The 57,671-nt window shown below is 53.1% G+C and carries 51 protein-coding genes (2 of these 51 running past the window's edge); 34 read left to right on the forward strand and 17 right to left on the reverse strand.

Annotation, left to right across the window (positions count from 1 at the left end; translation table 11 throughout):
* From CHB83_RS15615 to CHB83_RS15625, 3 genes are all read left to right on the forward strand, one after another.
* Positions 1–1,977, forward strand: the 3' portion of a protein-coding gene (locus CHB83_RS15615) for a prolyl oligopeptidase family serine peptidase (RefSeq protein WP_089333279.1). It extends 222 nt beyond the left edge of the window; only the last 1,977 of its 2,199 coding nucleotides appear in the window; its start codon lies off the left edge, out of view; its stop codon occupies positions 1,975–1,977.
* 170 nt (positions 1,978–2,147) lie between these two features.
* On the forward strand, positions 2,148–2,381 hold the full coding sequence (locus CHB83_RS15620; RefSeq protein WP_089333280.1) for a hypothetical protein: 234 nt from the start codon (positions 2,148–2,150) through the stop codon (positions 2,379–2,381).
* 111 nt (positions 2,382–2,492) lie between these two features.
* Positions 2,493–3,008, forward strand: a complete 516-nt coding sequence (locus CHB83_RS15625; RefSeq protein WP_089333281.1) for a GNAT family N-acetyltransferase — start codon at positions 2,493–2,495, stop codon at positions 3,006–3,008.
* Positions 3,009–3,116: 108 nt separating this feature from the next.
* Here CHB83_RS15625 and CHB83_RS15630 read toward each other — a convergent pair whose 3' ends face one another.
* The 9 genes from CHB83_RS15630 to CHB83_RS15670 all read right to left on the reverse strand — a co-directional run bounded on the left by CHB83_RS15630 (position 3,117) and on the right by CHB83_RS15670 (position 13,183).
* Entirely contained in the window at positions 3,117–3,419 is a 303-nt protein-coding gene (locus tag CHB83_RS15630; protein ID WP_045688026.1) for a DUF4286 family protein, read from the reverse strand.
* Between the two features lie 131 nt (positions 3,420–3,550).
* On the reverse strand, positions 3,551–4,000 hold the full coding sequence (locus CHB83_RS15635; protein ID WP_089333282.1) for a DUF6526 family protein: 450 nt from the start codon (positions 3,998–4,000) through the stop codon (positions 3,551–3,553).
* Between the two features lie 89 nt (positions 4,001–4,089).
* Positions 4,090–4,467 (reverse strand): hypothetical protein, encoded by a 378-nt coding sequence (locus CHB83_RS15640; RefSeq protein WP_045688025.1) that lies wholly within the window; start codon positions 4,465–4,467, stop codon positions 4,090–4,092.
* A 76-nt stretch (positions 4,468–4,543) separates the two neighbouring features.
* Positions 4,544–5,812, reverse strand: a complete 1,269-nt coding sequence (locus CHB83_RS15645; RefSeq protein ID WP_089333283.1) for an MFS transporter — start codon at positions 5,810–5,812, stop codon at positions 4,544–4,546.
* Between the two features lie 112 nt (positions 5,813–5,924).
* Complete coding sequence (locus CHB83_RS15650; RefSeq protein ID WP_089333284.1) at positions 5,925–6,866, reverse strand: cation diffusion facilitator family transporter; 942 nt, start codon at positions 6,864–6,866, stop codon at positions 5,925–5,927.
* Positions 6,867–6,958: 92 nt separating this feature from the next.
* Complete coding sequence (locus CHB83_RS15655) at positions 6,959–9,406, reverse strand: TonB-dependent receptor (RefSeq protein ID WP_089333367.1); 2,448 nt, start codon at positions 9,404–9,406, stop codon at positions 6,959–6,961.
* Between the two features lie 228 nt (positions 9,407–9,634).
* A complete protein-coding gene (locus CHB83_RS15660) occupies positions 9,635–10,204 on the reverse strand; it encodes a hypothetical protein (protein WP_089333285.1) in 570 nt (189 codons plus the stop codon).
* A 54-nt stretch (positions 10,205–10,258) separates the two neighbouring features.
* Positions 10,259–12,682 carry a TonB-dependent receptor gene (locus CHB83_RS15665; RefSeq protein ID WP_089333286.1) on the reverse strand — a complete coding sequence of 808 codons (2,424 nt, stop codon included), beginning with the start codon at positions 12,680–12,682 and terminating at the stop codon, positions 10,259–10,261.
* A 159-nt stretch (positions 12,683–12,841) separates the two neighbouring features.
* Positions 12,842–13,183: a hypothetical protein gene (locus CHB83_RS15670; protein ID WP_089333287.1), complete on the reverse strand. Its 342-nt coding sequence runs from the start codon at positions 13,181–13,183 to the stop codon at positions 12,842–12,844.
* A 530-nt stretch (positions 13,184–13,713) separates the two neighbouring features.
* Here CHB83_RS15670 and CHB83_RS15675 point away from each other — a divergent pair.
* From CHB83_RS15675 to CHB83_RS15690, 4 genes are all read left to right on the forward strand, one after another.
* A complete protein-coding gene (locus tag CHB83_RS15675) occupies positions 13,714–14,193 on the forward strand; it encodes a hypothetical protein (RefSeq protein ID WP_045688360.1) in 480 nt (159 codons plus the stop codon).
* A 152-nt stretch (positions 14,194–14,345) separates the two neighbouring features.
* A complete protein-coding gene (gene htpG, locus CHB83_RS15680) occupies positions 14,346–16,178 on the forward strand; it encodes a molecular chaperone HtpG (protein ID WP_089333288.1) in 1,833 nt (610 codons plus the stop codon).
* A gap of 149 nt (positions 16,179–16,327) precedes the next feature.
* The gene (locus tag CHB83_RS15685; RefSeq protein ID WP_089333289.1) at positions 16,328–17,779 is read left to right on the forward strand and encodes a hypothetical protein; all 1,452 of its coding nucleotides are present in this window, start codon (positions 16,328–16,330) and stop codon (positions 17,777–17,779) included.
* 51 nt (positions 17,780–17,830) lie between these two features.
* Complete coding sequence (locus CHB83_RS15690) at positions 17,831–18,823, forward strand: toxin-antitoxin system YwqK family antitoxin (protein WP_089333290.1); 993 nt, start codon at positions 17,831–17,833, stop codon at positions 18,821–18,823.
* Positions 18,824–18,870: 47 nt separating this feature from the next.
* Here CHB83_RS15690 and CHB83_RS15695 read toward each other — a convergent pair whose 3' ends face one another.
* Positions 18,871–19,230, reverse strand: a complete 360-nt coding sequence (locus CHB83_RS15695; protein WP_045688357.1) for a YraN family protein — start codon at positions 19,228–19,230, stop codon at positions 18,871–18,873.
* Positions 19,231–19,463: 233 nt separating this feature from the next.
* On the opposite strand from CHB83_RS15695, the gene lipB reads away from it, so the two are divergent.
* The 11 genes from lipB (at position 19,464) to CHB83_RS15750 (ending at position 31,808) form a co-directional block, all read left to right on the forward strand.
* Positions 19,464–20,258, forward strand: a complete 795-nt coding sequence (lipB, locus tag CHB83_RS15700) for a lipoyl(octanoyl) transferase LipB (RefSeq protein WP_089333291.1) — start codon at positions 19,464–19,466, stop codon at positions 20,256–20,258.
* A gap of 8 nt (positions 20,259–20,266) precedes the next feature.
* Positions 20,267–20,686, forward strand: a complete 420-nt coding sequence (locus CHB83_RS15705; RefSeq protein ID WP_045688356.1) for a hypothetical protein — start codon at positions 20,267–20,269, stop codon at positions 20,684–20,686.
* A gap of 60 nt (positions 20,687–20,746) precedes the next feature.
* A complete protein-coding gene (locus CHB83_RS15710) occupies positions 20,747–21,814 on the forward strand; it encodes an MraY family glycosyltransferase (protein WP_045688355.1) in 1,068 nt (355 codons plus the stop codon).
* A gap of 24 nt (positions 21,815–21,838) precedes the next feature.
* Complete coding sequence (locus tag CHB83_RS15715) at positions 21,839–23,014, forward strand: DUF4271 domain-containing protein (RefSeq protein WP_089333292.1); 1,176 nt, start codon at positions 21,839–21,841, stop codon at positions 23,012–23,014.
* A gap of 72 nt (positions 23,015–23,086) precedes the next feature.
* The gene (locus CHB83_RS15720) at positions 23,087–23,917 is read left to right on the forward strand and encodes a uroporphyrinogen-III synthase (protein WP_045688367.1); all 831 of its coding nucleotides are present in this window, start codon (positions 23,087–23,089) and stop codon (positions 23,915–23,917) included.
* On the forward strand, positions 23,874–25,052 hold the full coding sequence (locus CHB83_RS15725) for a PorP/SprF family type IX secretion system membrane protein (protein WP_236704878.1): 1,179 nt from the start codon (positions 23,874–23,876) through the stop codon (positions 25,050–25,052). Before CHB83_RS15720 ends, CHB83_RS15725 begins: the two co-directional genes overlap by 44 nt.
* A 239-nt stretch (positions 25,053–25,291) precedes the next feature.
* On the forward strand, positions 25,292–26,311 hold the full coding sequence (gene porK / locus CHB83_RS15730) for a T9SS ring complex lipoprotein PorK/GldK (RefSeq protein WP_089333293.1): 1,020 nt from the start codon (positions 25,292–25,294) through the stop codon (positions 26,309–26,311).
* Positions 26,312–26,409: 98 nt separating this feature from the next.
* Entirely contained in the window at positions 26,410–27,225 is an 816-nt protein-coding gene (gene porL, locus CHB83_RS15735; protein ID WP_045688353.1) for a type IX secretion system motor protein PorL/GldL, read from the forward strand.
* Positions 27,226–27,285: 60 nt separating this feature from the next.
* Positions 27,286–28,869 carry a type IX secretion system motor protein PorM/GldM gene (porM, locus tag CHB83_RS15740; RefSeq protein WP_045688352.1) on the forward strand — a complete coding sequence of 528 codons (1,584 nt, stop codon included), beginning with the start codon at positions 27,286–27,288 and terminating at the stop codon, positions 28,867–28,869.
* Positions 28,870–28,917: 48 nt separating this feature from the next.
* Entirely contained in the window at positions 28,918–29,802 is an 885-nt protein-coding gene (porN, locus tag CHB83_RS15745; RefSeq protein ID WP_045688351.1) for a type IX secretion system ring subunit PorN/GldN, read from the forward strand.
* A 248-nt stretch (positions 29,803–30,050) separates the two neighbouring features.
* The gene (locus CHB83_RS15750; protein ID WP_089333294.1) at positions 30,051–31,808 is read left to right on the forward strand and encodes a hypothetical protein; all 1,758 of its coding nucleotides are present in this window, start codon (positions 30,051–30,053) and stop codon (positions 31,806–31,808) included.
* Between the two features lie 81 nt (positions 31,809–31,889).
* Here CHB83_RS15750 and uvrC read toward each other — a convergent pair whose 3' ends face one another.
* The 3 genes from uvrC to porW all read right to left on the reverse strand — a co-directional run bounded on the left by uvrC (position 31,890) and on the right by porW (position 39,500).
* The gene (gene uvrC / locus CHB83_RS15755; RefSeq protein ID WP_089333295.1) at positions 31,890–33,707 is read right to left on the reverse strand and encodes an excinuclease ABC subunit UvrC; all 1,818 of its coding nucleotides are present in this window, start codon (positions 33,705–33,707) and stop codon (positions 31,890–31,892) included.
* Positions 33,708–33,903: 196 nt separating this feature from the next.
* Positions 33,904–36,249 (reverse strand): transglycosylase domain-containing protein, encoded by a 2,346-nt coding sequence (locus CHB83_RS15760; protein WP_082455390.1) that lies wholly within the window; start codon positions 36,247–36,249, stop codon positions 33,904–33,906.
* 80 nt (positions 36,250–36,329) lie between these two features.
* The gene (porW, locus tag CHB83_RS15765; protein WP_089333296.1) at positions 36,330–39,500 is read right to left on the reverse strand and encodes a type IX secretion system periplasmic lipoprotein PorW/SprE; all 3,171 of its coding nucleotides are present in this window, start codon (positions 39,498–39,500) and stop codon (positions 36,330–36,332) included.
* 223 nt (positions 39,501–39,723) lie between these two features.
* Here porW and CHB83_RS15770 point away from each other — a divergent pair, with 223 nt between their 5' ends.
* The 8 genes from CHB83_RS15770 (at position 39,724) to atpG (ending at position 45,718) form a co-directional block, all read left to right on the forward strand.
* Positions 39,724–39,969, forward strand: coding sequence for an AtpZ/AtpI family protein (locus CHB83_RS15770; protein ID WP_089333297.1), 246 nt, complete (start codon positions 39,724–39,726; stop codon positions 39,967–39,969).
* A gap of 48 nt (positions 39,970–40,017) precedes the next feature.
* Positions 40,018–40,425, forward strand: a complete 408-nt coding sequence (locus CHB83_RS15775) for a hypothetical protein (protein WP_143437153.1) — start codon at positions 40,018–40,020, stop codon at positions 40,423–40,425.
* Positions 40,426–40,458: 33 nt separating this feature from the next.
* Positions 40,459–41,517 carry a F0F1 ATP synthase subunit A gene (atpB, locus tag CHB83_RS15780; RefSeq protein ID WP_045688346.1) on the forward strand — a complete coding sequence of 353 codons (1,059 nt, stop codon included), beginning with the start codon at positions 40,459–40,461 and terminating at the stop codon, positions 41,515–41,517.
* Positions 41,518–41,570: 53 nt separating this feature from the next.
* Complete coding sequence (gene atpE / locus CHB83_RS15785; RefSeq protein WP_019946527.1) at positions 41,571–41,831, forward strand: ATP synthase F0 subunit C; 261 nt, start codon at positions 41,571–41,573, stop codon at positions 41,829–41,831.
* Between the two features lie 169 nt (positions 41,832–42,000).
* A complete protein-coding gene (locus CHB83_RS15790; protein WP_045688345.1) occupies positions 42,001–42,495 on the forward strand; it encodes a F0F1 ATP synthase subunit B in 495 nt (164 codons plus the stop codon).
* A gap of 88 nt (positions 42,496–42,583) precedes the next feature.
* Positions 42,584–43,144, forward strand: a complete 561-nt coding sequence (atpH, locus tag CHB83_RS15795) for an ATP synthase F1 subunit delta (RefSeq protein ID WP_045688344.1) — start codon at positions 42,584–42,586, stop codon at positions 43,142–43,144.
* A gap of 5 nt (positions 43,145–43,149) precedes the next feature.
* Complete coding sequence (atpA, locus tag CHB83_RS15800; protein WP_089333299.1) at positions 43,150–44,733, forward strand: F0F1 ATP synthase subunit alpha; 1,584 nt, start codon at positions 43,150–43,152, stop codon at positions 44,731–44,733.
* Positions 44,734–44,827: 94 nt separating this feature from the next.
* On the forward strand, positions 44,828–45,718 hold the full coding sequence (gene atpG, locus CHB83_RS15805; RefSeq protein ID WP_045688343.1) for an ATP synthase F1 subunit gamma: 891 nt from the start codon (positions 44,828–44,830) through the stop codon (positions 45,716–45,718).
* Positions 45,719–45,786: 68 nt separating this feature from the next.
* On the opposite strand, the gene CHB83_RS15810 is transcribed toward atpG, so the two are convergent.
* On the reverse strand, positions 45,787–46,515 hold the full coding sequence (locus CHB83_RS15810) for an HAD family hydrolase (protein WP_089333300.1): 729 nt from the start codon (positions 46,513–46,515) through the stop codon (positions 45,787–45,789).
* A gap of 216 nt (positions 46,516–46,731) precedes the next feature.
* On the opposite strand from CHB83_RS15810, the gene pafA reads away from it, so the two are divergent.
* The 5 genes from pafA (at position 46,732) to CHB83_RS15830 (ending at position 50,933) form a co-directional block, all read left to right on the forward strand.
* On the forward strand, positions 46,732–48,444 hold the full coding sequence (gene pafA, locus CHB83_RS15815; RefSeq protein WP_089333301.1) for an alkaline phosphatase PafA: 1,713 nt from the start codon (positions 46,732–46,734) through the stop codon (positions 48,442–48,444).
* A gap of 122 nt (positions 48,445–48,566) precedes the next feature.
* Positions 48,567–49,148 carry an inorganic diphosphatase gene (locus CHB83_RS15820; protein WP_045688340.1) on the forward strand — a complete coding sequence of 194 codons (582 nt, stop codon included), beginning with the start codon at positions 48,567–48,569 and terminating at the stop codon, positions 49,146–49,148.
* Positions 49,149–49,280: 132 nt separating this feature from the next.
* Positions 49,281–49,766: a DUF6766 family protein gene (locus tag CHB83_RS15825; protein ID WP_245855370.1), complete on the forward strand. Its 486-nt coding sequence runs from the start codon at positions 49,281–49,283 to the stop codon at positions 49,764–49,766.
* The gene (locus CHB83_RS24320) at positions 49,666–49,965 is read left to right on the forward strand and encodes a DUF6766 family protein (protein ID WP_317044794.1); all 300 of its coding nucleotides are present in this window, start codon (positions 49,666–49,668) and stop codon (positions 49,963–49,965) included. The genes CHB83_RS15825 and CHB83_RS24320 overlap by 101 nt, the downstream gene beginning before the upstream one ends.
* An 80-nt stretch (positions 49,966–50,045) precedes the next feature.
* On the forward strand, positions 50,046–50,933 hold the full coding sequence (locus CHB83_RS15830; protein ID WP_143437154.1) for a UbiA family prenyltransferase: 888 nt from the start codon (positions 50,046–50,048) through the stop codon (positions 50,931–50,933).
* Positions 50,934–50,949: 16 nt separating this feature from the next.
* On the opposite strand, the gene CHB83_RS15835 is transcribed toward CHB83_RS15830, so the two are convergent.
* On the reverse strand, positions 50,950–52,464 hold the full coding sequence (locus tag CHB83_RS15835; protein ID WP_089333303.1) for an NAD(P)H-hydrate dehydratase: 1,515 nt from the start codon (positions 52,462–52,464) through the stop codon (positions 50,950–50,952).
* A 173-nt stretch (positions 52,465–52,637) separates the two neighbouring features.
* Here CHB83_RS15835 and msrB point away from each other — a divergent pair, with 173 nt between their 5' ends.
* The 3 genes from msrB (at position 52,638) to sdaAA (ending at position 55,690) form a co-directional block, all read left to right on the forward strand.
* Positions 52,638–53,099 carry a peptide-methionine (R)-S-oxide reductase MsrB gene (gene msrB / locus CHB83_RS15840; protein ID WP_045688337.1) on the forward strand — a complete coding sequence of 154 codons (462 nt, stop codon included), beginning with the start codon at positions 52,638–52,640 and terminating at the stop codon, positions 53,097–53,099.
* Positions 53,100–53,366: 267 nt separating this feature from the next.
* Entirely contained in the window at positions 53,367–54,506 is a 1,140-nt protein-coding gene (locus tag CHB83_RS15845) for a DUF5700 domain-containing putative Zn-dependent protease (protein WP_089333304.1), read from the forward strand.
* A 278-nt stretch (positions 54,507–54,784) separates the two neighbouring features.
* On the forward strand, positions 54,785–55,690 hold the full coding sequence (sdaAA, locus tag CHB83_RS15850; protein WP_089333305.1) for an L-serine ammonia-lyase, iron-sulfur-dependent, subunit alpha: 906 nt from the start codon (positions 54,785–54,787) through the stop codon (positions 55,688–55,690).
* 21 nt (positions 55,691–55,711) lie between these two features.
* Here the strand turns inward: sdaAA and CHB83_RS15855 are convergent, their stop codons facing one another.
* Positions 55,712–56,764 carry a hypothetical protein gene (locus CHB83_RS15855; RefSeq protein WP_089333306.1) on the reverse strand — a complete coding sequence of 351 codons (1,053 nt, stop codon included), beginning with the start codon at positions 56,762–56,764 and terminating at the stop codon, positions 55,712–55,714.
* A 119-nt stretch (positions 56,765–56,883) separates the two neighbouring features.
* Positions 56,884–57,671 carry the 3' portion of a LutB/LldF family L-lactate oxidation iron-sulfur protein gene (locus CHB83_RS15860; protein ID WP_089333307.1) on the reverse strand. Its footprint extends 613 nt past the window's final position, so only the last 788 of its 1,401 coding nucleotides appear in the window; its start codon lies off the right edge, out of view; its stop codon occupies positions 56,884–56,886.

Genomic DNA, 57,671 nt, shown 5'->3' on the forward strand with positions numbered 1-57,671 from the left:
CTCGACTCGCCCGAAACCAAGGCATGGGTAGAGGCCGAAAATAAAGTCACCTTTGGCTACCTCGACAAGATTTTATTCCGTGACCGGATACGCGAGCGACTAACCAAAATGTGGAATTACGAGCGGTTCGGGATTCCGCAGGAGGAAGCCGGCCAGTTGTATTTCTCCAAAAACGACGGCCTGCAAAACCAAGCAGTGCTGTACACCCAGCAAGACGGGCAGGAAGGCCAGCCTGATGTGCTGCTTGATCCCAACAAGTTCTCGGCCGATGGTACTACATCCCTGGCGGGAACATACTTCTCCAATGACCACCGCTACATGGCCTATGCCACCAGCGGCGGCGGCTCCGACTGGCAAAAGCTGAAAGTGCTGGACCTGAAAACCCGCCAGCCCCTCACCGACGAGTTGCAGTGGGTGAAAGTGTCGGGGGCGGCTTGGTACAAAAACGGGTTTTTCTACAGCCGCTACGACGCGCCTAAGAAGGGTGAGAACAGCCTGGCTGGCAAGAATGAATACCACAAAGTGTACTACCACCAACTCGGCAAGCCCCAGAGTTCCGACAAGCTGGTGTACGAAGACCCCAAAATGGCGCTGGGCTTCCGTACCGTGGGTACTACCGAGGACGAACGGTTTTTAGTTCTCTACCTCACTGATGGCAAGGCCGATGGTAACCGCTTGGCCGTGCGCGACCTCACCGACGCCAAGCAAGCCAACAAATTCACTACCCTCATCAGCAGCTACCAGCACAACAACTCCGTGGTAGGGAACGTGGGCGGCCAACTGCTTGTGCTCACCAACTACAAGGCCCCGCGCTACCGGGTAGTGCTCATTGACCCCAAGAAGCCGCAAGAGGTAAACTGGAAAGTGGTGCTGCCGGAAACGGAACAAAAGCTAGAGGGGGTAGACCAAGTAGGCGGCTATCTGGTGGCTTCTTACCTGAAGGATGCTAGCAGCAACATCAAGGTGTACACTGAGAAAGGAGTGTTTAAGCACGATGTGGCCCTGCCCGCCATTGGTACGGCCGCTGGCTTTGGGGGGCGCCGCAATGCCAAGACGGTGTACTACGCCTTCACGTCGTTTACTTACCCCACCACCATCTACAAGTACGACCTAGCCTCTAATACTAGCACCGTGTTTCGGGCGCCCCAGGTAGATGTAAACCCATCTGACTACGTCACCACCCAAGTCTTTTACGCAAGCAAGGATGGTACGAAGATACCCATGTTCGTCACCCACAAAAAAGGGTTGAAGCTGAACGGGCAGAATCCGGCCTACTTGTACGCGTACGGCGGATTCAATATCTCGCTTACTCCCTCCTTCAGCGTAGCGCGGATGCTCTGGCTGGAAAATGGCGGTGTGCTGGCTGTTCCGAATTTGCGTGGCGGTGGCGAATACGGCGAGGCGTGGCACCAAGCCGGCATGACGCCCCACAAGCAAAACGTGTTCGACGACTTTATTGCCGCGGCCGAGTATCTAAAAGTAACGGGCTATACTACCACCGAAAAGCTCGCCATTGCGGGTGGGTCCAATGGCGGCTTGCTAGTAGGAGCCACCATGACCCAGCAGCCGGGCATTTGCCAGGTGGCTTTCCCGGCCGTGGGTGTAATGGACATGCTGCGCTACCAGAAGTTCACTATCGGCTGGAACTGGGCCCCAGAGTACGGCACCTCCGACAACTACAACCAGTTTCAGAATCTGTATAAGTTTTCGCCGCTTCACAACCTGAAAGCTGGCACTGACTACCCTGCCACCATGATTACCACGGCCGATCACGACGACCGAGTAGTGCCGGCGCACTCCTTTAAGTTTGCGGCCGCATTGCAGGCGGCCAACGCAGGACCCCGCCCCCAGCTAATTCGGGTGGATGTAAATGCGGGCCACGGCGCGGGCAAAAGCACCAAGCTACAAATTGAGGAGTGGGCCGATATCTGGTCGTTTGCGTACCAGAACATGGGCGTAAACCCGTACAAGCGGTAAGGAAAGCTAGTGGTAGCAGTTGCCTCTTGTAGGTGCTATGCAAAAGACGAAAAGGCTTCTGCTCGCTCTTTCCCAACAACTGGCCGCTTTCAACCACCAACTGACGACTCATTTACTGTATCTTCGCGGCCGCAACTCTCGTAATTGCCTCTGTCATTTTGTTTTCAGATATGAAAAAAACGCTCCTGTTCGGTCTGCTGGCCGGCTCGCTGATGCTGTCCGCTACGTCCTGCAGCAACCCCGATTTCAAGAGGGATGAAGATATAACCACCCGCACGCTGCCCCCCCTGCCGGAAGCCCCTGATACGACCGGTGGCAAAGTAGCTCCCCCCAACCCAGCTACGCGCGAAATCAATGCGGTGAATGCTACGGAAGACATCAAAAAGATGCAGCCCGTAATGTAATCAACCTGAGCAATCAGGCAACTAGAATGAGCAATGGCCGCCGCGCCGTTGCTCATTCGTCGTTCTAGCCCGTGCTTGCTTACAGTTTACTACCCTTTACTACCCGCTCCCATGCAAATTCGTCGTGGCCGTGAGGCCGATTTACCCCAGGTGCTTGCTCTCATCAAGGAGTTAGCTGAATATGAACGTGCGTCCCAGGAAGTCACGAACACCCTAGCCGATATGCAGCGCGACGGATTTGGCCCAGACCCAATTTTTAAGTTCTTCGTAGCGGAGGAGGAAACGGCCGGTACTATCCTGGGCATTGCGCTCTACTACACGGCTTATTCCACGTGGAAGGGGCGCATGCTATACCTGGAAGATTTGGTAGTGACCGAACAGTTACGCGGCACTGGTCTCGGCAAGCGCCTGTTCGACGCCGTGGTAGCCGAGGCCCGGCATACCGGCGCCTACCGCATGCGGTGGCAGGTACTGGAATGGAACGAGCCGGCCATTGGATTCTACCGGAAAGTAGGAGCCGAACTCGACCCGGAGTGGTTCAACGGTACCTTGTCTCATGAGCAGCTGCAAGCCTACTCCTGCGACGCGACCATCGAAGCACTAGTTCGGGCTTCTAGTCCTTATTAAGCACAAGTACAAAGAACAGAAAGCACACGACTGTTTGCGCTGACTTAAAAGCCGAAAAGGCCGCTCTAGGTAGACTAAAGCGGCCTTTTTCGTGAGTGCGGAGAGCAATTACCCTACTATCTCCAGCATGGTGCGGAAGGAGGCGTAACGGCCACCAAAGTGCTTTTCAATCTCGGTGCGGAGGGCTGGTGCTGCCACCTGCTGGTATTCTTCCAGCTGCTCTAAGCTCACGCAGTAGTACTGCGCCGCGTAAGTTATTCCGTCGTCTTCCTCGTTGAGTAAGCGGCACAGCTGAGTTTTCAGGAAGAAACCGGTTTCCATTACTTCCGGCATATGAGTGTCGCGCATGTACGCCACCCACTGATCGGCAATTTCCGGATCGAGGCTGGTCGTAACGTTATAGAGAATCATGAGTTTGGGTCTTGGTGATGAATGGCCGGAAGCACTATGGCAAGTGGTAAGCTGGCTTCCGTAGCCTGGTGATAACGCAAAAGTCGGCCAAAAAATCCAAGCCTGCTGTTTGCAGCGGAGATGTTGGCCCGTCAAACGCGCATATGGTCGAAGCGCAAGTCTTGGATTCGGCTCTGAATGTCTTTGGGGGCAAGCTTCTCCTGGATGGCCGTTTGCACTAAATTGGGCAGTTCGGCATCGCCCGCAAGGCGCAAGCTCAAAATCTGACGCAGCGTGAGCTGGTCTTCTAGGGGCCGGAAACTTTGCCCCGTGATTTCAAAGTAGCGCTGCCGTACTTCCAGCCGGGCAATGCGATCCTGGAGCGTGAGGGCATAGTGCTGGCGTAACATCAGTAACACTCCTAGGCTTGCTACCGATAGCGCCATAAGCGTAAACCACAGCCGCGAGTCCTCAGAGTCATCGCCTGCCACGTCTAGGTAGCGTCGAATGCTGTACCCTGCAATGATGAATAGAGCCGGCACCAGCACGAAGTGATGCCACGGGTAATACATGGTGGTGTTCTTGGTCGGCTGAGAGGCCATAGCGCAATGAGGTAGAAGTAAACAGGTAGGAGGGGTACGAAAAAACTCCAGCCGGGGGCTGGAGTTTTTGCATCATACGGAAGGCAATACTATAGTTTGCTGGCTTTCTTGGCCTCCTTTGCTTTCCGCTTTTCGTCGCGCAGTACCTGCTTAGCAGCTTTTTCCTGGCGGCGGGCCTCTTTGGCCGCGTCCTTCTCACGGTTTAGCTGCAGCTTTTGTTCTTTCATCTGGCGCTTCTGCTCACGCAGGGCGCTTTTTTGATCTTCGAGTTGCGATTTTGTAGCGTCTACGTTGCTGCGCGAGGCAGCCGTTTGCTGCTTTTGTGCTTCTAGGGTAGCCTTTGCCTCAGCGGCGCGTTGCTGCTGTAGTTGAAGGCGTACTTGGGCGGTGTCAACGGCTTGGGCCTTAGTAGTATGACTGCTCATTGCGGCAAAGGCAAGAGCAGTTACAAAAAGAATTTTTTTCATGAGTAGGGCGGGTATAACGTCCAGCCCAGTTTACGCTTCTGATATACAATAGTTTATGAATTATTTCTTGATGATGCTATTCTTCCACGTAGTCAAGGTCTTTCCCAAATGTTTCGGGTAGGGTGCTCACAGCCCAAAAAGCAATGGCTAGTGAGACTCCTCCTACCACCGCCCCACTCAGGATACGGTTGGGGCCCAGGGCCGTGCCAAGCCCCGCTGCTACGGCATTGAAAACCGGTACTAGCACCACCACCGAACCCCTAGCAAAGTTGGGTGCGGTGGTGGCTACCGTGGCGCGTAAGTTGGTGCCAAACTGCTCGGCCGCTACCGTGACAAATAGTGCCCAGAATCCGACTGAAATGCCCAGTACAAAGCAAATGCTGTAGAAGGCCGTGGGCGAAGCGCCTCGCAGCCCAAATAGATACGCACCCACCATCAGACCGCAAAACACGAGGAATAGCTGAAGAGCCCGGGTACGACTACGTAGCAGCTGGCTGAGGCTGCCACTAATAAAGTCGCCGAACACCAGACCGAAGTAGCACCAAAACACACCCAACCCAGCCGTGACGGGGCCCGTGAGGTGAAGCGCTTCGCCAAATTCAGGGGCCAGGGTAATCAGAATGCCCACTACAAACCAGAGCGGTACCCCAATTAGCAAGCATTTGAGGTAGCGCGCCAAGCGCGGACCATTGGTGAACAGCGCGAAGAAATTACCCCGCTCCACATCGGTTTTCTTAGCCTGCTCAAACATCCCTGACTCGTACACGCCCACGCGGAGTGCTAGCAAGGCCAGCCCCAAGCCTCCGCCCACGAAGTAGGCGTTGCGCCAACCAAATTTCTCGCCTACCCAGTAGGCCAGCATGGCTCCCGAAACGCCCACGGTGGCCACAATCATGGTACCATATCCGCGCTTTTCTTTCGGGAGGGTTTCCGATACCAAGGTAATGCCGGCTCCTAGCTCGCCTGCCAACCCTATCCCGGCAATCAAACGCAGCCAGGCATATTGCTCAATGCTCTGCACAAACCCGTTGGCGATGTTGGCTAGGGAGTAGATCAGGATGGAGCCGAAGAGTACCGAGAGACGCCCACGCTTGTCGCCTAACACGCCCCACAGGACGCCGCCGAGCAGCATACCGCCCATCTGCATATTAATCAGGTAGAGGCCCTGGGTCGTAATGGCGTCCTTGGTCGTAATGCCCAATTCTTTCAGGCTATCTACGCGCACAATGCTGAACAGAATGAGGTCGTAGATGTCGACAAAGTAGCCGAGGGCAGCCACCACGACAATAGCACTGAACAGACCGGTGGTTTTGGTGGGAGTAGTGGGGGATGGAGCAGCTTTCATGCGGTAGGAATTGCGAACCGCACATTACGAAAATTTCCGACAGAAAAAGTACCGCTCCCTTGTACTTCGCTGCGGCAGCGTACAAGGGAGCAGTAGCAAGTGGGCGTGCTGTTTAGGCTACGTGCGCTTGGTCGCAGCACCCGTGGGTGCCCATCAGGGGAAGCTCGTCTTCTAGCTGCACAGTGCAGTGGCTGATGTTGAACTCGTGAAGCAAATCGTGCTGAAGGTCGCGCAGAAAAAGGTTGCCGTTCTCACCACTGGGGCGCACCAAATGAGCCGTGAGGGCGGTGTCACTAGTGCTCAGTGGCCAGATGTGCAGATCATGGACACTACTGACTCCGGGCCGGGCTAACAAAAACCGCCGAACCGCCGACACGTCGATACTTTCTGGGGCCGCTTGCAAACCCAGTTGCACCGTTTCGCGCAGCAAACTCCAGGAGCTAACGCCTACCACGGTTAGAATGACGAAGCTGATGGCTGGGTCGAGCCAAAGCCAACCGGTGAAGTACACCAAGGCGCCACCAACTACTACCCCCACCGATACGAGCATGTCGGTGAGCATGTGCAAGTAGGCACCACGCACGTTCACGTCGCCCTTCTGCCCGCTCCGAAACAGCCACGCCGTAAAGCCATTCACTAGGATGCCCAGGCCCGCCAAGCCCATCACTACGGGGCCATTCACGGGGGCTGGGTTGCGTAGGTGGTCAATTGTATCCCAGAGAATAAAGCCTAGAGCCAAGTACAACAGCGCCGCATTTAGCAAGGCCGCCTGTATGGTAGCACCTTTGTACCCATACGTGTAGCGCTCAGTAGCTCGGCGCTTAGCCAGCAGCGAGGCACCCCAGGCTAGCGCCAAACTCAGCACGTCGGAAAGGTTATGGCCCGCATCGGAAAGTAGGGCCGAGGAGTTCGCCCACAGTCCGCCTGCTACCTCGCCCGTCACGAAGAGGAGGTTTAGCGCAATGCCCCAGGTAAAGGCCTGACTAAAATTGCCATCGGCCGGCGGGCCATGATGGTGGTGCCCGTGGTCGTGTCCGTGGTGGTCGTGTGGCATGGCAAAAAAGATTTCAGGCGGTAGCGTATGCTAGCAAACCGACTAAGTGACAAGGAGCGTTCCGCAAGCCAGCCGGAATAACTACCCGGAAGTTACTTAAAGCGTACTGGTACTACCAGCTTGATACTCATGGTCCGCCCCATGTTGAAAACGCCCGCGCGGCCCGTGACTGGGTTGACAGCAGTGTACTTTAACCGGCTGAGATGGTTTTGGTAGCCTACATCAAAAATGTTGTTGACGGCCAGGTACATCGAAAACAGGGTTCTATCGGTGCTGGTCACGATATCGGTACCTAAGCCAGCATTTACCAGGGTGTAGCTCGGGGTGCGGGTTTCCGTATCGAAGGCAGAGAAGATGCGGTTCTGGGCGAAATTGTGCTCCACGGTGGTGCGGGCGTACAAATTGTGCAGGCGGGAGTTGCCCACCTTGCGGAAGTTTACGCGCAGCTCCGATTGAAGGCGGTCGGCGGGGATGAAAGGTAGGTACTCCTGCCCTTCGGGCTGGTCGTACTCAATGGCGCGCACCATCGAGAAGGAGTTCTCAAAGTGCAGCCAGTCGAGTGGGTGAGGGTGCAAGTCTACGCTTACTTCACCACCAGCCAAGCGCGCATCACCTTGCCCGTAGCGAAATACCCGGTCGCCCTCGGTGCTAAGCGAATCGGTGCCATTAGCAGCGGCAATGCGGCGGGGGAAGATGTAGTTGCTGATGCGGTTGCGGAATACATCGGCAGAAAAGCTCACGTGGTCGGAGGTGAAAGCCAAACCGGCATCAAGCTGAAAGCTGGTTTCGGGCCGCAGGTTGGGCTCGCCAATCTCGTAACGGGTAGTGCCCTCATGAATACCATTGGAGCCCAGTTCTGCAATATTGGGAGCCCGGAACCCGCGGGCTACATTGGCCTTAATCAGCCACTTGTCGCTGAAGTTGTAAGCGCCACCTACGCTACCACTCACGTTGCGGAAGGTACTCCGAAAGCCTGAGAACTTTTCCTCGCCCTGCCCAGCCGGTACGGGCTGCTCATCGGCATCCAAATACAGGGCGTCGGCATTAATGCGGCGCAGGTCGTAGCGTAAGCCGCCGCTTAGGTCTAGCTTGCCGAAGCTCTTTTTCGTGACGCCAAACACCCCGCCATCCCAAAGCCGGTACGCGGGAATCAGGAATTCCACGCCTTTGTTCTGGTTTTCTTGCTGCATGCCGCTTACGCCCACCGTGGTATTCCAGCCGTTCATCTCGGGCAAGAACCAGCGCAAGGCATAGTCTACGGTGCGAAGCTGGAAGAACAACGACCTCTCGTAGTAGTCCATTGGGTTGCCAAATTCACGGCGCAGGTTCTGCTGCCACCCCACATTCAGCGTCAGGCGATGCTGCCCCAGAATGAAGTTGTTGTCGGTGCCAATGCGCAGGTGGTTGATTTGCTGGCGCGGTACATCCAGTCCATAGCCGGAAAAGCCGCGGCCCGTTACTACCTGGGTTTCGCCGAGGCTATTGGTGCGCAGAAACTGTCCCGATAAGGAGTCTCGCTCGCCCTCAATGAGCCCCAAAATTTGGTTGAAGCTATTGAAGGTGAGATGAGAGTAGCCCCAACTCTTGTTGAGACCTACGTAGCCGCTGGCGTTCAGCTCCCGAAAGCCGGAGTTGTACACGCGGCCATCGTAGCGGTTGCGGTAGTCGGCGGCTACTTTGCCCGAGCCCCGCGCCATCCAGTTGAAGCCATTCAGGTTGCCGGCGTTCATAACGGAGTAGCCCTGCTGGTAGTTGTTGGTTTGGTAGTTACCCGTCACCGATCCTAGAATGCGGCCGTCTTCCACGGGCTCGGGCGGTAGGAAGTTGATAACGCCCGCCAGCCCATCGGACCCATACAGCAAGGAACCAGGGCCTTTGATTATCTCGGCCCGGTCGATGCTAAACTCGTCAATCTCTATTCCGTGCTCGTCGCCCCACTGCTGGCCTTCCTGCTTCGCCCCGTTGTTGAGGGTAATCACGCGGTTCGAACTCAGGCCCCGAATCACCGGCTTGCTGATGGCCGCACCAGTAGTAATCTGGTTGAGGCCGGGGGTGTGCGCAATGGCATCAATGGCGTTGGTGGCTGCCGTTTGGCGGAGACGCGTTTGGTCTACCACGCTGGTTGGGATAGGGGAGCGGCGCATTTCCGTGCTAGCCGATACCCCTGTTACTACCACCTGGCCAATCTCGGTAGCAGCCGGTGTGAGGGCTACTTCCAGGGGCTGCCCTAAGCTAGTATCTACAGTGCGTACCACGGTAGTATAACCCAGAAACCGCACTTGCACCAAAAAGCGCCCCTTGGGTAAATTAGCGAAGCAGAAGTTGCCGCTGGCATCCGTTGTGGTAGCCTGCCGCAAATCGGGAAATACCACGGTAGCCCCGGGCAAGGTCTCACCGGTGGCCGCATCCGCCACGCGTCCCGTAACGGGCGCTACAGCCGTGGCGGTCCGGGTGGAGCGGGCTGGGGTGGTAGGGGCAGTTTGAGCAAAGGTGCCTCCTGTGAGCAGGAGCAGGCTAGTAGAGAGGAGAAGTCGGGGCATAGAAGCAAAGTACGGAGAAGCCAATGAACGGCTGGTAAGGGAAAAAGGCTGCATGTATGGCTACAACGAAAGAAAACACCGACCAGTGGCCGGTGTCTTCCTGGAGAATCTCCACAACCAAACAGGGAGAAAGTAAGTGGAAGGGCCGTTTGCAGCCAGCCCCTCCGAATGCAGTAAATGGTGCCGGAAGTGGACTAATACTTGCCTAGGCTGCCCGGCACCTTGGCGCTAGCGCACTAGCGTTGGGAACGTTACTTCGGCGTCGGTGCTGCCAGGGGTAGCGGTGCCGTCTTTGGTTTCGGGCTGGTGACGTAGCGTAATTTTTAGGGAGCCCGTGGTGCCGGTAGCATTAGCGGCTCCCGTTACCGCGGTGCTTGACAAGCCAATGGGGAGGTTATTCTTATCCTTGTCAGTAGCCGTGATGGTGAGGTTGACGCCCGTAGGCGAGAAGACGAACAAGTGCTCATCACCTTCTTCTAGAATCTCGGCACTTGTGTTTTCTGCCGGTGTTTTGGTTTCATCCAGAAGAGCCAGGGAACCGGTGTAGGTAGTGTTTGGCGCCAACACCAGCGTAGCCGGCGTAATGGTGCCCGCCACACCACCGTCGCCGTCGGGGTCGCGGTACTGAATAGAAAGCGGCGTGCCTCCGCCCTGAGGCGTGAGGGTATAAGTTACGGTCGTAATCTGCTCGTTATCGTCGTCGGGCGTGGGGTCATCGTTGTCGTCCTTACAGGCCGTAAACAGAGCAGAAGAAGCCAGCAGGGCTAGAAAGGCAGGACGGAAAAGGAAGTTGGACATGGTAGATGAGGTATGGAGTTTGAAAAGGAATGGTGACAAAATCAGGTCAGTGTTTTAGTGGCTGGCCCCGCCAAATTCCAGCGGTATGCGCACGCGCAGTGTCACGTTGCGGCCCATCTCGTCGGCGAAATAGCGGTAGCGGTTTAGGTAGTCGCGGTAGCGTTGGGTAAGAAGGTTGCTACCCGCCACACTCACCTCTAGGGGTAGGCGCCCCCAGTGCACGGTAGCGCCCGTTTCTAGCCCCAGCAAGGCGTAGCCAGCAGGGGGGAGGGCATAGTCCTTGCTGGCATAATCGGCGGGCACGCGCGTTTGGCGCGCCACGGCGTAGCCCGTCAGGTGCACGTACCGCTGCGTAAGACGTGGGCTTGCTGCCTCTGGCGCCTCATAGCGCACCGAAAGCTCTGCGCGGTCGGCGGGCATGTATACTTGCCATTGGTCAGCTTTCGTGTCTCGGCCCCGCACCACGGTGGCCTTGCCCGCTAAAGTCCAGTGTGGCGTTAGCCCGTAGGTCGCGCCCAGGTCGAGGCCGCGCAACGTAGCGTTGGTTTGGAAATACTGCCAGCTGATAAGCGTGCCCCGAATGTTGATGACGGGTGGTAGGATAGGCTGCTGGTAAATGAAGCCCTGAATACTGGTCTGATAGACCGTTAGCTCCCCGTTGAAACGCGGATTATCGTGCCAAGTAGCGGTTAGGGCAGTATGGTAGGCCGTTTCGGGGTGTAGTGCTCCGTTGCCCGGCACAAGGTCATAGCCTAGTTCGTACTGCGCATTGTGTACTCCGTCGCTAAACCGCTCATTGACGGCTGGGGCACGCTGGGTGAGGCTCGTGGTGAGACTGAGGCTGAGGTGAGGGGTAGCATCGTAGATTGCACCCAGTGAAGCGGCGGGTGTGAGGTAGGTGAACTGTTGGCGGTCCACGTAGAAGACGCTTACTGAGTCGCGCAGTTCGCGTGCAGCACGGCGGGTGGCGAGGTAGCGGTAGTCGGCCCGTACGCCGGCCTCTACCTGCCACTTCTGCTTCTGCCAGCGCTCTATAGCAAAGGCCCCGCCTACCGTGTTGTTGTAGTAAGGAATAAAGCCTTTGGTGCCGCTGGCGTAGCGGTTTGCTTGGTAGGTGCCCGCCAAGCCTACGCTACCGCTAAAGTGGCCCAAGGGCTTGTGCTCCCACAGCAGTTCGCCGGTAGTTGTGCGATTCGTGTAGCTGAGTGCCGGCCGGTTGCGCGCCGCGCGGTCGTCGTTGCGAGCATCATACAAGTCATATTCATTGCGGTAGTCAACCTGCTGAGCCACCGTAGCCTGTAGGCGCCCTATGCTCCCAGTTTTCACAAACCCCGTTGCTTTCAGCAGATCGTGCCGAACCTGCTGGTATGCCCGGTTGATGTCGTAGTTGAAGGAAGTCGTTTCCAGCGGCCTTTGTCGGGCAATGGCGGCGTACAAGTCGGTAGGGCTTTCGGCATGAGCAGCGGGCAGAATACCCAGCTTCGTGCTGAAACGGCTATAAAAAACCTCGACCCCATATGTGTCCTTGTGCCAGCCTAGCGCCCCTGAGAAGTCGTACTCGGAAAAGCCTGAATTCTTGAGGTAGTAGCCCGGCGCCCGCATAGTACCTGCTCGTTTGGCCGTGCCTTGGGCGCGCCAACTCAGGGCGGGCAGGCGGCGCAGGTTGCCTTCTACCGTACCTGAGGCCGCCCCGAGGCCATTGTTGCTCATGCCCACCAGCTGTAGCTCGCCCCCCGTTCCTACTGAGTCGCGCAAGGGCTTGGGTTCTACCAGTACTACGCCCCCAATAGCATCGGAGCCGTACCGCACGCTGGCCGCGCCTTTCACCACCGTCAGCTGGGAAGCAATGAAAGGGTCGATTTCGGGGCCGTGCTCCTGCCCCCACTGCTGCCCTTCCTGCCGCACCCCATTGTTCAGGATGGTGACGCGGTTGGAGTGCAAGCCGTGGATCATGGGCTTGAAAATGCTGGGCCCCGTTTGAATGGCTGTTACCCCAGAAATCTTTTGCAACGCTTCGCCCAGGGCCTGCCCGCGGGTCTGCTGCAGAGCTTGGCCGCTAAGGGTAGCCGTAGGTTGTGGGCTAGGCGCCGTTACGTGCTGGCCTTGCACTACAGCTCCTTGCAGCACTATTGCATCCGGGTGCAGTTTGAAGTCGCGTACCACTGCCGCTCCTACCTGTAGTACGGCAGTTTCGGAGGCAAAACCCACAAAGGAAACCTGCACGTGGTACGTGCCTGGGCAAAGCTCAAGATGATAATGGCCATCGGCCTCGGTTTGCGTGGCTTGCTGGGTTTCCAGCACCACTACCGTCGCGCCAGCCAGCGACTCCCGACGCTCATGGTCGGAAATGCGGCCGCTTAGCGACAGGGCGCACGATGCAGACTGGGCGTTTGCTGGGGCTGCCCAGCATCCTAGTAGGAGAAGCAGCCACCATGCGCAAACAGCCCGGCCCGGTACGCCCGGAACACGGAAAAGCATAGGAAGACAAAAAGAAGCCAGATACTAGACTGGCTACCGTAGCCTCACACGCTAGTGCGCTGAATGTGAGAAAGCAACCTCTGCGACGAACAACGCAAGAGAATAGCTATGCCAAATCCTTCCGGAAGGCATGAGCCGCTACGGCAAGCCACACGGGTACTAGTGCTGGCTTGGGGGCCCGCGTAAAGCGAGCGTAGGTGCGGGTGCCGTTGCCACTGGTGCCAGCCGAGGCGTTGCAGTAGGGTGGGCATACGCAAGAACTGGAGCGGGCAACAATAGCGGAGCCGGAGTTTGGAAGGCTACGCTGTAAAAGTTGTCCGCATCGCAATGCTGGTGCTTGCTGGATAATAATGCTTTGCCCTTGGGCCAGCCTACCTGCTCCGTTGGCTCATCAGTAGTGTGCGTGTGGGCGTGCATGGCCAGAACCCACGTGTCGGGCAGCAGCACCCGCACAAAGCACAGGAGCAGCACAAGGGCCAGACGGGAACGGAGGGTACGCATTTGCAACAACGTAGCAGGTATTGGGCAAATGTATAATAAAATCTGGTTAAGTCTTATGCGTACTCGCTTTCAGTCAGAATCATAAAAGCATAATCATGCGGCAACACCTACCACATATGCACTGTCGTCCTTTGTGGCATCATCAAGCAGTCATAAGATCTTGAAGCCATGAAACATCTCACAAATCGTCTGCTCCGCCGTTTAGCCGCCGTCCTGCGGCCCACACGCCAGTCCGATAACTTGTTCGTATGACCGGTAGCGCTGTGCGGCCCTTTGGCTACCGGCCTAGCCAGTATGGGTATCGACGCTCAATGCCCTCTATTCCCAAGGAAAAGGCCCTAACTGCCTCCTTCCCGCTACCTGTCGTTTCAAAGCAGGAAAAACTAGCGGCGTAAAAGCCTTCAAGCAACAAAATGGCGTGTCTAACGAGGTTCTAGCCGGAACGAACGAATTTCGCCCCCGTGAGTGTATGGGTAATCTAGGTTTGCGGTGCTTACTAGCTAGATGGCTAGCCTATTGTGCACCGCGTTATGATTCACATTCACGATTCTCTCTATTTACAAGTTTCCTCTCCGCTACACTTACTACGCTGGGAGTGGCACGATCTACTTTCCTACGACCGTTTCCGGGCCGCTTTCAAGGAGCTGCTGGTACTATCTAATAATTATCATATCACGAATTGGCTAGCCGACCTGAGCACAATGCCGCTGGTGGGAACTGATGAGCAGGCATGGCTCAGCGACGAGTGGCTTCCCGAATTTGCTCGCCTGTCGATACAGCACTTGGCAATAATTCAGCCGCCTACTATGCACAATCAGCTCGTTATCGAGAGTGTGCTTAGTGACGGCCGCCGTTGCAACAATGCCGACGTGCAATTCTTCTCCGATATTCCATCGGCCCTAGACTGGCTGACTTCTTCCTCTAGTGTGGCTACGCAGCTTGAGCAGGAGTGGCTTGCCAATACGCGGATGATTCGCTCACCGAGTCTTTTGTCGCGCATGTGGATATAAGCCGCCCTATTAAGTAGCTGCCTGCGCTGACAAGCTGACAGCCAATATGGACTTGGAATATGGTTTGAAACGGAAAACAAAGCGAGGCTGGCCGGGCCACCGGCTGGCAGACTGTCTGGTTTTTTGTTTTAACCCCTCTTTTCTACAGCGTTATGCAAGAGAAAGGTAGCATCTCGATTCATACCGAGAATATCTTCCCCATCATCAAGAAGTTCCTGTATTCCGACCACGAAATCTTCCTCCGGGAATTGGTGTCGAATGCCGTGGACGCCACCCAAAAGCTGAAAAGCTTGGCCCAGTTGGGCGAGTTTAAGGGTGAGCTGGGGGACCTGAAAGTAAAGGTGAGCGTGGACAAGGAAGCCCGTACCATCACCATTGCAGACCGTGGCCTAGGCATGACGGGCGAAGAAATCAAGAAGTATATCAACCAGATTGCCTTCTCTGGTGCTTCTGAGTTCGTTGAGAAGTATAAAGAGAAAGATGCCGCTGCCAAAGACCAGATTATCGGTCAGTTTGGCCTGGGCTTCTATTCTGCTTTCATGGTAGCCAAAGAGGTAGAAATCTTCTCTAAGAGCCACAAAGAAGGCACCGAGGCGGCGCACTGGGTATGCGACGGCTCGACCGAGTTTAGCTTAGAAACCACTGAAAAGGCTGAACGTGGTACCGATGTAGTATTGCACGTAGCAGAGGATTCGGACGAGTTTCTAGAAGCTGCCCGCTTGCGGGGTATCCTGAACAAATACTGCAAGTTCCTCCCCATCGAGATTGAGTTTGAGGGTGAGGTAATAAATCAGACGGCTCCCATCTGGACCAAGCAGCCTTCGGAACTGACCGACGAAGATTACACCAAGTTTTACCAGGAGCTGTACCCCTTCTCGGAAGCGCCTCTGTTTTGGATTCACCTCAACGTAGATTATCCCTTCAATCTGACGGGTATTCTCTACTTCCCGAAGGTGAAAGACGAGCTGCAGTTCCAGCGCAACAAGATTCAACTTTACTCGCGTCAGGTGTTCATCACTGATGAAGTGAAGGATGTGGTGCCCGAGTTCCTGATGCTGCTGCACGGCGTTATCGACTCGCCGGACATCCCATTGAACGTGTCGCGTAGCTTCCTGCAAGCTGATGCTGCCGTGAAGAAAATCAACACTTACATCACCAAAAAAGTAGCCGATAAGCTAGCAGAACTGTACCGTAAGGACCGCACTGGCTTTGAGGAGAAGTGGTCGGATATTGGGCTGTTCGTGAAGTATGGCATGCTTTCCGATGAGAAGTTCTACGAGAAAGCCAAGGACTTTGCGTTGGTTCAGAACGTAGCCGGTAAGTTTTTCACTCTGTCGGAGTACCAAGAGTTCGTTCAGGCCAATCAGAAAGACAAGAACGATCAAACCGTAGTGCTTTATACCACCGACTCAGAAGCGCAGCACGCATTTGTGCAAGCTGCCCAGGAGCGGGGCTATGATGTGCTTAAGCTTGATGGCCCGCTAGATGCGCACTTCATTGGTCAGCTAGAGCAGAAGTTAGAGAAGGTGTCGTTCAAGCGCGTAGATGCCGATACCGTTGGTAAGCTCATCGAGAAAGAGGAGCAGACCGAGAGCGTACTAAGCGACGACGACAAAACACGTCTGCAGGACTTGTATAAGCAAGCCATCAGCAACGAGCAGATGCAGGTACAAGTTGAAGCCCTCTCCCCTCAAGATGCTCCCGTCATTATTACGTTGCCAGAATTCATGCGCCGCATGAAGGATATGCAGCGTGCGGGCGGTGGTGGTGGCATGCAGATGTTTGGCTCCTTACCAGATAGCTACACCGTCAGTGTAAATGCTAATCACCCGATAGCACAACGCATCTTGCAGGCTGAAGGAGAAGCAGGCAATAAGCTAGCACGTCAAGCATTTGATTTGGCTTTGCTAGCCCAAGGCATGTTGAAAGGAGAGGCCTTAACCGCCTTTGTGAAGCGCAGCGCTGACTTATTAGCTGCTGAATAGTCTTAGAAAGTCTTAAGAGTTTTAAGCAGTACAAAACCCCTAGCTATTTTGGTAGCTAGGGGTTTTGTTTTTCTAGGCTCCTGGGTTTGGATAGTCTGTAACTTGTGGCGTCGCTACAGCAGACAGCTTTCCTACCACTTTCTTTAAATATGTTCGAGCACTTATCGTATTCTGGGAGCCTACGAAAAACTATTGTCTGGTCTGGTGTAGTGATCTATATCGTGCTGGCAGTGCTAGCAATAGTGTTTTATAAGGAGAGAGTAGCATTTGTAGACTTGTCATTTCACTTGTTTACTATTCTGCAAGAAGATACCCTTACAATTCAGAACTACCGGTTTGGGGCAGCTATAACACAGCTAGTGCCGTTGCTGGGCGGCCGATTAGGGCTGAGCTTACATACTGTTACAATTCTCTATTCATTGGCATTTGTGGGATGGTACGCGTCCGTGTTTGCCTTTTGTGTATGGGGCGCACGTGCTGTGCGCTGGGGAACTGTAGTAGTGCTACTGAGCACCCTAATGGTGACTCACACTTTTTACTGGGCGCAGTCTGAATTGCAGCAAGGACTGGTGTTTATGGTGCTGTTCCTAGCGGTTTACCAACGGTGGCTGGTAGTAAAATGGCCCGGTTGGGGAGTACCAGCCCTGAGCATAGGTTTGTTTACCTTATGCTTTTTTCATCCGACCCTGTTCATTCCCTTTAGCTTCTGCTGTCTATTCTTTGTATTGCGTAATAGGGATAGTTATACTAGTTACTTGTGGTTGTTGGGAGCAATGCTGGCTCTAACATATATCAAAAACAAAGTATTTCATACGCCTTACGATATCGATAATATCAAGCGTACAGATAAGCTATTCAGCTTATTTCCAAACTATTTCAACACGTATGCATTCCAGAGATTTCTTAACTGGCTAGTATACGATTACTATTTGCTCTCACTAGGGCTTATACTAGTAATAGCCCACTATGCTTGGCAAAAGCAGTGGCTAAGAATGGCGTTATCTGGCGGCGCCTTTCTTGCATATGCAGTACTAGTTACTGGCTCTTATTCTGAAGGGCAGGAGCCACAGTTTTACATGGAAAATCTGTTGCTGCCCTTGGCCGTATTTGTGGCAGTCCCTTTAGCATTTGATGTATTGCCTAGCCTGCCAGCACGATGGGCAGCAGGTATGGTAGTAATAGTCCTGACGCTTCGACTGTTGAGCATTGGGTTTGCCCACGTTCCTTACAGTAACCGAGTAGCTTGGGCCCAACGTCTATTGCATCACACCGAGAATCTTCCCAATCGTAAACTGCTGTTACCAGAGCAAGGGGTACCCATGGATACAGTAATGATGACCTGGGCCACACCTTACGAATTTTGGCTTCTCTCCTCTTTAGAAGAACCTCAACAGGCGCGCTCTATCTGCATAAGCTCGAACCCTGACGAGAAGATGTCTTTCTTGAATAAGCCCCAGTCCTTCCTTGCTACCTGGGGCCTATTCGACTACAGTCAACTGCCAGCGCGTTACTTTCCCTTTCCTACAACTGATACTACTAGTTACAAGCGTACTACATATGCCGAGCTAATGCCCTCGGGGGGACCAGTGTACCGCTGGTAGACAGACCGCCATGCCGGCCATGAGCACCAAATCCATCTATCTTTACGTTTGATGCTGCGAACTCTGCCTGCTAAGTTTATGCGCTTGTTTCATCCGCACGTTTTTCTCCTGTCGCTACTCCTGCTACTCGCTGCGGCTTGCTCTAAAAAAACTGTTTCATTTAATAGTAAGCCTGAGTCAGTCGGCGTGAAGCTAAGTGCCGATACCTTGGCTTCCACTCAGGATACTACCAGCTCACCCTCGTTATCGGCGAAGCGTGCCAGCTTAACTAAAGAGCAGGAGCGTGCTGCCAAGGAGAAAGAAAAGGCTGCTCAACGTCAACCGAAAAAGAAGAAAAACATCTTCTTAGGGGAGCGAATTAAGAAGGCCTATGTGAAGTCGGGGGCAAAAGGTAAAAACCAGGTAATAGAAGTCTTTTATTACCTCCGCACCTTCCAGCAGCCCAATCCATTTGCCCCTGCCCGCTACGCCTACGACCCCAAAAAGCGCCGCCTGTTTAAAGCGCCGCCCGGCGAATTAGATCCAAATCAATTTAAGGTTTTGCACGGCCCGTATAAAAAGATGCAGGGTGGAAAGGTGGTAGAGACTGGGTTTTATGCCTTGGGTACGCGCCATTTACGGTGGGAAAAGCTCACGCGCGACAACATATTAGTCAGCAAGACCCATTACGAAATGGGGTTCCCGCGCGACGCGAATGTGACGTACTACGATGCGGGCCAGAAGCAAGTCAAAGAAATAATTCCGTTTGTGAATGGTAAGCTAGAAGGGGAGTATGTGCGCTACAACGAGAACGGCCAGTTAGAGTGGGACGGTCAGTTTGAGAATGGCAAACGCATTGGCACTTGGAACAGGTACTGGGGCTTCCGCAACACTCGCAACCGCCTACGTTACGAGTATGAGTACGGCGAAACAGGGTATGACCCTGAACTGGCGGAGCCTGTTCTAGTGAAAGAATACAACCGGAATGGCGTGCTTATTTATGAGAAGGATAAGCTTGACAAGCGAAACCAGCCTGATACAGCTCGGCCAGGTGCTAGAAAGTAAAGTGGCCTACTAATGCCGTACTAGTTTGAGGTTGCCACCAGGCTTAACTAGTAGAAAGCATCTTTGAAATGCTCAATGTGTAGTCCTTGCTTAGTCGTAATTAGCGCAAGAATATCAAAGCGGATATCACCGGTCCAATTCAGTTCATACTGCACTTGGTCGGCAGCTAGCCGGAAGAGCTGCTGTTTACGAGCAGTAACGAATTCTTCTGGATGCCCAAAGCGAGTAGAAGACCGAGCTTTTACCTCCACAAAAACTAACAGCTGCTCGCTGAGCCGCATAATCAGATCTACTTCAGCCCGTTGGTATCGGTAGTTGCGATGCACAACTGTGTACCCTTGTGCGAGCAGGTAGGCAAGGGCAGCTTCTTCTCCAATGTGGCCAAGAGCGTGCGAGGCAGTAGACATAGATAGAAGGAAAGAGGCTAAAATAAGCTCAGCAGTACACTGTATGAGCGAAGGTGTAACAGCGTCTTGGTGTAGTATGCTTATTGGCGGTGGGTCTAAATCTAGTACCTTTGCGTGCTTTCTGAACAAGAAATAAAAACGGCTAAATTGCTGAATGGCTGAAAGCAGTTGCCAGGCCATTTTGTGAACTATAGGCTGTTTTGTCGGTGGCAGCACCACGCAATATCTGATCCATGGATTTTCTCTCAGCTTGTGCTACGCCTACGCCTGTTACTCATAGCGTTGTTACGCCGGCAGTAACACTGGGCCAAAACCGAAAAATACAAGTTCGGCGTTTAGGGCTTGTACCCTATGAGCCTACGTGGGAGTTGCAAGAGCAATTGTTAGCCAGCACCCTAGCAATTAAAGCAAGCAATAGGGAAGCCCAGGAGGCTGACGCACCTACCCAAGGTACTCCTAACTACTTGTTGCTATGTGAGCATCCCCATGTCTACACCTTGGGTAAAAGTGGTAAGCCAGAGCACCTCTTGCTTGACGAAGCTTCATTAGCAGAGCACGGAGCAACTTTTCACCGCATCAACCGCGGTGGGGATATTACCTACCATGGACCTGGGCAGCTGGTAGGTTATCCTATCTTTGACTTAGATAATTTCTTCACTGACATTCATCGGTACTTGCGCGTGCTGGAGGAAGCAGTAATCCATACTTTAGCAGAGTATGGGTTGGCGGCAGGCCGTATTGCCGGCCTCACCGGAGTTTGGCTTGATTTTGAAGAGGGGGCGGCTAATCCGCGAAAAATCTGTGCCATGGGAGTAAAGTGTAGCCGCTGGGTTACAATGCACGGCTTTGCTCTCAATGTTAATACGGACCTGGCTTACTTCTCGCACATCGTGCCCTGTGGCATTGCTGACAAAGCAGTGACTTCACTTCAACAAGAGGTTGGCCATCCAGTAGCATTGAGTGAAGTACAAGAACGTTTGTTGCAGCATCTCACCACACTATTTGGGGCTGAGGTGCAGCCTGAGTAATCATTTTCATGAAAAAAGATATTTCCTTTAATCCCGTTCAAGGCGTATCAATAGCTATTGTACCCGACGATAGTGTTATTACGCAGGAAGGTAAAACTGGCTGGCAGGTGTATTTATTGAATACCAATGACTCTGCCCTGCAGAATGTCATCGTCAGTTCAAATGGCTACGGTACCAGTCTTGAAGATGGAGAGCCAGTTCGGACATCTACTCTCCGCCATGTACTTCTAGAGGTAGAGCCACAATCAGCAGTACCTATTGAGCCTATTGATCCAGCGTTGTTCCATCTGAACAATCAGTACTGGGTAAGCTATTATCAGGGCCAGCAAATCTTCGACAAGAAGTTCATTTTCGTGCCCGACTCTATCGTTGCTGATAGCCTATTATATATCCCCCTGCTGGACCGCAAGGGTGTGCTGCACAGTTAGTATTTCTTTTTACCCCCTGTCTCTTTGCCGAGGCATTATTTACCGTTAGCGCCGAACCGCATGAGTCACCTTGCAATTCAGTTGGGCCTGTCCTCACTTTGGGCATTTTTGGTTTCGTTATTCGCGGTGCCATCAATCATTTATATCGCCCACCTGAAAAATATGCTCGATACGCCTAACGTGCGTACTGTACACGAGTCCCTCACACCTCGTCTGGGAGGAGTAGCAGTATTTGCGGGCTTTATGTCGGCTCTTACCATCTTCGCTGACCTGAGCAACGGCATTCAGCAACTTCTAGCCGGTTGCATTGTGCTGTTCTTCGTGGGCCTGAAAGATGATTTGGTCAACATCTCGGTAGCCAAAAAATTCGTGGGCCAGTTGCTGGCTACAGGAGTCGTCATGATCATGGCAGATGTGCGTATCACGAGCTTCCAAGGCATTCTCGGCATCCACGAGTTGCCCATCGGTATTAGCTATGCCTTCACGTTTTTTGCCATTGTAGGTATTACCAATGCCATTAACCTCATTGATGGGCTAGACGGACTAGCTGGTACCATTGTGCTAATTATCGTAAGCACATTTGGTTACTATTTCTATCAGTATGGCGGGCCTAGCTTCCAGAACTATGTCTATGTATCCGTATGCGTGATTGGCGGCATGCTTGGCTTTCTACGGTACAACTTTCACAAGGCTAGCATCTTCATGGGCGATACTGGTTCGCTGGTATGTGGCTTTATTGTCTCTATCCTTGCCATTCAGTTCATTGAGATGGGCTTAAAAGTTGGTCAGCCCTTTGGTGCATCGGCACCATCTGTAGCTGCTGGTATCTTGTTTGTGCCTCTTTTTGATACCCTTCGGGTATTCATTGTGCGCATGATGGCTGGCCGTTCTCCCTTCTCGCCCGACAAAAACCACGTTCACCATCGGATTCTAGCCATGGGCTTTCAGCAAATCAGCACCGTGTTGCTTCTCGGGCTGTTGAACCTGATTGTAATTCTATTTGTGATCAACTTCTCCCAGTTGGGCAATACCATCCTGATTGCTGGCTTAGTGGCGTTTTCGTTGCTGTTGAGCGTTTTCTTGGGAGTATATCACAGCCGAACTGCCCGCCAGCGCGTGGCATCCTAATTAACGCTCCTAGGGTCTTAAACTGTGCCTATTCGTAGCTTCCTGCGCCGCATTCTGCTGCTGAGCCTGCTACTAACTCAGTCGTTGGCACAAGCCGCCGAGTACCGTCTGTTGCCGCCCGCACCACGTGGCGGCCTTACCTCTGATTGGCTGATTCACGACGAAGTTCAGAATAGGCTCGTTCTATATCTTCCCGATTATCATGCTCCGGCCCAGGCCTACTACCAGTGGCTGACCATCAGGCCCAAGAAGCCCCTTCGAATTAGCTTTACTGCGCGCCAGAAATTAAGCTTGTTTCTTGATAACCAGCTTGTGTTTACGGCGCCTCGGCCTGCTTTTTACACGGTAGATTTAGCCCAGTTATTACCTGCCAGAGCTATTGCGGGGCCGCATCTGCTGTGCGTATGGCAACCTGAAGCCATTCCTAACCTTGCCTCTTTTACTAATGCTATTACAGTACCAGTAGTAGAGAAGGGTAAGGCCAAAGGAACAGTTGTAGCAGCTCAGCCTCGTTTGCGTGGGCACCAAGGTCAGAATGTATTCTTATGCTTCTTGCTCTTGATTGGGCTAGCGTATGGCGGTTTGCGAGCTACGTATCAACCAGGTTTTGCCCGTATATATCAATTTGAAGGGTTATGGGGGCAAAGCTCTCAGGAGCAAGACTTCTTAATGAAGCCTACTATTACATGGCTCAATATTGTCTTAGTGTTACTCTTTTCCTTATCATTTGCTCTACTACTAGTAGCCATTCATACCAATATCCAGAGCATCGTAATTCTGCGGCGCTTATTTGATGTGCCTGAATCTGCCATTGTCCTACGGGTACTGTTATACACAGCCCTCGTAGCTGGCTTCGTGCTTGGCAAATACCTGTTCCTGGAGCTTATGGGGTACATCTTTGATGTGACCGACCTAGTGATGGTGCAATACCGAGAATTTATTCGCACGGTGCTGTTTATGGGGCTGTTTCTTCCACTGGTCATGTTCCTATACCTAGGACTCAATCAGCGCCTTCCTGAAACGGTACTATGGGTATCCAACGGTGTGGTTTCCTTGCTGTTGGTGGGTACTGTGCTACGGGTCGCGCGTACGCTGCACCGTAAGGGGTCACTACTGAATCTACATTTGTTTTCGTACCTTTGCGCCACAGAAGTGATTCCCTTGGTCATTCTGTTGAAGCTGATTGTTTTTACTTATTGATTCCTACTACCAGCTTTAGAGCTGGTGTTCTGCACTGCTCCTATTGCCCTAGCCTTACCATTTTTCTACCCTATGGCCGAGAGTAACGACAAACCGGGGACGGGCCGTCACGCCAAGCGCATCTCCAGCATTCTTGTCACCCAGCCGAAGCCCACCAATGACGTATCTCCTTATTTCGCCATTGCCGAGAAATACGGCATCAAGGTTGACTTTCGGGAGTTCATTGATGTGCAGCCGGTTTCCTACAAGGATTTTCGTAAAGAGAAAGTAAATATTCTCGAGCACACTGCCGTCATCTTTACTAGCCGCAATGCAGTAGACCATTTCTTCCGCATTTGCCAAGAAGCGAAGATTGAGATGCCTGCAGAAATGAAGTATTTCTGTATCTCTGAGCAGACGGCTAACTACCTGCAGAAATACATTGTGCTACGTAAGCGTAAGCTATTCGTGGGTCAGCGGACAGCAGTAGATCTGTTCGAGGTGATAAAAAAGCACAAAAGCGAAAAGTTCTTGTATCCGTGCTCTGACATTCGGAAGGATGATATTCCCGAGTACATGCGAGCAAACGGCTTTAAGTTTACGGAAGCTGTTATTTACCGTACCGTTGCTAGTGACCTGTCAGACCTCTCCGATGTGAAGTATGATTGCATCGCTTTCTTCAGCCCCTCAGGTATTAGCTCGCTTTTCATCAATTTTCCTGATTTTGAGCAAAACAATACTCGTATTGCTGCTTTCGGACCGACTACAGCAAAGGCTGTTCGGGATGCAGGGCTAGAGTTAGATATTGAAGCGCCCCACCCAAACGCTCCCTCTATGACAGGAGCTATTGAAGCTTATATCCGACACCATCACGGGACGGATGCTGGCAAAGAAAAAACCAAGAACGGTAAGCAAAGCGCCTGATTCTAAACGCGGTGAAGTCGGTAAAAGGGCTTCACCGCGCGTTTTTACGCTGAGGTTTGTTGCAGCCCGTTTTTTAGCTACATTTGAAAAGACCATGTTTCTCAAATGTGCGCCTGTAACTGACCCAAAGTCAGCCGCTTCTATGAATAAAATATTACTTTCTACTCTGCTGTTGTCGGCGGTAGCAGGATCTGCTATGGCCCAACAGCAGCCCCAGTTTAGTCATTATGGCTTCAATGGGATGTATCTAAACCCTGCTTATGCCGGCATCAAGGGCCAAGGGGAAATTACAGCTATAGGTCGTTCTCAGTACTATGGCTATGATGGCACATTCGATAGTGGCGGCTCTCCTCAAACCCTGTCCTTAACAGCTTCTCTACCTGTTGCCGCTATTGGAGGAGGCCTCGGCATCGGTGTATATCGCGACAAGATTGCTCAATTGGGCACCACGAATGCCCAGCTTTCTTACTCAAAGCATTTCAAGGTGGGGGAGGGGCGCCTAGGTATCGGCGTCCAGGGTGTGCTGAATAATATTCACCAGGGTACTTATCGTGCTAATGATGAGGACGACGTTAAAGTACCACGAGAAGGGTCTGATCAAAAGTTTGACGTAGGGGCTGGAGCGTGGTATGAATCAGATCAATTATATGTTGGTCTAAGTGTGAATAATCTCCTGCGCTCTTCGTATAAGTTCAATAGCCAGGTAGCCGGAGGAAGGACAGCAGAGTATATCAATGAAAATCACGCCTATCTGACGGCTGGTTACAATATCGAAGCTTCTTCTTCCGTTGTCATAACACCTACCGTGCTGGTGAAAATGGTGATGCCTGGAAAGTTTGGGGACAGCAATAAGTTTACGTTCAAAAACAACTCCTACGAGCTTGGCGCACGTGCTACATTCAACGACCGTTTTTGGGGTGGCATTGGTTATCGCTACGACGAGTCGTTCACTGGCATGGCTGGCCTGAGTTTTGCTAAGGATAACGCAATGCGCGTGGGATTGGCTTATGACTTAGTTGCATTTAACCAAGATGCACGCGCGCTCAGCTCGTTCGAGTTGATGCTCTCCTATCGCCTACCCAAACCGGGTATGGCCGTACGCCCGGCAATTCGCACTCCACGTTACAGCTTCTAGTAATTAGAGGCTTTAAGTGAGCTAATCCGGCATTCTGATACTGTGTTGAATGCGAATTACAGATTGCACGTACTAACTCGTTGCTTTCCATCGTTTAACTAACCCTACAGCTGGTTCGTAGACAATCGGAAAGCATTGAGCGATAGGCTTGCGTACGAACGTTCGAATAGCTAGATTTGCAGACTCATAGAATTGTAATCTAAGGGTATCGCCGCCTGAACAGTCTTTTTCTTCCTCACATGAACAAGTTTCTCTATTTGCCTCTCGTTGCGTTTTCTACGCTCTTGCTGGGAGGCTGTGGTTTCGGCAAAGGACCGCAAGGCGACCTGGTCGGGGCAGAAGATCGTCCTGAGTTTAATCCTCAGGAGGTCCCCTTCGGCATGGTGCCTTGCCCTGGCGGCACTTTCCACATGGGCCAGACTGACCAAGATATCTCAGCCTCCATGGTCAACATGAACAAGCAGGTTACCATCGCCGGCTTCTACATGGACGAAACAGAAATCACCAACAATGAATACCGTCAATTCATGAATGCCATTCGGCAGGATTCTATTGATGTGTTAGGTGAAGAATACGTAATGACAGAGCTCTACCCTGATACTACCGTTTGGGTACGCGACTTCACTTACCACATGGGGGATCCTCTCATGGAGTACTATTATACCCACCCGGCTTTCGATGATTATCCGGTAGTAGGAGTGGATTGGTTTGCGGCTAAGTATTTCTGCAACTGGCGCACCAAGAACAAGAATGCTGCTAACGAAGAAGCTGGTTTAGCGCCAACACCAAACTTCCGTCTGCCTTCCGAAGCTGAATGGGAGTATGCCGCTCGTGGTGGCCGTGACTTAGCTACGTACCCCTGGGGTGGCCCCTACCTGCGTAATTCGAAGGGCTGCATGCTGGCCAACTTTAAGCCCGGCCGTGGTGATTACGCTTCGGATGGCTATGCTTACACTTCTCCAGTAGGTGCCTTCTTCCCGAACGATTTCGGTCTGTATGACATGTCAGGCAACGTATCGGAATGGTGCGACGATGCTTACATGGAAGCTTCCGTGCCAGTAGTATGGGATATGAACCCGACTAACCCCGACGACAACGAGCCCCGCAAAGTAGTGCGTGGTGGTTCTTGGAAGGACATTGCGTACTTCCTGGAAACCGGCACCCGCAACTTTGAATATCAGGACTCAGCCCGCTCCTACATTGGTTTCCGCACTGCCATGATTCAAATTGGCATGGGCACCAATAGCAGCCTGAACTAAGCCTACGCCTACTGCACTGATTATTTCTAATTCCCCAATCTGCGTTTCTTTTTCGCTTTTCATTAATCAAAACCTCTTCTTTTCAACAATCAAATCACATGGCAGCAAAAGGCGGTAATTTTTTCTTCGACAAAGTGATGCCAATGATTTATGGCATCGGTGCTGCAGTCGTAATTGTCGGAGCACTATTTAAAATTCAGCACTGGAAGGGGGCTGACATTATGTTGATCGTTGGTTTGGGGACTGAGGCTCTAATCTTCTTGTTCAGCGCATTTCAGCCCACGGAGAAATCCCCTGATTGGTCGCTGGTATATCCGGAATTAAGCGAAGGCTATGACCCCTCGACTGGCAGCTCCAGCTTCCGTAACAATGCTATTGACAATGGCGGCACGGGCTTGACCCGTAAGCTGGACGATATGCTGAAGGATGCTAACGTAACCCCAGAAGCAATTAGCTCCTTGGGCCAGGGCTTGAACCGTTTGAGCGCTACTACTCAGCAGCTATCTACGCTTGGTGATGCTACAAGCGCTACTGATGAGTACACCACGAAGGTTCGTTCGGCCGCTCAGTCGCTTGAGCGCATCAACGAAGCCTACGCTAACACCGCTCAGGCTATGACGGCTATGGCTGATGCCACGTCTGACGCAAAAGAATATCACCTGCAGGTGCAAAACGTGACCAAAAACTTGGGCGCTCTGAATGCAGTGTATGAGATGGAACTTCAGGATGCCAACACGCACTTGAAGTCTATGAATAAGTTCTATGGCACGCTGTCGCAGGCAATGGAAAACCTAACAGAAGCCGGTAAGGAGACTGAGCAGTTCAAGCAGGAAGTAACTAGCCTGACCACGAACTTGAGCTCGCTCAACCGTGTGTATGGTAACATGCTGAACGCTATGCGTGCTACTAGCTAATCTGCTAGTTATCCTAACGATTCAGAATCAGTTCCACCCCAGTATAGATAGGTAGACACGATGGCGGGAGGTAAAGAGACTCCGCGGCAGAAGATGATCGGGATGATGTACTTGGTACTCACCGCTCTTCTGGCCCTTCAAGTAAACTCAGCAATTCTGCTAAAATTTAAATTCCTGGACGACAGCTTGCTCGGTATCAACGATAAGACGTCGGTATCGAACGATAACACAGTTAAAAGCATACAGTCCAAAGTAGAGCAAGCTCACAACCAGAAAGGCGACTTAGCCGTCCTGGAGCAGAGCAATGCAATCCGGACGCGCACTAAGCAGATGATTGATTATCTGCGCGGAGTACGTGACCGACTCGTAACTGCTACTGAGAACACCAAAGGCAAGAACGAGTACAAGAACATGAGCGCCGAAGACAAAGTGGCTATTACCATGATCGGTGGTAAAAAGGACGGCGCTGCTTACGAAATGAAGGACAAGCTCAATGAGTATTCTTCGTTCATTAAGCAATACGTACCGAATGCTGCTCCGTTGGCTTTAGATGCTAAAGAAGATCCAATGGTGACAGAGCCGGAGCAGAAGAGCAAGAACTTTGCTGAAATCAACTTCGAGAATACTCCCTTGGTAGCTGCGTTGGCAGTGCTTTCGCAAAAAGAGGCTGAGGTACTGAAGTACGAATCTGATGCTCTGGGTGTATTGGCCTCTAAAGTTGGTGCTAAGAATATCATCTTCGATAAGATTGGTGCTTTCGCCAGTGCTGAATCAAATACGGTAGCTGCTGGTACTAAGTACAAAGCGGAGTTGTTTTTGACTGCTTCAGCTTCGGGTTTGAACCCTTCGATGACTTTGAATGGCTCACCTCTGTCAGTAGGCCCGGATGGCAAAGGCAAGGTAGAATTCACTGCTCGTCCAGGTTCATTTGACCAAGCTGGTAATGCTAAGGCTCAATGGACTGGCACGATCCGCTTCAAGCAAGGTGGCCGCGATACGACTTTTAAAGTAACGGTGCCTTATACAGTCACTAAGCCAGTGATGCAGATTCAATCTGCCTCGGTGCAAGCTTTGTACTTCCGTTGCGGTAACAAGTTGAGCGTACAAGTACCTGCGTTGGGTGCACAGTATGAGCCTAGCTTCTCGGCCTCCGGTGCCTCTACTATCAAAGGTTCGGCTAAGGGCGAGGTAACGCTAGTGCCAAACTCGAAAGAGGTGACCCTAAGCGTAAGCAGTGGTGGTAACCCCATCGGTTCGCAAACTTTCCAAGTTCGTCCGATTCCTAAGCCAGAGATTAAATGCATCGTAGGTGGTCGTGAGGCTAATGAAAAGCAAGGGACTCCAGTTACAGCTGTGCGCAACATGCAGTTGCGTGCTGTAGCAGACGCTGGTTTTTCGACCTTCCTGCCCGATGATGCTCGTTTCCGCGTTGCTCGCTACGAGGTTATTTTGGTGCGTGGCAAACGCCCAGCAATGGCTCCTATTACTGTAAACGGTCCAACTGTTGATCTGAGCAGCATCGTAAACTCAGCCCGTGAAGGTGACCGTCTGTACATTGAAGTGAAGCAGGTACAGCGTCAAAACTTCCAGGGTAACGTTGAAGAGGTGAACGTGTCGAAGACGTTCAATATTCCGCTGATATAATACGTTACTCTTCTGAACTAACCGCCGCGCTTTTTTGATTACTTCGGTATGAACAAATTCCTCTCCTTCGCCGCTCTGACGGCCGGCCTGATGCTGTCGGTGGCAGCCTCGGCTCAGGAACAAGCTACCACCGCGAGCAGCAACGGCTCGTACCGCCCGATTCCTAATTCGGACATCATGTTCCGGAAGACGATTTGGCGCGCGATTGATCTACGCGAGAAGCAGAACAAGCCAATGTTCGCGGAGCAGAGAGAAATCAGCCGTGTAATTATCGAAGCGGTGAAGCGTGGAGAGTTGCAAGCATACAAAAACGATTCGTTGACTTCGACCTTCTCTTCGAAGGAAGTGATGTCGAATATGTCGTATGCTGAAGCCAGCGCAGGCCTTAGTGACGAAGAACGTGCGGCCGGTTTCTCGGAGGACACGGGCGATGATTGGGGTACACCAGCTCCTCGTAATCGTAACGGTCGTTCGGCTGCTGCCCCGCGTCAGCCTGCTGCTCCTGTAGCTAACGAGTATCGCTATAAGGACCTCTACCAGATGGAGATGAAGGAGGATATGATCTTTGACAAAAAACGGTCACGGATGTATCATGATATCAAAGCCATTACGCTATTGGTTCCTTCTACACTGTCTGCTAACACCTCCGGTATCGAGAAGGTAATTGGCACGTTTAAGTACAGTGACCTAGTGAAGGTGTTCCGCAACAATCCGGACAAGGCCATTTGGTTTAATCCGCAGAATGATGCCCAACACAAGAACTTGGCAGATGCTTTCGAATTGTGGTTGTTCAACTCGTACATCGTGAAGGTTTCCAACCCGAATGATTCGCGTCTCGATGAAATCTATGGTGGTCAGCAGCAGGGTATTCTTGCTTCGCAGCAGGCAGCCGCTGATCTTATCGAGTATGAATACAACCTGTGGAGCTTCTAAGCGGTAGTACCGTTTAATTACTTTGCAAAAAAGGCCTTGTCATAACGACAAGGCCTTTTTTGTCTTATATCTTGCCATCTCGTACATCAACGGGCCACAATAATATTGTGGTGTTAGTATGCTTGAAAAGAGAGTTTGTAGACCTTTGGCAAGGTGCCAAGTAGGTATCGTTTCATAGCTCAGGTGGTAGCTTACCATCTGGCTGGCATAGTAGGCTGATTACAACTTCACGAACCTTTGTTTATTCCATGGACGCACAAGACAAGAAACAGCTAGATTCGGCCGACAAAGTAGCTCCTGCAACACTGCAGTTAGGCAAGTACCAAAGTGCCATCAACGCCAAACTTCAGGAATTTGATGCAAGAGACTTTACGAAAGGCTTTTGGCAGAAAGAAGCTTCGCTGTGGGTGCAAGATGAGGCCGCGCAGCAAAGCGTACGTAGCTTTATGGGGTGGTTGCGAGTAGCTGAAACGATGGTGGCCGCTGTGCCTGAAATCGAACAGTTCGCGCAGGAAGTGAATGCGGCAGGGTTCAAGCACGTAGTCGTAATGGGCATGGGTGGTAGCACCATGGCTCCTATCGTATTTGAAAAGTCATTCCCGCAGGGTGAAGGTGGGCTTCCCATGTCCATTCTTGACACAACCAATCCTGGTACCGTACGTGAGATTGAGAAATCGGTGCCTCTGACAGAGACGCTCTTCATTGTGGCCAGCAAATCAGGGACTACGGCTGAGCCACTAGCTTTCGGTGATTATTTCTACCACCGCTTACAAGAGTTAAAGGGTGACAAAGCTGGGGAGAACTTCGTGGCAATAACTGACCCAGGTTCTAAGTTTGTTACCGCAGCTACCGAGCAAGGCTACCGCCGTATTTTCCTCAACTTCGCTGAAGTAGGTGGTCGTTTTTCGGCGCTATCGTACTTTGGGTTAGTGCCTGCTGCCTTATACGGAATCAACATTCGGGAACTGCTGGATCGTGCTGTTGAAATGATGCGTGCGTGCGGTGCCTACGGACCGGTTAATCATAATCCTGGTTTAGAGTTGGGTGTTGCACTGGGCGTATTAGCTCAGGAAGGCCGAGACAAGCTAACCTTGGTAGTACCGCAGTCGTTAAGTGACCTGGGCTTATGGCTAGAGCAGCTTATTGCGGAAAGTACAGGTAAAGAAGGAAAAGGCATTTTGCCAGTAGCCGGTGAGCCGCTAGGTGCACCAGCAGTATATGGCCAAGACCGAGTGTTCGTGTATGTTGGCTACCAAGGCAAGCCTGACGAGGCCAACCAGCAAAAGCTAGCAGCATTAGAGCAAGCTGGGCACCCAGTAATTACCATTCTGATGGCTGACCCGCTGGATCTTGGTCAAGAGTTCTTCCGGTGGGAAGTAGCAACGGCCGTAGCTAGTGCTGTAATGCAGATTAACCCCTTCGACCAGCCGAACGTGCAAGCCGCCAAGACGGCTACCGATAGCCTGATGAAGGTGGTAGAAAAAGAAGGCAAGCTACCTCAGACGGAAGAGCCCAAAGTAACGGAAGATGGTGTATCGTATTACACCGCCGTTCAAGCTAATACGGCTGCTGACTTAGTGCGTGCATTCTTCGCGCAGGCCAAACCTGGTGACTTCCTCAATATCCAAGCGTACTTAACGGAATCGCCTGAGTTGAATGAAGATTTACAGCGGCTGCGTCAGCAGGTTGTAGATCAACTACACATTGCTACAACCTCTGGGTACGGGCCGCGCTTCTTGCATTCCACTGGTCAGTACCACAAAGGCGGTCCTAACACGGGCTTGTTCGTACAGTTCACCGTAGACCATCCGCAGGACATTCAGTTGCCCGGTCGTTCTTACTCGTTTGGTACTTTCCAAAATGCGCAGGCTGCTGGCGACTTGCAGGCACTGCATGACTACAGCCGCCGTACGTTGCGTATTCATCTCGGCGACAATGCCGAGCAAGGCATGCGTACCGTGCTTGCTAGCTTGCAAGGAGCCCCTCTAGTTGGTGCCCAGGCATAATGCCGAAACCGCCACTGCCTGCTAGAGTTAGCTGACAGTGGCGGTTAGTGCGCTACAAGAAGCTGGCCCGGATTGTCCGGACTACTGCACTGCGGGCGAGTCCTGCTCGGCAAAGTAGTCTAGGAGAATCCGGGCTTTTGCTTTGCCTACCTCTGCTATCAGTTCGGCTTCGGTCAGCTCCTTGATTTTCTTGACCGACTTAAACTTAGTTAAAAGCTTATCGGCCGTAATAGGACCGAGGCCTTTGACATCGGTTAGTTCCGTTTTAAGAGTAGCAGCATCGCGGCGGCTGCGGTGGAAGGTAATGCCGAAGCGGTGGGCTTCGTCCCGCATGCGCTGAATAAGGCGGAGGGTTTCGCTCTTCTTGTCGATGTAGAGCGGTAAGGGGTCATTGGGAACGTAAATTTCCTCTAAGCGCTTGGCGATACCAATGATGGGGATTTGCCCCCAGAGCCCAAGGTCCTTTAGTGCCTTAACTCCCATGCCGAGCTGGCCTTTACCTCCGTCTACAATAATCAGCTGGGGCAAGCTGGCACCTTCATCCAACAAACGGCGGTAGCGCCGCATCACAATTTCGTACATAGAGTCGAAGTCGTTGGGGCCTACTACGGTTTTGATGTGAAAGTGCCGGTAGTCCTTCTTACTCGCCTTCGCATTCCGGAAGCATACCATGGCAGCCACTGGATTATCACCTTGAAAGTTGGAGTTGTCGAAACACTCGATGTGTTTGGGTAGCTCCGTCAGGTGCAAGTCCTTCTTCATGGTTTCCATGATGCGAACTTCATTCAGGTCTTTGCTCCGGTCGTTCATGCTTTCCTTCTCCTTGCGGAGGTAAAGCACATTCTTGATGCTAAGCTCCATTAGCTTGCGTTTGTCGCCGATCTGCGGTTGGCTGACGGTTACGCCCGGTAGAGGCAAGGCAGGTATTGCCACGTTGGTCAGAACTTCTTTTGACTGGCTCTCAAATTCCTCACGCATCTGCATAATCAAGGGCGCTAATATTTCATCGTCTGGCTCATCCAGCTTCTTCTGCACCTCCACCGATTGCGTCATGATAATGCTACCATTCATCACCTTGAGGTAGTTGATGAAAGCCGATTTCTCGTTTGAGGCGATGCTGAACACGTCAATGTTCGTGAGGTTCGCATTGACAATAGTGCTCTTGGCCTGAAACTCATCCAGCTTGTCTAGCTTCTGCTTAAGTTGATGCGCTAGCTCGTACTGTTGCTCTTGAGCTGCCTGCATCATCTTCTCGCGGAAGTATTGCTTGGGCAAACGTAGGTCGCCGTTTAGGATCTGCCGGATCTGCTGGATGTACTGGTTATACGTTTCCTCATCTTGCAGGGCCTCACAGGGCCCCTTGCAGTTGCCGAGGTGATACTCTAAACACACTTTAAACTTTCCTGCCTCCACGTTTTGAGGCGAAAGGTTGTAGGTACACGTCCGCAAAGGGTACAACGCCCGGATCAGCTCCAGTATCAGGTTCATACCCGTCACGTTGGCGTAAGGGCCGTAGTAGCGACCATCACCCGGCTTTTTGTTCCGGGTTGGAATGAGGCGTGGAAACCGCTCGTTGGTCAGCAGCAAATAAGGGTACGTCTTGCCATCCTTCAGCAAGATATTGTACTTAGGCTGAAGCTGCTTGATTAGGTTGTTTTCCAGCAAAAAGGCATCAGACTCCGAGTCAACAATAGTAAACTCAATTCGTCGGATGTTCTTGACCAGCTGTTGCGTTTTCTTGTTGTGATCCTGTTTCGTGAAGTAGCTACTTACACGTTTGCGCAAATCGATGGCTTTGCCCACGTAAATGATAGTGTCCTCGGCATCGAAGTACTTGTAAATGCCTGGCCGGTGGGGAAGCTGACGAATTTGGTCTTGTAAATGAGCTTGAGCAGCCATAGAGCGGAAGGTTAAACGGCGCGGGAAGGAGGATACCCGCAGGAGTACGCATAGAAATTACACCAGGGTTCGGTGGTAAGTGTACATGCGGCCTTCTATAACAAAAAACGTGGCCAGTAAGTCCCGGCCACGTTCTGCAATTTATTACGTGAGTAGAGTGTCCGCTGCGCGCAGCAACTACTATCAATTTGAGGGATTATATATCCTGATCTTCCAAGTCATCGAGGTCCACTTGGTTTAGCTTCTGCTCGTAGGGAATGGTGTCGCGCTGGCCACTATTGCCACCGTAGTAGCGGGAGCAGTCAATCTCGATGCTGAGCGGCTTCTCCGGCTTCTCAAATGGCCCGCGGTCAATATCAATGCTTTTGTCACCGTACACCTTCCGCATAAACAACCCGTAGATTGGCAGCGCTAAGCGGGAGCCTTGCCCATAGGACCCCGTGCGAAAGTGTACGCTCCGGTCTTCGCCGCCTACCCACATGCCACACACAAGATTGGGCGTAAGGCCCATAAACCAGCCATCGGAGTAATTAGAGGTAGTACCCGTTTTCGCCCCCATTTCATAAGGGAAGTTGAAGCCGTTCTTGAGGATGATGCTGGTGCCACCTTGCTCTTCCGTAGCACCGCGGAGCATGTAGGTCATCAGGTAGGCAGTTTCTTCGCTCAATGCTTCCCGGGTTTGGGGAACAAACTCGCGGAGCACATTGCCGTTCTTGTCTTCAATGCGCGTTACCATCATGGGCGCCGTCCACACGCCCTTGTGCACAAAGGTGCTGTAGGCCCCCGCCAACTCGTAAATGCTCACGTCGGAGGAGCCGAAGCCCACGGCGGGCACTGCCTCAATAGGGGAGGTGATACCAAGACGCTTGGCGTAGCTTACAATAGTAGCGGGCTCCAGCTTCTGCACTAACCACGCTGTAATGGAGTTCATAGAGCGAGCCAAAGCTTGGCGTAAGGTAAACGAGCGGCCAGAATAGCTCCCTTCAAAGTTTTTAGGCGTGTAAGCCGGGCGGCCCCGCTCCGCCGGGAAGGTGGTAGGTACGTCGGGGCGGCGGTAGCAGGGAGAATAGCCTTGGTCAATGGCTGCTACGTACACAAAGGGCTTAAACGTAGAGCCAGGCTGGCGCTTTCCTTGCTTCACGTGGTCGTACTTGATGTACTTGAAGTTGATGCCACCTACCCACGCTTTCACTTGGCCATTCAAGGGATTCATAGCCATGAACCCCGAGTGCAGGATGCGCTTGTAATAGGCCAAAGAATCCATGGGCGACATTAGCACTTCCTTCTCGCCACCCTGCCACGTGAATACCTTCATGCGGTACTTCTTGTTGAGGTAGTACTTGATGGAGTCCTTATTACCCTCAAACCGGTTGTTGAGTGACTTGTATCGCTCCGTGCGCTGAATGCTAGTATTGAGAAAGTTTGGAATGACGCGGCCATTCTCATCACGCCACGGCTGCTGGCCTTTCCACTGCTGATCAAACCACTTCTGCTGCAGCTTCATGTGCTCCGCAATAGCAGACTCCGCATACTTCTGCATGCGCGAGTCGATGGTGGTATAAATCTTAAGGCCGTCGGCGTACAGGTCGTGGTCGGTTTCCTTGGCCCAGGTTCTGAGCATTTTGCTTACCTCCACCCGGAAGTAGGGCGCAATACCTTCGTTCTGATTTTCTACGCTGTAATTCAGTGCAATGGGCTTGAGCGTGTCGGCGCGCAAGGCAGTAGCATCCAAGTAGCCATACTTGTTCATTTGGCGCAGTACCCAGTTGCGCCGTGCCTTTGAGCGGCCTGGGTTAAACTTGGGGCTAAAGCGCGAAGGAGCGTTTAGGACGCCAACTAGAGTGGCCGCTTCTTCCACAGTTAGCTGACGAGGCTTTTTATTAAAGAAGGTTTTGGCTGCTGTATTGATACCAAAAGCGTTGGAGCCGTAATCGTTGGTGTTCAAATACATTCGCAGGATTTCGCGCTTGGTGTAGCTGCGTTCCAAACGCACCGCCAAAATCCACTCCTTGGTTTTCGTAACCAGCATGCGCACGCCAGGCACATCATTGAGTACACCGTCGTTCAAGTCGCCGCGAGTCCGGAACAACACCTTGGCTAGCTGCTGGGTGAGGGTGGAGCCGCCCCCACCGCTTCCGCCGGTAGCCAAGCCTGCAACTACCCGGCCCGTTGCTTTGGGGTCGATGCCGGAGTGCTCCTCAAAACGGGCATCCTCGGTTGCAATCAGGGCATCTACTAAGTGTTGGGGGAGGTCTTCGTACTCAGCAGGCGTGCGGTTCTCACGGAAATACTTACCCATGAGCACACCATCAGCTGAGTAAATCTCCGAAGCTAGTTCACTCCTGGGGTTCTCAAGCGTCTTTAAGTTGGGCATGCGCCCAAACAGGTTCATGAAGTTGACGCTGACGGCTAGTACATATAGGATCAGACCAACAATGCCGAGCCCAAAAAGCGCCCACAATGTGCGCGTGAGCCCAGTAAAACGGCCTGCAGAGTTAGACTTACGTAGAGTAGATTTGTTTTTAGCGGCAGGATAAGCCATTCGTTTGAAGGAAATTTGACCTAGTATTCAGTCTCAGCTTGCAACCTTACCAAGGAGGCTTTCAAGCTAAGACTTAAATACTAGCGGTAGGTTTGCTGGTAGAAGCGTTGGTACCCCTCTAGGTCTTTGGTTTGCAATAGGAGTGGCAAGTTATCAATACCAATTACTAGAGTTTGGTAACCCGCACCTCGTAGCTTACTCACGGGCGACTGAGGGCCCCGCAGTTTCAGCGCGTAACTCTGAGCAACTTTAGCCCCCGCCAGGCTGCTGATGATTAGCGCATCCTGCGTATCGTTGAGCGGTTGCTGCTGCACCTGCAGGTTATTGGCCTTGAAGAATCTGCTGTTATATATCCCAAGCTGATCTGGTAAGGTTTGAAGCGAGGCTGCTCCTTTGGGGAACACAAGCACTACCACATGCTGAGCGCTCAGATCCGCTTTATATGCTGTCGATGGCCTTGAGGGTGCGGTGGGCACCGATGCAGCAGGTGTACTGGTAGCAGGAACGGTAGTAGGAGCAGGTGGCTGAGGAGCAGGTGTACCGGCTACTGGAGCAGGCGCAGGAACTGCTGCAACAGGGGCTGGTGTAGCCTCAGCTGGGACTTTTGTTTTGGGAGCTACTGCTGGCTTCTTGCCACGAGCCCGCGCTTGGGCCGCAGCCATGCGAGCCGCCTTAGCTGGGTCTACCGCCGGGGTAGCAGGTGTACTAGCGCGGGTTGCGGCCGAATCAGTAGCAACCGTTGGTGTAGTAATAGGAGCTGTAGCTGGAGCAACAGGTGCCGCTGAAGTAGGCGAAGCTGAAGTTGCTGGAGTATTTGCGGGTTTGGTTGTGGGCGTGAGCGCAGGAGTGGAAGCTGGCGCAGTTGGCGTTTCTTTGTAGTAGATGCGCATTCGGTTCTCTACTTCACCCGGCCGGAACATTGATACAACAGGCTTGTCGGTAGATGCGAGGGTACCAGAAATCTGGCCTGCTTCGTACTGCTTGTAGGTGTTTATCATTGATACCGCTTGGTTGGCAAGCGGACTTTGTGGGTAGTCTTTGTAGAACTTCTCTACTGCGGCCTTGGCCGTAGCGGGCGGCTGAGTCCGAATCGTAAGAAGGGTGCTGAGGAACGCGACCCGGTCGTTCAGGTCGTTTTCGGGATACTGCTTTTTAGCCTGCGACAGTACGGACGATGCCTTTGTAAAGTCTTGCTTTTTATAAAGTGTAAAAGCCGAGTCTACCAAGATGGCTACTTGCGCAGTTGCTACTGAAGTACGCCGCAGGTATTCTGGGTCGGCCACCAATCGGGCGTAGGACGACGAAGGGAAACGCTGCCGCAACTGCTGGGCATAGCCTTCCGCTTTGCCAGCCTCGTTGCGGTCCTTATAGAGCAAGTACAGAATGTATAGCGTTTCGGGCGTGTGCTGTCCGTCGGGGAAGCGGGCCAGCAGTTTTTCGTATGTTTCAGCAGCTGGTAGGGGCTCCCGTAGCTCTTGATTGTAGATGCCTCCTAAGTTGAACAGAGCCTCCTGAATCAGCTCCTGCGAAAGTTTCAGCGAGGGGCTGGTCAAAGGTAAATTCTGTCGGTACTGAGCTACCAAAGCATTGAGTTGCACTGCTGGGTCCTGGGGCGTTTGCTCCTGGGCACCTGCGCCGGTAGGGTTCACGCTTGTACTTGTATTGCCAGCAATGCTCACTGGCACGTTGCCGCCTTGCTGCGTGACAGGAGAGTTACTGATTTGGGTAACTATACGCCAGTTGTCTTGCAAGGGCCGGTCACCCCATTTGCGGATGAACTCGGTACGTGCCGAGCCCAGTGCGGTTGGATTGTCAAAGTACCACTTATCGCCCGTACTAGCCGCCAAGAAATCATCAGAGTTAATGCCGGTTTGTAAGTCGCGGGCATTATTGACACCTAGTTGTGTTTGGCGCCCACGCTGCTCTAAGCTTGCCTGTTGCGCAGCTAGCGCCTCATTTTTACGTCGCTGCTCATCAAGTTCCGCCTGGGCATAGGCCGTCAATCGAGTGCGAAGAGTTGCAGTATCCAAGCGAGTGAGTGCCTGTAGACTATCCTGCGTTTCGATGACGGTCAACTGCCGAGCAAAATCCTTAAGAATAGCTGCTCGCTCAGAAATAGCCGCGTACTCTGGCAACTCCTGCGGTAGGTTTTGCACCGTGCTGTCATAATAGGCAGCAGCTAGGCGGTACTTCTGTAGGTTCTCGTAATAAATACGGCCGCTCAGCAAGTACGTATATGATTTCTGTGCTCGGTTAGTGGTCGTAGTCCGTGCCGACCGTTGCAACAGGGCTAGGGCTTCCGGGTAGCGTTGCTGACGGTACTCCAGCCGCGCCATCTCATAGTATATCTTGTCGCGGTATTCTTTATTCTTGGTGTCCTTCAGCAGTTTGGCGAAGTACTTATCCAAGCGGGTCCGGTCTGTTTGGTTCAGGTCGGATACCTGGCCTAGCATCAGCTTCGCAAAGAAATCCAGCTCATAAGGTGGGTTCTTCTTAAGAATATGGTTTAGCTCGGCGTAGGCTTTCTTGTCCTGGCCCTGTGCTTGATATAGTTGTGCCAAAATGTAGCGGGTGCGCGACTGTTCATTTTTTGGCGTAACCAGCGGTACCGCTTTTTCCAGTTGCTCAATGGCTTTGGCTTGCTCACCCACCCGCAGGAAGTATTCTGCCCGCGTCAGAAACAGTTCTCGTGCGTTTAGCGGAGTACCCTGTTCCTTGTCAAGCAAGTCGGAAACAGCCCCGGCGCTTTCCAGCTCTTTTGTAGCTAAGAATGTGCGCATCAGCCAAATCAGTGCCTCATGCCGGGCGTTGGGGTCTTTGCTCGTTGTGTTGACGTACTTAAAAGTCTTGGCAGCATCTTCGTATTCGGCCTTGTAGTAGCGCGCTTTGCCAACCAAGATGTAGGAATCATCAGTCCAGTCGGACCCCGGACGGTGCTGAATAGGCAAAGATGCTTTTTTGATGATGTCCTCCATATCAGCTGAAATCCGCTTGACAGTGGCATCATCTACCGTTGGAAACAAGGGTAGCACCCGATTATAGTCGTTTACACGGGCTGCGTAGAGCGTAACTTCTGTAGCACGCATCTTCTCGCGGGCCAGGAAATACGCATTATCACGGGCTACTACGTTATCGTAGGTGTGTCCTACCAAGGAGCCACGCTCCGCAGAGCAGCCCACTACTCCGGCTACGAGCAGCAGTGCAGCTGCGGGAGCAGATAGCAGACGAGATAAGGAGAGGATTGACTTCAAAACGGCAGGGCCTAAGGCTAGATAGTGGGTAGAAAACGCGGTTGCTCTCCCAATTCGTTCGGGTACCACTCTGTTTCAACGTAGCACTTCCGGTAAAATTACGGCTTTAATCTTCGCGAAGCGAGAAGGGTGATTTAGGAGTCCGCCCCGATACTTTCTGCCGTATGCCCTAACTTCCCCGAAGCGGCTGCGTAGTTTTGCGTCCCGTCTCTGTTCGTTTCCTATGGCTACTGATACGCCTCCTCACCCTACGCCAGACCCCGACAACACTGACCGGCTGCGTAGCTTCGCTCGCTACTCTGGTATCGGTATCCAAATGCTAGCCACCATTGGGCTAAGCACGTGGGCTGGTTATTGGCTAGATGGGCATTACCAGACCAAGACGCCGTGGTTCACGCTGGGGCTAATGCTGTTGGGGTTGTTTGCCGCTTTATACAATGTTATTCGTTCGGTCACGAAAGGAAGCTAATAGAAGTGCCTCACCCCATCCCCACCGATTCTATACCATAGGCTGCCTGTGAAGAAATTTCTCCGTTCCTATTTACTCTTCTGCTTGCTTGTGGGCTTTGTGCTGTACGCATTATATAGTCAGTTCGGACCCCGCATCGTTCACCCCTTCACCCTCTACACGTTCGCCTTCTTCACGGTCTTGACCTTTGTCACCTACCGGGTCACCGCGCGTATTGTGCAGGCCAACGCAGATAATTTCATGGTTGCCTACTTTGGGTCCATGATTATTCGGCTGCTTTTATCACTCGTATTAGTGCTGATATACCTTTTCCGGGGTGGTGGAAAGGAAGGTGATGCCCGGTGGGCGTTTCTGGGAAGCTTCTTCGTGTTGTATTTTCTCTTTGCTGGGTTTGAAGTCTGGAGCGTTCTGAGTAACTTGCGCCCGTTTTCAAAACCGGGGGAAAATGCAAAATGAAGATTTTGTGAAATCCACCCCAAATCCCTCTGAATGAAGCGCTTACTTTTAGCTCTCTTCTGTTTATTATCGTTCTCTGTCTACGCTAACGAGCCGACGGCTACGACTGCAGAAGCCACCGACAAGGAGGAGTTCAGCCCCGGTGAGATGATTCTACACCACATCGGTGATTCTCACGAGTGGCACTGGTTCTCTACCGACAACAGTCACTTCACCACGTACCTGCCGGTTATTGCGTTCCGTCCAGGCCAGGGGCTGTCCGTATTTTCGTCTCGCAACTTGGCCGAAGGCAAGGTGTACGACGGCTTTAAGCTGGAGCACGAGCATCTCGTGTCAGAAGACGGTAGCAAGGTATACGATTTTTCAATCACCAAAAATGTCGCTTCGCTGATGCTGAGTGCCATTCTGTTGGTGGCCGTGTTCACGGCAGTAGCCCGTGGCTATGCCAAGCGTGGAAGCGGTGCCCCTCGCGGTATTCAGTCTTTCTTCGAGCCAATCATCGTCTTTATCCGCGACGAAGTAGCTAAGAAGTCTATTGGCCCTAAGTATGAGCGCTACATGCCATACTTGCTCACCGTTTTCTTCTTCATCTGGTTCAACAACCTGATGGGATTACTGCCTGGTAGCGCTAACCTCACTGGCAACATTTCCGTGACGTTGACGCTGGCATTGCTGACACTGCTTATCACGCTGTTCAGCTCTAATAAGAACTACTGGCATCACATCTTCGCTACGCCAGGTGTGCCGAAGGCCCTGCTTCCAATTATGATTCCGGTTGAAGTTATCGGCATCATTGTGAAGCCCTTCTCTCTGATGGTTCGTTTGTTTGCCAACATTACGGCTGGCCACATTGTAACGCTGAGCTTCATTTCGCTCATCTTTATCTTCCGCAATTTGGGCGTAGCTCCAGTTTCTCTGGCGTTTGGTTTGTTTATCAACACTCTAGAGCTGATGGTGGCCATCCTTCAGGCCTATATCTTCACCCTGCTGACGGCCATGTATATTGGCGGCGCAGTGGAAGAGCACCACGATGCCGATTTCCAAATGGGCGGTGGCGACGGTGCCGAGCCAGCACACGCGCACGGTCACTAAGTTTTCTCACCCCCTGATTTTTTTGTTTTTCACTCCCCACAAACTTCTTTTTTATGCTTCTTTCTCTGTTGTTGCAGGCCATTACTAATTCTGCTGGTCTGGCCGTATTCGGTGCTGCTATTGGTGCTGGTCTGGTTGCTCTAGGTGCCGGTCTGGGCATTGGTCGTATCGGTGGTCAGGCTATGGAGGCCATTGGTCGTCAGCCGGAGGCTTCGGGCAAAATCCAAACCGCTATGCTGATTGTGGCCGCTCTGATCGAAGGTCTGGCCCTGTTCGCAGTAGTAGTCTGCCTGCTGATTTCCTTCAATCTCTAGGGATAGAGGTAGTACATAAGCAGCCCGCTGCGCGCGTCGCCTCAGCGCACGGCGTAGCGGGCTGTCTTGGCTTTTCTGGTTCCAAGCTGTCGGGTATACACAGGCGGAACTTCCGCTTACTGCCCAGCCGTTACGGGGGCCTATTCCTCACTACCTACTTGTTTCTACAATGGGAATTGTAACGCCCGAATTTGGTCTGATATTCTGGCAATTGGTGATTTTCGGCATTGTGTTGCTCTTGCTGCGCACGTTTGCCTGGAAACCAATTCTCAGCTCGCTGAAAGAGCGGGAAAGCTCCATTGAAGGTGCGCTGCGCATGGCCGATCAGGCCAAGCTAGAAATGCAGCAGCTGAAAGCAGGTAACGAAAAGTTGCTGGCTGAAGCTCGCATGGAGCGCGACCGGATTCTTAAAGAAGCTTCTGATGTTTCTAACCAGCTCATTGAGCAGGCCAAGAACAAAGCTATCGAAGAAGGCAACCGCCTGACGCTGCAAGCTCGTGAAGCTATTCAGAACGAGAAAAATGCCGCTCTGGCCGAGGTGAAAAACACCGCCGCCAAGCTCTCCATCGATATTGCTGAGCGCATCTTGCGTCGTCAATTAACTGATGAGCCTGCTCAACAGCAACTCGTGGACTCGTACCTGAAGGAAGTAAAATTGAATTAGTAGTGAGTATCGGTACTGAGCAGTAGGCTGCGGCCGAACCGAGCACACTGTCTCCTTACTTACTACCAACTACTCAATACTAAAATCAATGTCTGAACTACGAGTTGCTGCCCGCTACGCCAAGTCCTTACTGGATTTGGCAGAGGAGCGTGGGACGCTGGAGCAAGTGAAGGAGGATATGGACCTATTCAACAAAACGTTGGATGAGAACCGTGACCTACGCTTGTTGCTGCGTAATCCCATCGTGAAGCACGACAAGAAGCTGGCTATTTTGCGCGCCGTGTTTGGGGGCAAGGTAACGGACCTCACCGAGAAGTTCTTTACTATCATTACCCAAAAGAACCGCGAAAGCGCGCTTGAATTCATCGGTTCAGAATTTCTGGACCAGTATAACCGCCTACGCGGCGTGCAATCAGCCGAAGTAACTACGGCGGTGCCGCTTAATGCCGTAACTCGCCTGCAGGTGGTGCAACTGGTGCGCCAGCAAACCGGCCAGCAGCAAGTTACGCTGTCCGAGAAAGTAGATCCTTCGCTGATTGGTGGCTTCGTGCTGCGCGTCGGCGACCGACTTATCGACGACTCGGTTAGCTTCCGGTTGCGCAAGCTGCGCACCGAATTCTCGAAGAACCCCTACCAATCTCAACTATAAGCATCATGGCAGAAGTACGTCCGGATGAAGTATCCGCCATTCTGCGGGAGCAGTTGTCCAACTTCAAAACCGAAGCCGAACTCGAAGAGGTTGGTACGGTACTGCAAGTGGGCGACGGTGTAGCCCGTATTTACGGTCTGAGCCAAGCTCAGTCGGGGGAATTGCTCGAATTTGAAAATGGGCTGCAAGCCCTTGTTCTTAACCTGGAAGAAGATAACGTTGGAGCAGTACTGCTCGGCGACGCTAGCGACATTCGGGAGGGGGCTACGGTACGTCGTACCAATAAAATTGCTTCTATTAAAGTAGGAGAGGGCATTGTGGGTCGCGTAGTAAACACGCTAGGCTTGCCCATCGATGGCCGTGGTCCAATCACTGGCGACACCTACGATATGCCTCTGGAGCGTAAAGCTCCTGGTGTTATCTACCGTCAGCCAGTAAACGAGCCCATGCAAACGGGTATCAAGGCTATCGACGCCATGATTCCAATCGGCCGTGGACAGCGTGAACTCATCATTGGCGACCGTCAGACGGGTAAGTCTACGGTAGCTATTGACACCATCCTGAACCAGCGTGAATTTTACGACCGCGGTGAGCCAGTATTTTGCATCTATGTTGCGGTAGGTCAGAAGGCTTCTACTGTAGCGCAGGTAGTAAACTCCTTGCAGCGTGGTGGTGCCATGGATTATACCGTAGTGGTGTCGGCTTCGGCCTCTGATCCGGCTCCTCTGCAGTTCTACGCTCCTTTCACTGGTGCTGCCATCGGCGAGTTCTTCCGTGACACCGGCCGCCCAGCGCTGGTAGTATACGACGACTTATCGAAGCAAGCAGTGGCTTACCGTGAGGTGTCGCTGTTGCTGCGTCGTCCTCCCGGACGTGAGGCTTATCCTGGTGACGTGTTCTACTTGCACAGCCGCTTGCTAGAGCGTGCCGCCAAGATCAATGCTTCCGACGCCATTGCGCGTGACATGAACGACCTACCCGAAAGCATCAAGCACCTGGTGAAAGGTGGTGGGTCGCTGACGGCTCTGCCGCTCATCGAGACGCAAGCAGGTGACGTATCGGCGTACATTCCGACGAACGTAATTTCCATTACGGACGGTCAGATCTTCCTGGAGACCAACTTGTTCAACTCCGGTATTCGTCCGGCTATCAACGTAGGTATCTCGGTATCGCGTGTGGGTGGTAACGCCCAGATCAAGTCGATGAAGAAGGTAGCAGGTACGCTAAAGCTCGACCAAGCTCAGTTCCGCGAACTAGAAGCCTTTGCCAAGTTCGGTTCTGACCTGGACGCCTCAACCAAGCTCACAATTGAGCGTGGCCGTCGCAACCTCGAAATCCTGAAGCAGCCTCAGTTTTCGCCCCAAAAGGTAGAAGATCAGGTAGCTGTAATCTACGCTGCTACCAACGGTTTGCTCGACCAAGTGCCTGTAAACCGGGTGCGTGAGTTCGAGAAAGAGTTCGTGCAGGTGATGAACACCCGCCACCCTGAGGAGCTGAAAGCTCTGAAAGCTGGTAAGCTGGATGATACCATTACCGGTGCTATCCGCCAGGTCGCTAAAGATCTATCGGCAGCATACGCCAATAAGTAATCAGTAGCCTATTACGAGCGGACGGGGCACTGCTTTGTTAATTGCAAAGTGGTACACTGTCCGCTCGTGATGGGTACCTGACAACCCCTACCATATGGCTAGCTTAAAAGAAGTCCGCAGCCGCATTACGTCGGTACAGAGCACGCAGCAGATCACCAAAGCCATGAAAATGGTGGCGGCAGCAAAGCTGCGGCGCGCTCAGGATAACATCCTGCGTCTGCGTCCCTACGCCCAGCGGCTCAACAGCATTCTGGGCAACCTGACGGCCCTGGCCGGTAATGACATGGTGAGCGAATACGGTGTACAGCGTGATGTAAACCGCGTACTCATTATTGCAATTACCTCGGACCGCGGCTTGGCGGGTGCTTTCAACAGCAACATCTTCAAGGGCGTTAACGCGGCAATTCAGGAGCGGTACGCTGCCCAGGCTGCTGCTGGCAACGTAACGGTGTTAGCCATCGGCCGTAAGGCACACGAGTACTTCGGCAAGCGGGTGCCTTTATTGGGCAACTACTCACACGTATTTGGTAAGTTGTCTTTCGATACCGTACGCGAGGCGGCAGAAGCGGCTATGGACGGCTTCCGCGCTGGTCAGTACGATGAGGTAGTGATGGTGTACAACGAGTTCCGTAACGTGGCAACCCAGATTGTGCGCACGGAGCAGTTGTTGCCACTAGTACCAGCTGAACTGCCTGCTGGTGCCTCGGCAACCAGCAATGTGGACTACATCTTTGAGCCCTCGAAGGAGCAAATCGTGCAGACGCTGATTCCGCAGTCGTTGAAGGTGCAGCTGTACAAGGCTGTATTGGAAAGCAATGCTTCGGAACACGGCGCCCGTATGACGGCTATGGACAAAGCCACTGAAAACGCTGGTGAGCTGCTGAAAGCCCTCAAACTAACGTATAACCGGACGCGCCAGGCGGCCATTACTACCGAGATTCTCGAAATCGTGGGTGGTGCGGAAGCCTTGGCTTCGAGCCGGTAAGAACACCCCTACATAAGAAAAGGCCCCGCTCTTCCAGAAGAGCGGGGCCTTTTCTTATGTGGTACCTCCTACAGTTTCATATAGTTACGCTGGGCTAATTCCTTGTTTGGCTTAGGTGTGGCGGGACTCTGCTCTAGTAGCTCCAATACCTGCGCTGGGGTAATTTCGGTGAAGTCTTTCATCACATGAAGGGGCGCTTGAAATTTTTCGGCCTTGATGGAAGTAGTAAGCGCCACACAGCGCATACCTGCTTTGTAGGCTGCTTGCTCCCCCATAATTGCGTCTTCAAACACTAAGCATCTTTCTGGAGGAATTCCTAGCTTCTCGCAGGTTCTGGAGTAGGTATCAGCGTGGGGTTTGCCTTTGTCTACATCATCTGTGCCTACTATCACATCGAAATAGCGCCGCAAGTCGAGATGGTCGATGATGTAGCTGATAGTATCGGATGCTGAACCCGTGCCGAGGCCTAGCTTGAACCCGGCGGACCGAGCTGCTTGAAGAAATTGCGTGAGGCCAGCTACCTCCTTGCGCTTGTCCCAGTACAAAACTCGGTAGAGAAACTCGCGCTGAGCCGCGTACTCCTTGAGCTGCTTTTCGGGGACGGAATGAGTGAATATTGTTTTTAGAATGTTGGTAGCGGGCATACCGTTAAGCCGTTCCAAAAGCCGACGAGCATTGGTTGTCAGGCCAAGGTCGCGGAAGAGCAGCTGAAAAGCGCGAGCCTGAATAGCCGTATTATTTATGATGGTGCCGTCCATGTCAAAGATGAGGGCATATGGTAAGGAGTTGCTAGTCATGTGAGGGGGAGGTAAAGCGCTTGGTGTATTGCAGGTGAAAGGCAGTCTTTAGCCATCACGGGCATAAGAGCCGCAAACGGCGCATCGTTTAATCTGCTTACGCTCACCTATCCATTTAGGCTGCGGACGAGTTGGGTACGAATGCGTGGTGCGGGCTATCTTTGCCCCTGTCCGTGCTGGTCGGGAACCGTACCCCGATTCTCAATTTCCTTTCCTTTGAAAAAAAGCCTGAGCCTGTTGCTGGCCGCTACCGTGGCCCTGCCTGTCTTTGCCCAAAAAGCATCCAAATCCCTTGAGCGCCCGAAGCTGGTAGTCGGCATCGTAGTGGATCAAATGCGCTATGACTATCTCTACCGCTACTGGAGTAAATACGGGAAAGGTGGTTTCCGTCGCCTAGTAGGAGAAGGATTTAGCTACGAAAATGCCCATTACAACTACGTGCCTACTTACACGGGCCCCGGGCACGCCAGCATCTATACTGGTACTACTCCCGCAGTTCATGGTATCATTGGCAATAATTGGCTAGTGCGTGAGGAAGGCAAGGGCACGTATGTAACCGAGGATAAATCGGTGCAACCAGTAGGGGGCTCCGTGGCTGCGGGGCAGCAGTCACCGCGCCACATGCTCACCAGCACCATCACCGATGAGTTGCGTCTGGCTACTAACTTCCAGAGCAAGGTAATTGGCGTGTGCATCAAAGACCGCGGCTCTATTTTGCCCGCGGGTCATTCGGCCAATGGAGCGTACTGGTACGATGGTACCAATGGAGCCTTTATTACCAGTACTTTCTACGCTCAGCAGCTACCAGAGTGGGCCGTGAAGTTTAATGCGGAGAATCGGGCGGCGAAATACCTCGATCAGCCTTGGAATACCCTGCTACCCATTGGGCAATACACGGAAAGCTCGCCGGATGATGTAGCCTGGGAAGGTGCCTTCAAAGGTGAAGCAAAGCCCGTGTTTCCGCACGACTTGCCTACGCTGAGCGCCGCGCCTACCAATCCTATCAAACAAAACTTGCAAACGGAGGGTGAAAAGCCACCAGTTGCCTCGCCACGCAATCTGGACCTTATTCGTTCTACCCCGTTTGGCAATAGCCTAACACTGGACTTTGCGCTGGAAGCCATGCGCGCCGAGCAGATGGGACAGCGGGGCCAAACGGACTTCTTAGCCCTGAGCTTCTCGAGCACGGATTACGTGGGGCACCAGTTCGGGCCGAACTCAATTGAGGCTGAGGACACCTACCTACGCCTCGACCGTGACCTGGAGCGCTTGTTTGACTACCTCGATAAGACGTTAGGCCGCAAGCAGACGCTGGTGTTTCTGACGGCCGACCATGGTGCGGCGCACTCCCCCAATTTCCTGATTGACAAACGGATTCCGGCCGGCTCTGTAGGTCCTGGCTTGATGCGCGACTCCCTACAGCATATGCTAGCAAGCCGTCATGGAGCAGGCAAGTGGGTACTGAGCTACGAAAACCAGCAAGTCTACCTCAACCGCTCTCTAATAGCTGAGAAAAAGCTAGACCTCTACCAAATGCAGCGCGAAGTAGCAGAGCTGATGCTGCGCTTTGCGGGCGTAACCCGCGCCCTTGCAGCCGAGGATGTGCAGAAGTCGCATTGGGAAAGCGGAATGCTGATGTACCTAGAAAACGGTTACTTCCCCAAGCGTAGCGGCGACGTGCTGGTCGTGCTGGAACCGGGCTGGCTTGAGTCCTACCAGTACCCAATCAACAAGGGCACTACCCACGGCTCGTCGGGCAACTACGATACCCACGTGCCAGTAGTATTCTGGGGATGGCACGTAAAGCACGGCGAGTCGTCGGCTCCGGCTAAAATCACCGATATTGCGCCCACGCTGGCGCGCTGGCTACACATTCAGGAACCTGATGGCTGCACGGGCGAGCCTTTGCCGCAAGTATTAGGCTGGTAAGTGCACCAGAGAGCAACTTTTTTGCTATGTTCCGTAAGTCAAGCGCACACTGTAGAACTGGTTTTCATTCACCTTCATTTTCCAAGCTGTTTCCTTACCCAAACAGCTAACCGAGTAACCAAATGGCTCATTTTAACCCCTGGCACGACGTAGAGCGTGGCGAAGACGCTCCCAAGATTGTAAACGGTATCATTGAGATTCCGAAAGGCTCGAAAGGCAAGTATGAGCTGGACAAAGAAAGTGGCCTGCTGAAGCTGGACCGCGTACTATTCTCCGCTGTACACTACCCTGCAGCTTACGGTTTTATTCCCCAGACGTATTGCGACGACAAAGATCCCCTGGATATCCTGGTGCTATGCTCTGTTGACATTGTGCCAATGTGCTTGGTAGACGCCAAAGTAATTGGGGTGATGCAGATGATTGACCAGAACGAGGAAGACGACAAAATCATTGCAGTGGCCGCCAACGACGTATCGGTAAACCACTACAACGATATTTCTGAGTTGCCCCCGCATACCCTGCTCGAAATGCAGCGCTTCTTCGAGGATTACAAAGCCTTGGAGCACAAGCAAGTAACTGTAGAGCGCTTTATGGGTCGTGAGGATGCGTACCGCATTATTGAGGAAAGCATCAAGCTGTACAACGAAACTTTCCCCAAGGGTAGCACTCAGGATAAAGCAAATGTGCAGGAAGCACTAAGCTAATACTGTAGTTACTCAGTAACTGCCTGCTGAACAGCCTCCCCCGAGTTCCGGCTCGGAGGAGGCTGTTTCGTTTGCACAGGAGTAGAGCTGAAGTGTAGCAGCCATTCGCGGGGCGGCTTCGTATGGCGGCTTATGCCCAAACATCCGTCTTCATCTCCCATTCTGCGTTTTCTGTATGAAAACAGCCTCCTACTAATTGGAGGTTTGCTAGTGTTAGCTACCCTGACCGGTCAGTTCTTTACCGGCTGGCACGACAATAATAGCGACCTGCAGGAAATGGGTCTCCCCCAGCTCAGCCTCGGGCAATACGCTTCGTCGGGGCACTTTCTGGAAGCTACCTTCGAGAACTGGGAAAGCGAGTTTCTGCAAATGGGTCTCTACGTAGTGCTTACCATCTGGCTGCGACAGCGCGGCTCGTCTGAGTCGAAGAAGCTGTACGAAGAAGAGGAAGTAGACAAAGAACCCGATCCTGACAAATATGACGCGCCTAGACCCGTAAAGCGGGGGGGGGTGGCAGTTGGCGCTGTATCGTCGTTCCCTGAGTATAGCGTTCTTCATCCTGTTTTTTGGGGCGTTCTGGCTACACGCGAAGGGAGGGGCCGAAGTATACAGCATTGAGCAGCAGCACGAGGGCAAGCCGGCCGTAACCACCGTGGAATATATGAGTACTTCGCGGTTCTGGTTTGAGTCGTTTCAGAACTGGCAAAGCGAGTTTCTCTCCATTGTGTCCTTGGTTGGCCTTTCCATTTTCCTGCGCCAGCATGGGTCTCCCGAATCAAAGCCCGTAGACGCTTCCAACGGCGAAACCGGCAAATAGTAAGGGGAGCCTATCTTCGCAGTTCTGGGCGGCGCTGCGCAACTCAGCAAGGGTAGCGTCATGCGTTTTTTAGTCCACCGATGGTTGTTCTAGGCCAGTCTCATGTCAGGGGTTTTCTGCAGCGGGGGCTTGATGCTGTGCTATACAGCAGCACGTGGCTGGCGCTGGCGGCCTTAGGACTTACGTGGTCTACGTTCCTGTTTTGGCAGGTGCACATTCCTGGTCATCTGGGTACGATGATTTTCACGGCTACCCTGTTCCTGTATAACCTCGACAGTGTATTGCCTTACAAGCATCACCAGCCGGTGGTACCGTCAGGTCGGAAGAACTGGATGCGGGCGCATCGGCAGGAACTGCTAGTACTAGCTCTGGGGGCTTTTGTAGTGGCCGCGGCGCTTTTCTTTCAGGCGGGCTGGCAAACCCTAATCGGCTTCATTAGCCATTTAGCCGCCATTTCAGTTCTCTACTCCCTACCGGTGCTGAAAGTGCATGGCCGTTGGCGGGCCCTGCGCGATTTTCCGCTGCTGAAGGTATTTCTAATTGCCTACGTTTGGGCCGCTGTTACGGTCTGGATTCCGGCCTTATACCTGCACCGCGCATTGGCTTCGCCCGTCGTCCTGATTCTGTTTGCCCGGCGCTTCCTCTTTATTCTTGCGCTGGCCTTCGTGTTCGACATCCGCGACTATTCAAAGGACCTGCTGACTGGCACGCGCACTTTTCCGGGCGTGTTTGGTATGCGCGCTACTAAGCTGACGGCCTTGGCCGCTTTGGTCGGAGCCGCCCTATTGCTACCACCCGGCCTGACCCTCTTGTGCCAAGCCGTGCTGCTGTTGCCTTTGGCCCTGGCTGGCGGCGTGATCTGGTGGGCTGAAGAAAGCCGCTCAGACTACTACTTTGCCTTGCTAGCCGATGGGGTAATGCTGGTGCAGTTTGTGGTGGTGTGGTTTGTAAGCTGGCTTGGCTGCTAATAACGTAACGTAAGCACTACAGTCCTAGAACCGGGGCAGTAAGCTCGTGGAGTGCCGGCCCAATAAAGCGCACTATATCGCCAGCAACGAGACCAGCCTGGCCGGTTTCTAAAGCGGCTAAGTCGCCGGCCCGGCCGTGGGCATACAGGCCTAGCAAAGCAGCATCGAGAGCAGAAAGACGTTTGTCGGCCCGCAAAGCCAGAAGCAAGCCGGTAAGTACGTCGCCGCTGCCGCCAGTAGCCATGCCGGGGTTGCCAGTACTGTTGAAGTACAATACCCCTTCGGGGGTAGCCAACGCGGTATAAGCCCCTTTCAGCACGCAGTAACAACGGCGCTGCTGCGCAAACCCCCGGAACTGCTCTAGTCGATGGTAGTCGTCGCGGGCGGGTTCGCCTATAAGGCGCTCAAACTCCTTCGGGTGTGGCGTAAGTAAGGTGTCAGGTGGGAGCAGGTCAAGGATGTCGCGGTGAGTACCTAGCAGGTTCAGGGCATCGGCATCTAGTACCAGCGGGACGGTAGCTTCCTGTAGCAGTTGGCGCAGTACCTTGCATGAAACATCATCTTGCCCTAAGCCCGGACCTATTCCTACGGCCGCATATGGTTTCAGGTCGGGCAACTCCGTAATGTGGTCCTGGGCAGGATCAACGAGCGTCATAGCTTCCGGCGCCGATGTCTGCAGAATGTCGTAGCCTACGGCCGGTACGCGGGTGGTCAGCAACCCTACTCCTGCGTGTAGGCACGCCCGTGAGGCCAAGACGGCAGCACCAATCTTGCCTTTGCTACCAGCCAGCAACAACGCGTGCCCAAACGTGCCCTTATGGCTGAATTTGCCCCTATACGGTAGCCTTCCGCGGAGAAATGCTGCCTCCACAAAGTAGTTATCCACAGGTAAATTGTGGATAAACTTCTTGTCTAAGCTAATGGGTAGGAGATGCCATTCCCCAACCCATTGGGCGTTTTGCGGGAGTAAGAATGCGAGCTTGGGTAGCTCGAAGCTAACCGTAAAACGAGCCGCTACTACGGGGCTGTCAGCGGGTTGAGGCGCATCAGCAAACAGGCCCGATGGTATGTCTACCGCTACTACTGGTAAGTGAGCTTGGTTGATATAGTGCACCAGGGTTGCGGCATCGTCGGTAAGGACCCGTGTAAGTCCCGTGCCAAACAAGGCATCAACTAGTACAGCGCCAGCAGGCAGTGGCGGAAGGCGTTGCACGTCCAACTCCGCGCACGGCACATCGGCGGGTAAGCGCTGCCGATTGGCTGTAAAGTCAGAGGAATAGGCATTGGCGGGTAGTAGCCACACGTGCACTGCATGACCCGCATGATGCAGATGACGAGCTATTACCAAACCGTCGCCGCCATTGTTGCCGGGGCCGCAGAAAATATGCACTGCTTGCCGCGCCAGCCGATCTAGGAGCCATTCGCTGAGGGCCATGGCCGCACGCTCCATCAAGTCAGTGGAGGTGATGCGTTCGGCTTGGATAGTAGCCTGGTCGGCGGCGCGGGTTTGGGCAGCAGTTAGTATATGCATAGGATTTCTATACTCGAAACCAGCCGTACCGGATACGTTGGCTACCTGGTTTTGTAAGCGGGGGTGTCCCAGTCCTATCGGCCCCTAGGCTACGGGGCAGCTTTACTGAAAACTTCCGGCTAGTCCAGTGCGTTGCATAGCTATCTGATCTGTAATAAACCCTCGACAACCATATGCAAACTTGGAATGACGTCATCCGGCTAGCCAACCACGGCGGTCCAGCCCCCGATAAGCGAGTAGAAAAGACCAACGCCGAGTGGCGCGCTCAGCTCACGCCCGAGCAGTACCACGTAACGCGCGAACACGGCACGGAGCGGGCCTTTACGGGCGAATACTGCGAAGCCCACGAAGCAGGTCTATATGCCTGCATCTGCTGCGGCACGCCCTTATATGACTCCCGCACGAAGTTCGAATCGGGTACGGGCTGGCCGAGCTTCACGCAGCCGGTAAAGGAAAACGCGTTGAAATACAAGAAAGACACCAGCTATGGCATGGTGCGCGTGGAAGTGCTCTGCAACACCTGCGACGCCCACCAGGGCCACGTATTCCCCGATGGTCCTCCGCCCTCCGGCTTGCGCCTGTGCATCAACTCTGCCTCTGTGAAGCTGGTGAGCGAAACCGAAAAAGTGGCTTAACACTTCGCTAGCGCAAACATGCTACACCAGCCCCGTTGCTACAGGCAGCGGGGCTGTTTTCTTGATGAAGGTGCCCGCAGTACGATGCCGCGCCTAGTTCTAACCTCGGGTTCAGTAAAACTTCAGACGGTGGCACGGCCTGGGAAAACGGGTGTACGCTTGCGGGTTTGGTGGTGTGGGGCTTGTACTTGGTCGAAATATATTTCAGCAGTGGGCGGCACATGGGTACTTGGCGGCAGACTTTCACCTGACCAACACCGCTAAGCCATGACTGCCTCCCTACCTTTCCTCTCGTACCGTCCGGCCGTTGCTGCGTCCGGGTGCTTCCGCTGCCTTGTGGTGCTGCTGGCGTTGCTGCTACTTGGCCTTGAGGCCTCCGCTCAAACTATTAATACCGATGCAGTGACGCGCTATTGGGAGCTTACGGATGCCTTGCGCCAGAACCAGCCAATCACCGATCAGGCCTGGGATGAGTTTATTACGATGCCCGGCAACACCACCTACATCCGCAATACATTCCTGCCCGATCCTAAGTCCAAAAGCTCCTTGCAGTACTACCGTCAAGCCCTGGAAGTGGTGTACATGCCTAAGCACGATTCGGTGCGGCGGGCCAAGCTTCAAGCCAAGGAACAGCCCTACGTGTTGATAGAAGATTACAAACAGCGGGAAGCCGACTACCGGCAGTACATCCAGCAAACCGTACAAAGCCCCGACTACCTGCCCCTGATGTACCGACTGGCCTACGAGTACCTACCGGCCGCCGCCCACACGAAAGTGCCCGACCTGAAAATGTACTACACGGCCATCGGCAACGGAGCTACCTCTCAGAAAGAAGGCATCTTTTTCAGCTTAAAAGTGGTGGTAGACGATGATAAGGCCAAACCGGGTATCATCGAAGCCCACGAAATGCACCATCAGTTGATACCTATCAAGCAATTCGGAACCATAGCTGCGGAGGATAAAGGGCTGATGTGGGCGCTACGTGGTATTCGGGCCGAGGGCATTGCCGATTTGATCGATAAAAAAGCGCTATACCAGGTCCCAGGCGACCCGCACCGGGTGAGGGCGCAGTTTTTGGACCCCGCCCCCCGGGCTATTCTCCGCCTAGACTCAGTGCTGCAAGTAGTAGCTGGCGGCGCCACTACGGGTAAATCGGCTAGCTTCTACCAGCAAATTCTGGGCTTCTCGGGTCACGTACCGGGCTGCTACATGGCTCGTATTATTGAAGCGCAGGGGCACCGGAACGCCCTGGTTGCTGAGGCTGATAATCCTTTTGCATTTGTGCGACTTTATCAGAAGGCTGCCAAGAAATCAGCGGCGCGGCCCCCTTTATTCTCGAAGGCTACCATGATCTACTTGGCTACGCTAGAGAAACGCTACTTGGCTCAGGTCCCGAAGGCGGGATAATAGTTCGATTAAATACCCAAATGCTAGTGCCATAGGTTGAGGCGCTGCCTTGTGTGGAACTGCACAATTAGACGAAGGAAAATCACTCCAACGGAGTGCTACTCCGTGGGCGGTAGTTCCCAAAGCCAGAAAGGTTATTCGGGTAAGGTAATATGAGCAAAGACGAGCTTTCTGCTGGTGGTAGGTTGCATATAAATGCCGATTTTCGCACCCCTCTTAGCTCCGGTTTGTTGCCGGTGAAAGCTGCCCTATTTCCCACTCCCTAGTTCTACCCACCCATGTCCTTGCTCTTCACCGATTTTGCTTCCTGGCAGGCCCACTGTGCTAGCACTGGCGAGCCGCTATACCAGCCCGTTCTCGACTACGAGATTGAGCAGAAAGGCCGCACCGAGGAAATCATCTGGAGTGGTTTGCAGCGGGCTTACGATGTGATGCGCGACGCGGTGAAAACGGGTCTTACTCAGGATATGAAGTCGCGCTCGGGCATGGTAAACAACGGCGCCAAGAAAATAGCTGCTTCGCCTATCACGGTACTGGCGCCCGAGTTCAAGCAGCTTATTTCGCGGGCGTTAGGAGCCAAAGAGGTAAATTCCTGCATGGGTAGGGTAGTGGCAGCGCCTACGGCTGGGGCTTCGGGTATTCTGCCTGGGGTACTAGTTACCCTCCAAGATTTGCACCAGCTCCCGGATAGGAAGATTCTGGAAGGCTTACTGGTGGCTGCGGGCATTGCCCTGATTATTGAGCAGAATGCCTCCTTGGCTGGTGCCGTGGGAGGCTGCCAGGCCGAAACCGGCTCGGCGGCAGCCATGGGGAGCGGGGCCATTGTGTATTGCCTGGGAGGGTCGGTGGAAGAGATATTCGCTGCCGTGGCCATCACCATTCAGTGCATGCTGGGCCTGATTTGCGACCCAGTAGCGGGCCTAGTAGAAGTGCCCTGCGTGGTGCGCAACGCCTCGGCAGCAGCCATTGCCTTCAGCTCGGCCCAGATTGCCATTGCGGGCGTAGACCCCGTAATTCCGGTAGATCAGTGCGTGGCGGCGCTTGGGGAGGTAGGTCAGAGCATGGAAACCCGGTACAAGGAAACTGCCCTCGGTGGCTTAGCCAACACAACCCGCGGCCGGGAAATCGAGAAGATGGTGCTTGTGCAGGATGTCAACATCCTGCCGGATGAGGACATACACTAAGCTAGCGGCACCATACGGAATTCAGATAGGCTTGATTTCGGGAGCCATCGTGAGTTTTGCCAGGTAGGTAATGGCTCCGGCGTAGCGGCTGCGCAAGTCGCGGTACTGTTTCCAAGCGGCCTCCTCATCGGGCCGGAGCGGAATCTTGGCTTCCTGCATTTCCTGGTACGCATTGTGGAAGTCTTGGCGGCCGGGCTCCTGCATGGGGTCGCGGTCATCAAACGGTTCAGGGGCACTAACGTCTGCTTCGTACTTGAAGAATCGTGACACCCGGTTAATGGCAACGCAGCCGGCTTTGAAGCACAGCTCCATGTGCGGGTTACGGGGTAGGTCTGCGGTACTAATGATGAGCGCTGCCGCATCCAGAATAATGTCTACCGTAGTCACCCACGACCGACCGGGCTGGGGAGAGCGGAAAAACGACAAGATGGGCAAGGACGTGTGGGTTTCCTCAATTTCCACAAACCACTCCTCCCAGGTAGCCCATTGCTCCTCGTTGTCCTGTAGAGCACCCGTGAGGTTGAACCAGCACAGCAGCTCTACTGCGGAAGCTTTGGCCCCCGCACGTAGCTCTAGCCGGGCCACTACTAGCTCGCGCCGAGAAAAGGCCTGGTACATGGTAGGCAGGTAGGAGATGAGCAAGGTCATCAAGAGCAGCCCCAAGGTAGCCTCCGAGTACGAAGCCACCGTTGGTAGCACGTGCGTGCTAGGCTCTTCTGAGCCCAGCGTGAGCAATGAGCTATTGCTGATGCGGTAGCATCGTTCCAGGTCGCCCTCACCCAAAGACCAGAAGATGATGGTATACCCGAAGCTGACCACGCCTAGCCACGCAATGGGTAGGGCTACCAAGCCTACCGGCGCATATAGAGCCATTACTCTATCGCGTTGCCCATAGGTTCTGCCCAAGCTAGCAATCAAGGTAAAGATGCGCCGTAAGCCAGTAAATACCCAGTTGTTGATGAGCACTGACTCATTGCGGGGCAACACGAATGAGCGGATAGCCGCCAGCACGGTGCTGGCTACTATAAAGGCACCGGCTAGGCCAGTTAGTGCTTTAAGCGCGATAGTAAACATGCACAGAGGACAGTAGTGCGACTAGGGCGCCGCCAGCCTTGTACTCTGTTGGCCCTTTGGAAGTTAAGGCGCGGCCTTACAGGTAGCAGATTTCTCGGGCTAACCTGGTAGCAATCAAGTTATTTCCTTTCTTTCCACAGCTGTCGGAAGGTCTTGGGCGCCACCTGTACGGCGTCGCGGCGCTTGCTCCAGCCTACTTGCCCAAGCAGGCGGCTGAGTACCCAGTTCTTGGCAGTGGCAGGCGCCAAATCCCACACCCAGCGGTGCTTCATGCCATGCAGCCACAGCGTAATGGCGCGGCGCTCTTCCTTCTCGGTAAGGCCCTCTGCTACACTTTGCTGGCGGTTTTTGAGTAGGATGTTGTGGATGGGAATCTTCACTGGGCATACCGACGTGCAGGCCCCACACAAACTGCTGGCGTAGCTCAGGTGCTTGTTTTCGGCCATGCCATTCAAGTGAGGCGTAATTACCGAGCCAATGGGACCCGAATACGTAGCCTCGTAGGTGTGGCCCCCAATGTTCTTATACACCGGGCACACGTTCAGGCAGGCCCCGCACCGAATGCAGTTAAGGGCTTCCCGCTTGTCGGGCTGGGCGAGCAGGTTGGTGCGCCCATTGTCAAGCAGAATCACAATCATCTCCTCCGGGCCGTCCTTTTCCAGCGGCTGGCGGGGGCCCGTATAAATCGTGTTATATACCGTCACTTGCTGCCCCGTGCCGCTGGTGCTGAGTAGGGGCCAAAACAAGTCTAGGTCGCGGAGGCGCGGAATAACCTTTTCAATGCCTACAATGGCAATGTGCGTTTGGGGGAAGGTAGCCGAGAGGCGGGCGTTGCCCTCATTCTCTGTCACGGCAATGGCACCAGTATCGGCAATGATAAAATTGCCACCCGTAATGCCTACTTCAG

The sequence above is a fragment of the Hymenobacter mucosus genome (assembly GCF_900188255.1).
In the GTDB taxonomy this organism is placed as follows: Bacteria; Bacteroidota; Bacteroidia; order Cytophagales; family Hymenobacteraceae; genus Hymenobacter; species Hymenobacter mucosus.

What these genes read in the sequence shown, in the direction of transcription:
- CHB83_RS15720 (WP_045688367.1), top strand. Translation starts at nt 23,087, where the DNA reads ATGGCCGAGAGTAACGACAAACCGGGGACGGGCCGTCACGCCAAGCGC.
- CHB83_RS15790 (WP_045688345.1), top strand. Translation starts at nt 42,001, where the DNA reads ATGGGAATTGTAACGCCCGAATTTGGTCTGATATTCTGGCAATTGGTG.
- CHB83_RS15835 (WP_089333303.1), bottom strand. Translation starts at nt 52,464, where the DNA reads ATGCATATACTAACTGCTGCCCAAACCCGCGCCGCCGACCAGGCTACT.
- CHB83_RS15810 (WP_089333300.1), bottom strand. Translation starts at nt 46,515, where the DNA reads ATGACTAGCAACTCCTTACCATATGCCCTCATCTTTGACATGGACGGC.
- CHB83_RS15665 (WP_089333286.1), bottom strand. Translation starts at nt 12,682, where the DNA reads ATGCTTTTCCGTGTTCCGGGCGTACCGGGCCGGGCTGTTTGCGCATGG.
- atpG (WP_045688343.1), top strand. Translation starts at nt 44,828, where the DNA reads ATGGCTAGCTTAAAAGAAGTCCGCAGCCGCATTACGTCGGTACAGAGC.
- CHB83_RS15845 (WP_089333304.1), top strand. Translation starts at nt 53,367, where the DNA reads ATGACTGCCTCCCTACCTTTCCTCTCGTACCGTCCGGCCGTTGCTGCG.
- porL (WP_045688353.1), top strand. Translation starts at nt 26,410, where the DNA reads ATGGCAGCAAAAGGCGGTAATTTTTTCTTCGACAAAGTGATGCCAATG.
- CHB83_RS15760 (WP_082455390.1), bottom strand. Translation starts at nt 36,249, where the DNA reads ATGGCTTATCCTGCCGCTAAAAACAAATCTACTCTACGTAAGTCTAAC.
- CHB83_RS15685 (WP_089333289.1), top strand. Translation starts at nt 16,328, where the DNA reads ATGTTCGAGCACTTATCGTATTCTGGGAGCCTACGAAAAACTATTGTC.
- CHB83_RS15770 (WP_089333297.1), top strand. Translation starts at nt 39,724, where the DNA reads ATGGCTACTGATACGCCTCCTCACCCTACGCCAGACCCCGACAACACT.
- CHB83_RS15655 (WP_089333367.1), bottom strand. Translation starts at nt 9,406, where the DNA reads ATGCCCCGACTTCTCCTCTCTACTAGCCTGCTCCTGCTCACAGGAGGC.
- htpG (WP_089333288.1), top strand. Translation starts at nt 14,346, where the DNA reads ATGCAAGAGAAAGGTAGCATCTCGATTCATACCGAGAATATCTTCCCC.
- CHB83_RS15620 (WP_089333280.1), top strand. Translation starts at nt 2,148, where the DNA reads ATGAAAAAAACGCTCCTGTTCGGTCTGCTGGCCGGCTCGCTGATGCTG.
- CHB83_RS15825 (WP_245855370.1), top strand. Translation starts at nt 49,281, where the DNA reads ATGCCCAAACATCCGTCTTCATCTCCCATTCTGCGTTTTCTGTATGAA.
- CHB83_RS15675 (WP_045688360.1), top strand. Translation starts at nt 13,714, where the DNA reads ATGATTCACATTCACGATTCTCTCTATTTACAAGTTTCCTCTCCGCTA.
- lipB (WP_089333291.1), top strand. Translation starts at nt 19,464, where the DNA reads ATGGATTTTCTCTCAGCTTGTGCTACGCCTACGCCTGTTACTCATAGC.
- CHB83_RS15855 (WP_089333306.1), bottom strand. Translation starts at nt 56,764, where the DNA reads ATGTTTACTATCGCGCTTAAAGCACTAACTGGCCTAGCCGGTGCCTTT.
- atpH (WP_045688344.1), top strand. Translation starts at nt 42,584, where the DNA reads ATGTCTGAACTACGAGTTGCTGCCCGCTACGCCAAGTCCTTACTGGAT.
- CHB83_RS15670 (WP_089333287.1), bottom strand. Translation starts at nt 13,183, where the DNA reads ATGCGTACCCTCCGTTCCCGTCTGGCCCTTGTGCTGCTCCTGTGCTTT.
- CHB83_RS15695 (WP_045688357.1), bottom strand. Translation starts at nt 19,230, where the DNA reads ATGTCTACTGCCTCGCACGCTCTTGGCCACATTGGAGAAGAAGCTGCC.
- atpA (WP_089333299.1), top strand. Translation starts at nt 43,150, where the DNA reads ATGGCAGAAGTACGTCCGGATGAAGTATCCGCCATTCTGCGGGAGCAG.
- CHB83_RS15640 (WP_045688025.1), bottom strand. Translation starts at nt 4,467, where the DNA reads ATGAAAAAAATTCTTTTTGTAACTGCTCTTGCCTTTGCCGCAATGAGC.
- CHB83_RS15660 (WP_089333285.1), bottom strand. Translation starts at nt 10,204, where the DNA reads ATGTCCAACTTCCTTTTCCGTCCTGCCTTTCTAGCCCTGCTGGCTTCT.
- CHB83_RS15750 (WP_089333294.1), top strand. Translation starts at nt 30,051, where the DNA reads ATGGACGCACAAGACAAGAAACAGCTAGATTCGGCCGACAAAGTAGCT.
- porN (WP_045688351.1), top strand. Translation starts at nt 28,918, where the DNA reads ATGAACAAATTCCTCTCCTTCGCCGCTCTGACGGCCGGCCTGATGCTG.
- CHB83_RS15635 (WP_089333282.1), bottom strand. Translation starts at nt 4,000, where the DNA reads ATGGCCTCTCAGCCGACCAAGAACACCACCATGTATTACCCGTGGCAT.
- CHB83_RS15710 (WP_045688355.1), top strand. Translation starts at nt 20,747, where the DNA reads ATGAGTCACCTTGCAATTCAGTTGGGCCTGTCCTCACTTTGGGCATTT.
- CHB83_RS15630 (WP_045688026.1), bottom strand. Translation starts at nt 3,419, where the DNA reads ATGATTCTCTATAACGTTACGACCAGCCTCGATCCGGAAATTGCCGAT.
- CHB83_RS15650 (WP_089333284.1), bottom strand. Translation starts at nt 6,866, where the DNA reads ATGCCACACGACCACCACGGACACGACCACGGGCACCACCATCATGGC.
- atpB (WP_045688346.1), top strand. Translation starts at nt 40,459, where the DNA reads ATGAAGCGCTTACTTTTAGCTCTCTTCTGTTTATTATCGTTCTCTGTC.
- uvrC (WP_089333295.1), bottom strand. Translation starts at nt 33,707, where the DNA reads ATGGCTGCTCAAGCTCATTTACAAGACCAAATTCGTCAGCTTCCCCAC.
- CHB83_RS15690 (WP_089333290.1), top strand. Translation starts at nt 17,831, where the DNA reads ATGCTGCGAACTCTGCCTGCTAAGTTTATGCGCTTGTTTCATCCGCAC.
- porM (WP_045688352.1), top strand. Translation starts at nt 27,286, where the DNA reads ATGGCGGGAGGTAAAGAGACTCCGCGGCAGAAGATGATCGGGATGATG.
- CHB83_RS15830 (WP_143437154.1), top strand. Translation starts at nt 50,046, where the DNA reads ATGGTTGTTCTAGGCCAGTCTCATGTCAGGGGTTTTCTGCAGCGGGGG.
- CHB83_RS15625 (WP_089333281.1), top strand. Translation starts at nt 2,493, where the DNA reads ATGCAAATTCGTCGTGGCCGTGAGGCCGATTTACCCCAGGTGCTTGCT.
- CHB83_RS15725 (WP_236704878.1), top strand. Translation starts at nt 23,874, where the DNA reads ATGCTGGCAAAGAAAAAACCAAGAACGGTAAGCAAAGCGCCTGATTCT.
- sdaAA (WP_089333305.1), top strand. Translation starts at nt 54,785, where the DNA reads ATGTCCTTGCTCTTCACCGATTTTGCTTCCTGGCAGGCCCACTGTGCT.
- atpE (WP_019946527.1), top strand. Translation starts at nt 41,571, where the DNA reads ATGCTTCTTTCTCTGTTGTTGCAGGCCATTACTAATTCTGCTGGTCTG.
- CHB83_RS15645 (WP_089333283.1), bottom strand. Translation starts at nt 5,812, where the DNA reads ATGAAAGCTGCTCCATCCCCCACTACTCCCACCAAAACCACCGGTCTG.
- porK (WP_089333293.1), top strand. Translation starts at nt 25,292, where the DNA reads ATGAACAAGTTTCTCTATTTGCCTCTCGTTGCGTTTTCTACGCTCTTG.
- msrB (WP_045688337.1), top strand. Translation starts at nt 52,638, where the DNA reads ATGCAAACTTGGAATGACGTCATCCGGCTAGCCAACCACGGCGGTCCA.
- CHB83_RS15705 (WP_045688356.1), top strand. Translation starts at nt 20,267, where the DNA reads ATGAAAAAAGATATTTCCTTTAATCCCGTTCAAGGCGTATCAATAGCT.
- CHB83_RS15820 (WP_045688340.1), top strand. Translation starts at nt 48,567, where the DNA reads ATGGCTCATTTTAACCCCTGGCACGACGTAGAGCGTGGCGAAGACGCT.